General features: G+C 66.0%; 42 protein-coding genes, 1 tRNA gene, 1 CRISPR repeat array and 1 riboswitch. Of the genes, 12 read left to right on the plus strand and 31 right to left on the minus strand.

All coding sequences use genetic code 11. The annotated features are described in order from the left end of the window. The first annotated feature begins 130 nt into the window (after nucleotides 1-130). Nucleotides 131-6,021: a CRISPR direct-repeat array (repeat unit 28 nt; unit sequence GGCTCACCCCCGCATTCGCGGGGAAGAC). A gap of 628 nt (nucleotides 6,022-6,649) precedes the next feature. The 3 genes from BMX93_RS09965 to BMX93_RS09975 all read right to left on the minus strand — a co-directional run bounded on the left by BMX93_RS09965 (nucleotide 6,650) and on the right by BMX93_RS09975 (nucleotide 9,913). Continuing rightward, nucleotides 6,650-7,300 carry a heme utilization protein gene (locus BMX93_RS09965; protein WP_143052881.1) on the minus strand — a complete coding sequence of 217 codons (651 nt, stop codon included), beginning with the start codon at nucleotides 7,298-7,300 and terminating at the stop codon, nucleotides 6,650-6,652. A gap of 52 nt (nucleotides 7,301-7,352) precedes the next feature. Then, nucleotides 7,353-7,973 carry an HAD-IA family hydrolase gene (locus tag BMX93_RS09970; protein ID WP_177170175.1) on the minus strand — a complete coding sequence of 207 codons (621 nt, stop codon included), beginning with the start codon at nucleotides 7,971-7,973 and terminating at the stop codon, nucleotides 7,353-7,355. Nucleotides 7,974-8,146: 173 nt separating this feature from the next. Next, nucleotides 8,147-9,913, minus strand: coding sequence for an alpha/beta hydrolase (locus BMX93_RS09975; protein ID WP_091970639.1), 1,767 nt, complete (start codon nucleotides 9,911-9,913; stop codon nucleotides 8,147-8,149). A gap of 247 nt (nucleotides 9,914-10,160) precedes the next feature. On the opposite strand from BMX93_RS09975, the gene BMX93_RS09980 reads away from it, so the two are divergent. The 4 genes from BMX93_RS09980 to BMX93_RS09995 all read left to right on the plus strand — a co-directional run bounded on the left by BMX93_RS09980 (nucleotide 10,161) and on the right by BMX93_RS09995 (nucleotide 13,668). After that, complete coding sequence (locus tag BMX93_RS09980; protein WP_177170176.1) at nucleotides 10,161-10,922, plus strand: fructosamine kinase family protein; 762 nt, start codon at nucleotides 10,161-10,163, stop codon at nucleotides 10,920-10,922. Between the two features lie 204 nt (nucleotides 10,923-11,126). Beyond that, nucleotides 11,127-11,546, plus strand: a complete 420-nt coding sequence (locus tag BMX93_RS09985; RefSeq protein WP_177170177.1) for a PTS sugar transporter subunit IIA — start codon at nucleotides 11,127-11,129, stop codon at nucleotides 11,544-11,546. Further along, entirely contained in the window at nucleotides 11,533-12,318 is a 786-nt protein-coding gene (locus BMX93_RS09990; protein WP_177170178.1) for a 2,3-bisphosphoglycerate-dependent phosphoglycerate mutase, read from the plus strand. The genes BMX93_RS09985 and BMX93_RS09990 overlap by 14 nt, the downstream gene beginning before the upstream one ends. 45 nt (nucleotides 12,319-12,363) lie before the next feature. Then, nucleotides 12,364-13,668: a chloride channel protein gene (locus tag BMX93_RS09995; RefSeq protein WP_091970644.1), complete on the plus strand. Its 1,305-nt coding sequence runs from the start codon at nucleotides 12,364-12,366 to the stop codon at nucleotides 13,666-13,668. Between the two features lie 85 nt (nucleotides 13,669-13,753). Here BMX93_RS09995 and lpdA read toward each other — a convergent pair whose 3' ends face one another. Continuing rightward, on the minus strand, nucleotides 13,754-15,154 hold the full coding sequence (gene lpdA / locus BMX93_RS10000; RefSeq protein WP_091970710.1) for a dihydrolipoyl dehydrogenase: 1,401 nt from the start codon (nucleotides 15,152-15,154) through the stop codon (nucleotides 13,754-13,756). A 136-nt stretch (nucleotides 15,155-15,290) separates the two neighbouring features. On the opposite strand from lpdA, the gene BMX93_RS10005 reads away from it, so the two are divergent. Further along, the gene (locus BMX93_RS10005) at nucleotides 15,291-16,826 is read left to right on the plus strand and encodes a helix-turn-helix domain-containing protein (protein ID WP_091970645.1); all 1,536 of its coding nucleotides are present in this window, start codon (nucleotides 15,291-15,293) and stop codon (nucleotides 16,824-16,826) included. 3 nt (nucleotides 16,827-16,829) lie between these two features. On the opposite strand, the gene pdxY is transcribed toward BMX93_RS10005, so the two are convergent. Further along, nucleotides 16,830-17,684, minus strand: coding sequence for a pyridoxal kinase PdxY (pdxY, locus tag BMX93_RS10010; protein ID WP_091970647.1), 855 nt, complete (start codon nucleotides 17,682-17,684; stop codon nucleotides 16,830-16,832). Nucleotides 17,685-17,803: 119 nt separating this feature from the next. Between pdxY and BMX93_RS10015 the strand changes: the two genes are divergently transcribed. The 3 genes from BMX93_RS10015 (at nucleotide 17,804) to BMX93_RS10025 (ending at nucleotide 19,694) form a co-directional block, all read left to right on the plus strand. Beyond that, complete coding sequence (locus tag BMX93_RS10015) at nucleotides 17,804-18,409, plus strand: PGPGW domain-containing protein (RefSeq protein WP_091970649.1); 606 nt, start codon at nucleotides 17,804-17,806, stop codon at nucleotides 18,407-18,409. Nucleotides 18,410-18,446: 37 nt separating this feature from the next. Further along, nucleotides 18,447-19,247, plus strand: coding sequence for a glycerophosphodiester phosphodiesterase family protein (locus BMX93_RS10020; protein WP_091970652.1), 801 nt, complete (start codon nucleotides 18,447-18,449; stop codon nucleotides 19,245-19,247). A gap of 108 nt (nucleotides 19,248-19,355) precedes the next feature. Further along, nucleotides 19,356-19,694 (plus strand): RNA polymerase-binding protein RbpA, encoded by a 339-nt coding sequence (locus tag BMX93_RS10025; RefSeq protein ID WP_091970654.1) that lies wholly within the window; start codon nucleotides 19,356-19,358, stop codon nucleotides 19,692-19,694. Between the two features lie 40 nt (nucleotides 19,695-19,734). Here the strand turns inward: BMX93_RS10025 and BMX93_RS10030 are convergent, their stop codons facing one another. From BMX93_RS10030 to BMX93_RS10095, 15 genes are all read right to left on the minus strand, one after another. Then, a complete protein-coding gene (locus BMX93_RS10030) occupies nucleotides 19,735-20,535 on the minus strand; it encodes a polyprenol monophosphomannose synthase (protein WP_091970656.1) in 801 nt (266 codons plus the stop codon). Nucleotides 20,536-20,601: 66 nt separating this feature from the next. Then, nucleotides 20,602-22,245, minus strand: a complete 1,644-nt coding sequence (gene lnt / locus BMX93_RS10035) for an apolipoprotein N-acyltransferase (RefSeq protein WP_091970658.1) — start codon at nucleotides 22,243-22,245, stop codon at nucleotides 20,602-20,604. A 90-nt stretch (nucleotides 22,246-22,335) separates the two neighbouring features. Next, entirely contained in the window at nucleotides 22,336-22,800 is a 465-nt protein-coding gene (locus BMX93_RS10040; protein WP_091970660.1) for an Lrp/AsnC family transcriptional regulator, read from the minus strand. 103 nt (nucleotides 22,801-22,903) lie between these two features. Beyond that, on the minus strand, nucleotides 22,904-23,545 hold the full coding sequence (gene metW / locus BMX93_RS10045) for a methionine biosynthesis protein MetW (protein ID WP_245725822.1): 642 nt from the start codon (nucleotides 23,543-23,545) through the stop codon (nucleotides 22,904-22,906). Further along, a complete protein-coding gene (gene metX / locus BMX93_RS10050) occupies nucleotides 23,542-24,822 on the minus strand; it encodes a homoserine O-acetyltransferase MetX (protein ID WP_091970662.1) in 1,281 nt (426 codons plus the stop codon). Before metX ends, metW begins: the two co-directional genes overlap by 4 nt. Then, nucleotides 24,819-24,998, minus strand: coding sequence for a hypothetical protein (locus BMX93_RS12775; protein WP_143052882.1), 180 nt, complete (start codon nucleotides 24,996-24,998; stop codon nucleotides 24,819-24,821). Before BMX93_RS12775 ends, metX begins: the two co-directional genes overlap by 4 nt. A gap of 124 nt (nucleotides 24,999-25,122) precedes the next feature. Continuing rightward, nucleotides 25,123-26,175 (minus strand): ABC transporter substrate-binding protein, encoded by a 1,053-nt coding sequence (locus BMX93_RS10055; RefSeq protein ID WP_091970664.1) that lies wholly within the window; start codon nucleotides 26,173-26,175, stop codon nucleotides 25,123-25,125. Further along, nucleotides 26,172-27,029, minus strand: coding sequence for an ABC transporter permease (locus BMX93_RS13445; RefSeq protein ID WP_281245666.1), 858 nt, complete (start codon nucleotides 27,027-27,029; stop codon nucleotides 26,172-26,174). The genes BMX93_RS10055 and BMX93_RS13445 overlap by 4 nt, the downstream gene beginning before the upstream one ends. Before the next feature lie 156 nt (nucleotides 27,030-27,185). Further along, nucleotides 27,186-27,318: riboswitch (FMN riboswitch) on the minus strand. A gap of 40 nt (nucleotides 27,319-27,358) precedes the next feature. Then, nucleotides 27,359-28,906, minus strand: a complete 1,548-nt coding sequence (locus BMX93_RS10065) for an MFS transporter (protein ID WP_245725823.1) — start codon at nucleotides 28,904-28,906, stop codon at nucleotides 27,359-27,361. 198 nt (nucleotides 28,907-29,104) lie between these two features. Continuing rightward, nucleotides 29,105-30,211 carry a sugar kinase gene (locus tag BMX93_RS10070; RefSeq protein WP_091970668.1) on the minus strand — a complete coding sequence of 369 codons (1,107 nt, stop codon included), beginning with the start codon at nucleotides 30,209-30,211 and terminating at the stop codon, nucleotides 29,105-29,107. A 3-nt stretch (nucleotides 30,212-30,214) separates the two neighbouring features. Next, nucleotides 30,215-30,856 carry a bifunctional 4-hydroxy-2-oxoglutarate aldolase/2-dehydro-3-deoxy-phosphogluconate aldolase gene (locus tag BMX93_RS10075; protein ID WP_091970670.1) on the minus strand — a complete coding sequence of 214 codons (642 nt, stop codon included), beginning with the start codon at nucleotides 30,854-30,856 and terminating at the stop codon, nucleotides 30,215-30,217. A gap of 173 nt (nucleotides 30,857-31,029) precedes the next feature. Continuing rightward, a complete protein-coding gene (locus tag BMX93_RS10080; protein ID WP_091970672.1) occupies nucleotides 31,030-31,806 on the minus strand; it encodes an IclR family transcriptional regulator in 777 nt (258 codons plus the stop codon). After that, nucleotides 31,803-32,225, minus strand: a complete 423-nt coding sequence (locus BMX93_RS10085; RefSeq protein WP_091970674.1) for an organic hydroperoxide resistance protein — start codon at nucleotides 32,223-32,225, stop codon at nucleotides 31,803-31,805. Before BMX93_RS10085 ends, BMX93_RS10080 begins: the two co-directional genes overlap by 4 nt. Before the next feature lie 191 nt (nucleotides 32,226-32,416). Next, on the minus strand, nucleotides 32,417-32,632 hold the full coding sequence (locus tag BMX93_RS10090; protein WP_091970676.1) for a hypothetical protein: 216 nt from the start codon (nucleotides 32,630-32,632) through the stop codon (nucleotides 32,417-32,419). A gap of 125 nt (nucleotides 32,633-32,757) precedes the next feature. Then, nucleotides 32,758-33,210 (minus strand): S-ribosylhomocysteine lyase, encoded by a 453-nt coding sequence (locus BMX93_RS10095; RefSeq protein ID WP_177170181.1) that lies wholly within the window; start codon nucleotides 33,208-33,210, stop codon nucleotides 32,758-32,760. Nucleotides 33,211-33,319: 109 nt separating this feature from the next. Between BMX93_RS10095 and BMX93_RS10100 the strand changes: the two genes are divergently transcribed. The 3 genes from BMX93_RS10100 (at nucleotide 33,320) to BMX93_RS10110 (ending at nucleotide 36,016) form a co-directional block, all read left to right on the plus strand. Then, the gene (locus BMX93_RS10100) at nucleotides 33,320-34,489 is read left to right on the plus strand and encodes an aminotransferase class I/II-fold pyridoxal phosphate-dependent enzyme (protein WP_091970681.1); all 1,170 of its coding nucleotides are present in this window, start codon (nucleotides 33,320-33,322) and stop codon (nucleotides 34,487-34,489) included. A 78-nt stretch (nucleotides 34,490-34,567) separates the two neighbouring features. Next, the gene (locus BMX93_RS10105) at nucleotides 34,568-35,845 is read left to right on the plus strand and encodes a polysaccharide deacetylase family protein (RefSeq protein ID WP_143052883.1); all 1,278 of its coding nucleotides are present in this window, start codon (nucleotides 34,568-34,570) and stop codon (nucleotides 35,843-35,845) included. 94 nt (nucleotides 35,846-35,939) lie between these two features. Then, nucleotides 35,940-36,016, plus strand: a tRNA-Pro gene (locus tag BMX93_RS10110). Here BMX93_RS10110 and BMX93_RS10115 read toward each other — a convergent pair. From BMX93_RS10115 to BMX93_RS10160, 11 genes are all read right to left on the minus strand, one after another. Beyond that, complete coding sequence (locus tag BMX93_RS10115) at nucleotides 35,979-37,925, minus strand: recombinase family protein (RefSeq protein ID WP_245725824.1); 1,947 nt, start codon at nucleotides 37,923-37,925, stop codon at nucleotides 35,979-35,981. The genes BMX93_RS10110 and BMX93_RS10115 overlap by 38 nt on opposite strands. Then, nucleotides 37,912-38,139 (minus strand): hypothetical protein, encoded by a 228-nt coding sequence (locus BMX93_RS12950; RefSeq protein ID WP_177170180.1) that lies wholly within the window; start codon nucleotides 38,137-38,139, stop codon nucleotides 37,912-37,914. The genes BMX93_RS10115 and BMX93_RS12950 overlap by 14 nt, the downstream gene beginning before the upstream one ends. Further along, a complete protein-coding gene (locus tag BMX93_RS10120; protein ID WP_091970687.1) occupies nucleotides 38,123-38,980 on the minus strand; it encodes a hypothetical protein in 858 nt (285 codons plus the stop codon). The genes BMX93_RS12950 and BMX93_RS10120 overlap by 17 nt, the downstream gene beginning before the upstream one ends. Continuing rightward, the gene (locus BMX93_RS10125) at nucleotides 38,977-39,312 is read right to left on the minus strand and encodes a hypothetical protein (protein WP_143052884.1); all 336 of its coding nucleotides are present in this window, start codon (nucleotides 39,310-39,312) and stop codon (nucleotides 38,977-38,979) included. Before BMX93_RS10125 ends, BMX93_RS10120 begins: the two co-directional genes overlap by 4 nt. Beyond that, nucleotides 39,309-40,166 (minus strand): replication-relaxation family protein, encoded by an 858-nt coding sequence (locus BMX93_RS10130; protein WP_091970692.1) that lies wholly within the window; start codon nucleotides 40,164-40,166, stop codon nucleotides 39,309-39,311. Before BMX93_RS10130 ends, BMX93_RS10125 begins: the two co-directional genes overlap by 4 nt. A 235-nt stretch (nucleotides 40,167-40,401) precedes the next feature. Further along, complete coding sequence (locus BMX93_RS10135; protein ID WP_091970694.1) at nucleotides 40,402-42,579, minus strand: type IV secretory system conjugative DNA transfer family protein; 2,178 nt, start codon at nucleotides 42,577-42,579, stop codon at nucleotides 40,402-40,404. After that, nucleotides 42,572-42,796, minus strand: coding sequence for a hypothetical protein (locus tag BMX93_RS10140; protein ID WP_091970696.1), 225 nt, complete (start codon nucleotides 42,794-42,796; stop codon nucleotides 42,572-42,574). Before BMX93_RS10140 ends, BMX93_RS10135 begins: the two co-directional genes overlap by 8 nt. Nucleotides 42,797-42,974: 178 nt before the next feature. Continuing rightward, entirely contained in the window at nucleotides 42,975-43,199 is a 225-nt protein-coding gene (locus tag BMX93_RS10145; RefSeq protein WP_091970698.1) for a hypothetical protein, read from the minus strand. Continuing rightward, nucleotides 43,199-43,888: an MT-A70 family methyltransferase gene (locus BMX93_RS10150; protein WP_091970700.1), complete on the minus strand. Its 690-nt coding sequence runs from the start codon at nucleotides 43,886-43,888 to the stop codon at nucleotides 43,199-43,201. The genes BMX93_RS10145 and BMX93_RS10150 overlap by 1 nt, the downstream gene beginning before the upstream one ends. Nucleotides 43,889-44,148: 260 nt before the next feature. Then, on the minus strand, nucleotides 44,149-44,451 hold the full coding sequence (locus BMX93_RS10155) for a hypothetical protein (RefSeq protein WP_091970702.1): 303 nt from the start codon (nucleotides 44,449-44,451) through the stop codon (nucleotides 44,149-44,151). A gap of 1 nt (nucleotide 44,452) precedes the next feature. Then, entirely contained in the window at nucleotides 44,453-44,779 is a 327-nt protein-coding gene (locus tag BMX93_RS10160; protein WP_091970704.1) for a hypothetical protein, read from the minus strand. Nucleotides 44,780-45,106: 327 nt separating this feature from the next. Between BMX93_RS10160 and BMX93_RS10165 the strand changes: the two genes are divergently transcribed. After that, nucleotides 45,107-45,895, plus strand: a complete 789-nt coding sequence (locus BMX93_RS10165) for a hypothetical protein (protein WP_143052885.1) — start codon at nucleotides 45,107-45,109, stop codon at nucleotides 45,893-45,895. Nucleotides 45,896-46,354 lie beyond the last annotated feature (459 nt).

Raw genomic sequence — 46,354 nt, forward strand, 5'->3', positions numbered from 1 at the left:
CCCTGGGCTTCCGCAACCTCACCAACTACATCGCCAGAAGCCTGCTCGAGACAGGCGGATTCAGACCCCAACTACACCCTCGATTGGGATGAGCCACTCTCGGTGGCGGGCCTTCACGGTCACACTCGTCGGCTCACCCCCGCATTCGCGGGGAAGACCCCTGCCGCCAGCATTCGGCGGCTACGGCTTGGGGCTCACCCCCGCATTCGCGGGGAAGACGTCTTGTCCGATGATGGCGTTTTGTGCGATGAGGGCTCACCCCCGCATTCGCGGGGAAGACCAGCGTGTGCCTGATCTGATCCATGATTTTTCCGGCTCACCCCCGCATTCGCGGGGAAGACCGGGCAGTATTTTAGAGGGTGCCTTTCACATACGGCTCACCCCCGCATTCGCGGGGAAGACTCCGCGCCGTTCAACCTCACGTGGGCTGTCGCGGGCTCACCCCCGCATTCGCGGGGAAGACTCTCCAAGGTCTCTCATGGTTCTAAGCCGCCCGGGCTCACCCCCGCATTCGCGGGGAAGACCCTTCTTCTGCTGTCCCAGCGTGACGTTGACAGGGCTCACCCCCGCATTCGCGGGGAAGACCCGAATGTTCGGGGGTGAGCCGACAAGCACCAGGGCTCACCCCCGCATTCGCGGGGAAGACTTTTGTGCCCATCGACCTTCGCCGCCTTGAGGAGGCTCACCCCCGCATTCGCGGGGAAGACGACACCACCGCCACCATCACCCGCTGTGGTGTAGGCTCACCCCCGCATTCGCGGGGAAGACCGCGACGCTGGCGGCGCGAGCGTGACGCGTACCGGCTCACCCCCGCATTCGCGGGGAAGACTATCCGTGTGGAAGTTGATTTTTCAACATACCGGGCTCACCCCCGCATTCGCGGGGAAGACCGGTATCTGGCGGCTGCTATGCAGAGTTGTTTGGGCTCACCCCCGCATTCGCGGGGAAGACGCCGACCAGCCGTTGATGAGGAAGGGCAGGAGGGGCTCACCCCCGCATTCGCGGGGAAGACGTCTCCGACTGGCGCACCGGCCTATGGGGCGAGGGCTCACCCCTGCATTCGCGGGGAAGACTAGAGCTGAAAGAAAATTCGTGGCGGCCACCGCGGCTCACCCCCGCATTCGCGGGGAAGACATATCTTCCCAGATATTGTCACCCTGGTAAGTGGGCTCACCCCCGCATTCGCGGGGAAGACTGCTTGCGGATGACCGTGAGGGCGCGCTTGACGGGCTCACCCCCGCATTCGCGGGGAAGACCCCAGGCCCGCTGGGTCCTGCAGCAGACTGACCGGCTCACCCCCGCATTCGCGGGGAAGACGGCTCCGGACTGTGGGGGACGCCCTCACGTGAGGGCTCACCCCCGCATTCGCGGGGAAGACCACGTGGAGGGAGAACGGACAGCCGACCTTGCGGGCTCACCCCCGCATTCGCGGGGAAGACAACAGTCGCCAAGTCAGTATCAAGCGGGGACGGGGCTCACCCCCGCATTCGCGGGGAAGACTCGCATTCTTGGAGCTCAACGGGCTGGAAATCGGGCTCACCCCCGCATTCGCGGGGAAGACCCAGACGTAGGCGGCGCGGAGCCCGAAGCCTCGGGCTCACCCCCGCATTCGCGGGGAAGACTGGCCGTTAAGGCTTCTGACCAGATCACGATTGGGCTCACCCCCGCATTCGCGGGGAAGACGGTCTGGCGTGGGGCACTCTTTTGCGTGTTTGGGGCTCACCCCCGCATTCGCGGGGAAGACTGAAGGCTGCTATCGTGTGTTTCGCCCCGAATGGGCTCACCCCCGCATTCGCGGGGAAGACAATCCGGATCTCCTCAGTTGCCCGATCATGTTGGGCTCACCCCCGCATTCGCGGGGAAGACCCCGGTGTCGAGCACGAGCCGGGTGAAGGCCCCGGGCTCACCCCCGCATTCGCGGGGAAGACCTTGGGTGTGCACGTTGGACCCGAAGGTTGAAGGGCTCACCCCCGCATTCGCGGGGAAGACCAGCAGCGAGCCCGTCACGGCCGCCGCGATCCAGGCTCACCCCCGCATTCGCGGGGAAGACGATCGTCAGGCGCCGGTCGTGTGGCTGGGGGCGGGCTCACCCCCGCATTCGCGGGGAAGACAATCGGATGAATGGACTGCTTGGGGGATGATTGGGCTCACCCCCGCATTCGCGGGGAAGACTCGGGTGTACAGGGTGTCTTCGTCCACCCACAGGGCTCACCCCCGCATTCGCGGGGAAGACCAGGTAGTAGTCGAGATCCACGGGAGGGTGCAGGGCTCACCCCCGCATTCGCGGGGAAGACAGTGGGTCGCGGCGCCGGGCTTGGTGTATTGGGGGCTCACCCCCGCATTCGCGGGGAAGACTGCCAGAAACGCGACAGGGGACCGGCGCCGAAAGGCTCACCCCCGCATTCGCGGGGAAGACCAGTTCTGCACGCTCACTCCCGCCGCGCAGCACGGCTCACCCCCGCATTCGCGGGGAAGACGTCATGCGCCGGAGCGGTGGCCTGGCCGAGACCGGCTCACCCCCGCATTCGCGGGGAAGACGCGCTACACGAACTCGGGCCGTCCGGTCGTGAAGGCTCACCCCCGCATTCGCGGGGAAGACTCTCTCCCCGGCGACCGGTGGGGAGAGACAGACGGCTCACCCCCGCATTCGCGGGGAAGACATATCGTGATCCACAAGATTTTCTCGTATGCGAGGCTCACCCCCGCATTCGCGGGGAAGACTGGAGGCCCGCCAGCCATCAGATTCGTAGTAGAGGCTCACCCCCGCATTCGCGGGGAAGACTCCGCACCGTTCAACCTCACGTGGGCTGTCGCGGGCTCACCCCCGCATTCGCGGGGAAGACAATCTGCCCGCCGCGTGCATGAAGGTCCTCAATGGGCTCACCCCCGCATTCGCGGGGAAGACCTAGCACCGGGATCCTGAGTCGGCCAACTAGAAGGCTCACCCCCGCATTCGCGGGGAAGACCACCCCGGCGCGGTCGCCGGGGTGATCACCTAGGGCTCACCCCCGCATTCGCGGGGAAGACGGCGGTGCGACGTCGGTGGCGTCAGGGGCCACGGGCTCACCCCCGCATTCGCGGGGAAGACTCGTGATTGTGGCTGTGCACCGGACGCGGGCGAGGCTCACCCCCGCATTCGCGGGGAAGACTTGACGAGTCTCTCGGTGCGGCGCTTGACCGGCGGCTCACCCCCGCATTCGCGGGGAAGACCTTGAGCCAGTCAATCCGCTGGGAGGCCTCCTGGGCTCACCCCCGCATTCGCGGGGAAGACGTCGTGTCTGCCGTCGGGCCAGTAGATATCGCAGGCTCACCCCCGCATTCGCGGGGAAGACGCCAGCTACCAACTCCAGGCACCATTCCCATACGGCTCACCCCCGCATTCGCGGGGAAGACCGGCTCGTGATCGACCAGACCGGGCTGCACACGGGCTCACCCCCGCATTCGCGGGGAAGACTACCCCGGCGTGTCCGCCGGGGTAATCGCCTGGGGCTCACCCCCGCATTCGCGGGGAAGACTACCCCGGCGTGTCCGCCGGGGTAATCGCCTGGGGCTCACCCCCGCATTCGCGGGGAAGACGGTTTCAGGGGGTGGGTGTAGGAACTATGCCCGGGCTCACCCCCGCATTCGCGGGGAAGACCAAGCAGGGCATCCTTCGGCGGGACTCATGCAGGGCTCACCCCCGCATTCGCGGGGAAGACCTGCCGGGCTGGGTGCCGATAACGTTCGGCCCGGGCTCACCCCCGCATTCGCGGGGAAGACTTTTTGAACATCGTGCCGCCCGAGCTCGTCACAGGCTCACCCCCGCATTCGCGGGGAAGACAGACTGTCGCCAGCGTGGGGACTGCCGCAGTGGGGCTCACCCCCGCATTCGCGGGGAAGACGTCAGACGCAGCGCAGTGCAATCCAGCCTCGGGGGCTCACCCCCGCATTCGCGGGGAAGACTCGAATCGTTGCTGCGTGGCCAGCACCTCGGGCGGCTCACCCCCGCATTCGCGGGGAAGACGCGGTCTTGAAGCCGGCGCAGGTGTATGTGTTGGGCTCACCCCCGCATTCGCGGGGAAGACACTTGCCGAGGCCGGGCTTCCCGAGCACGAATGGGCTCACCCCCGCATTCGCGGGGAAGACGCGCCCTTCGCCTGCGACGGTCGCGAGAAACTGGGCTCACCCCCGCATTCGCGGGGAAGACGGCCCTGTGCGCGTCCGCCATGTCGGCGGAGAGGGCTCACCCCCGCATTCGCGGGGAAGACGGCGCGGAAGTCACGGCTGGCCTGTGGGCGGAGGGCTCACCCCCGCATTCGCGGGGAAGACATCCCGTGTCGCCGTAGATCACCTGCCATGACGGGCTCACCCCCGCATTCGCGGGGAAGACATCCCGTGTCGCCGTAGATCACCTGCCATGACGGGCTCACCCCCGCATTCGCGGGGAAGACGGTGCGTATTCGGTCCGTGCGATGCGGTCGACGGGCTCACCCCCGCATTCGCGGGGAAGACGTCCGCGTCATCAACCGCGAAGGCGAACCCTGGGGCTCACCCCCGCATTCGCGGGGAAGACCGGTCCAGGTAGTAGTCGAGATCCACGGGAGGGTGCAGGGCTCACCCCCGCATTCGCGGGGAAGACTGCTGCGCGGTGCCGAACACGCCGCCGCGCTGCGGCTCACCCCCGCATTCGCGGGGAAGACGCCTCAGGACTCCCTCATCCTGGCCCAGAACAAGGCTCACCCCCGCATTCGCGGGGAAGACTAGCCGTGCTGCCGGAGTGCCGCGAAGAGCCGGGGCTCACCCCCGCATTCGCGGGGAAGACTCATCGTGGTTCACCCCCGACGACGTGCAGACGGGCTCACCCCCGCATTCGCGGGGAAGACCGGTACCGCTCCGTGATGGCGGAATGGCTGGTGGGCTCACCCCCGCATTCGCGGGGAAGACCACGGTGCGGGCACTCGCCGACAAGGCGGGCTGGGCTCACCCCCGCATTCGCGGGGAAGACCGGCCGCCAGGGCAGATATCTTCGCCTCCGATCGGCTCACCCCCGCATTCGCGGGGAAGACACATCCTCCCAGATATTGTCACCCCGGTAGGCAGGCTCACCCCCGCATTCGCGGGGAAGACAACACCCCCCCACCACCCCTCAACATTGACCGGGGCTCACCCCCGCATTCGCGGGGAAGACGCAAACGCAAGCTCCGCGAAGCCCGCCGCGCCGGGCTCACCCCCGCATTCGCGGGGAAGACGGCGACGGCCGCCCCGGCGGCGAGCCATGCGCGGGCTCACCCCCGCATTCGCGGGGAAGACGGTCTTCGAATGGGAGGTGGAGTGCCCATGCGAGGCTCACCCCCGCATTCGCGGGGAAGACTCGCTCCCCGGGTACTGAAGCGCCATCTCTGCGGGCTCACCCCCGCATTCGCGGGGAAGACTAGTCTTGGCCACAATGGCCCCTTTCAAGAGAGGGCTCACCCCCGCATTCGCGGGGAAGACGGCGTATTCTGTTCCGGAACAGTTCAGAGCATAGGCTCACCCCCGCATTCGCGGGGAAGACCGGGTCAGGCGGGCTGCTGGCGCGGTCGGACGGGGCTCACCCCCGCATTCGCGGGGAAGACCCGAGGACTTGACCTTCCTCAGGAGAATCCACGGGCTCACCCCCGCATTCGCGGGGAAGACCGTGGGATGCTTCATCCTCTCCCGACGATCCGGGGCTCACCCCCGCATTCGCGGGGAAGACGGTCGGGCTCGTGGCACCACTCGTGTGGGACACGGCTCACCCCCGCATTCGCGGGGAAGACCCCTCCAGCTGCGCCGCATAGACCGCCTTCGAAGGCTCACCCCCGCATTCGCGGGGAAGACTCAGCCTCCTGATGCCGGTGATCAAGGCGATCCGGCTCACCCCCGCATTCGCGGGGAAGACTATACCGTATGAATCTGTCCGATTCGACGGGTAGGCTCACCCCCGCATTCGCGGGGAAGACGGCTTCGGCAACCACAGTAGCAACGATGATCGGGGCTCACCCCCGCATTCGCGGGGAAGACACCTAGTGACTAGGTGTGTCGTGCTTGCCGAGCCTAGATAGAAGCATACTCCGCCTCCCCCTGGCGCCTTGCAGCTGGGATGGAGCTCGCGGGGGCAGGATCGCTGGGTCCGCGGCTATCCCACATGACGTCGGGAGCTCTCCGGATCGGGCGACAACCGGAGAGCTCCATCACCAGCAACCGGATGCCCAATGAGGTGGGGGAGCGAGCCGTTGCTTTACAGGCGGCGAGCTTCAATCGCGCCCTGCGTTGAAGTGTTGCCACCCCTGGAACAACGGCCAGAGGGCCGGGATACCGCCAATGGTCATCCTTCAGTGGGCCGCTTGGGTAAGGACACTTATCGGCGACAACCAAGGGGCTGCACAGCAAAGAAGTCGCCGGGGGAAGTGCCTCACCGCCGGGGGAGTGGAGCCCACTATGCGAGTCCCGTCCATTACCGGGCTACGGACGCCCCAGTCGGCTTGGCGGTGGGTGTCTGGCCAGCGCAGCAGGCCTCGTGGCTCCAGCGGCTTCATCAAAGTGGTTCGGAAAACCAAACAGCACGAGCCAAAAGGTCCCAGCGAAGACAGATGAAGACTTGGCCAAATCTCGGAAAACAGGTGCGCAGATAGCTGGGGACCGGTCTACTTCACACGACGTGCGGCTCTGCCGATTCCTCGACAAATTCATTCGGCAGCGTCCACGAGCGGAGGTGGTGGCACTGCAGACTTGTCCACCAGTGCCCACGCCAGTCATCGGTTGTGGTCTCGTAGAGCATTACCACATTGCCCATGGACATGGGAGGATACTCGACGTGCAGTTCCTCGAGGAACTCGCCGATCTCGGCGGCCCGGGAATCGTCGACCATGAGGTCGTGGGAGACCAACGAGAGATGTCCCTTGAACTCATAATCCTTGAGAGGAGTCACCAGGAAATCGTCAATTGGCAGCGACACCGGCAACAGCGCAGCTTTCATGTCGGCAGCCAGTCGGGCAAAGGGCTCGTTGCGACCGCCCTGACCGTTCTCGTTCACATTGAACACGAAGGCTGACCGACTACGCTCGATCCCCTTGTTGAAAACCGGAAATGCGCAGACGCCTCTCAATGCGTCGCCCACGCGCTCAACGAGCTCGTCGGGGGTCGCTTCGGTTTTGAGATTGCCTACCAGGGTGGCATGGGGCGGAAAGGCAGCAGCAGAGACCACGCCGAATTGCTGATATAGCAACACATTCAGTTGCGCCTGAACCCAGCAAGTGCGCGGATCCGGACGAAGGTATATTCCGTAACGAATGTCTTTCATGCCCACTCCTTGGGATATGACATGCACCGGCACGAAAAACAGCGCTGGAGAGTCACAACAGCGCCAAGCTCGTCAGTACCGCGCGGGTGTCCGAATCGGAACGCCACAAAAAAGCGCGCCAGCCGAGTGCACGCGCCGCGTCCACATTGCCCTGGCGGTCATCGAAGTACACGAGCCGGCCGGGGTCCACCGAAAGCCGAGTGCTCACTTCCCGGTAGATCTCGGCATCGGGCTTGGCCATGGCCAGCTCCGCCGAGAAGAACCACCAATCGACGAACGCAGCCCACTCAGTTGTCCTGGCCACTCGGGACAGAGGAGTGGGCGCATTCGACAAGATGGCGACCTTCCGGCCGCAGTTGTGCAGGTCCTCGAGTATCTGCGAGGCCGCGGGACGAATGGTCGACCACACCGCCGAGTCCACGTCGGACAACTCGGTAATCAGGCTCTCGGGAACCGGCCCGATGTCGAGTCGGTCGAGCACCCCGCGCCAATAAGCCTGGGGCGACTCGCCGCGGTCATATGGATCCCGGCCCTGCCAGTAGGCGGTGGCGAAACGTTCGGTGTCGCGCTGCACGATACCCGCGAGGCGCTCAATGAGCCCCGAAGGAGTCGACAGCACTTCGCCAAGATCGAACACGACGATGGGTGATTCAGTGGAACTGCCGTCCGTCACGGTCCGACTGTAGCGATCAACACGCCACCCATCCAGTGGGACTGACAGATCGCGCTGGCCAGGCCGATGACCGTCGAGCAAGCGCAGTTGAGGACTCCAGGCCAGTCCATTCTGACATAATGTGCATTATCGGTCATCCGGACCGAGGCTCAACCGAGAGGGGCAAGAGAGCCTCATCGTGGCTTCTCATTGGCCGCAATGGCCGCCTGGATCCTCGTCACCTGCGCGGCGTCCACTGGGTAACCGAGCACCGCATTCCATACCGGCACCACCTCGGAACTGTATTGATGTCCGTGCCCGGGCGGCGCATCCAGGGCAGCTGGCACGTCGAAGCCGATCTGCCAGAACGACACCCACGGCATCCAGCGCACCCCGGCCGCCACATCCCGGCCGACAGCCTCGCGCATCCAGTCCGGTTCCTTCCAGATAAGTTCGGGTGACCACCACACCACGGGATCGGACGCGTGCTGCAGATACACGACCCGTGGGTACTGCCAGGGCTCGTAGGTCCCGCCGTAGAAGTCATGATCGAGTTCGTCGGGAGTCGTGATGAAACGCACATGACGCCCGTTGTCGATGACCGGCGCGATCTCAGGTGAGCCTTCTCGGCGCTCGGCGACGAACTGTCTCCACAAGGGGGTGAACCCTGGCGTGCCCACCCACACCGCCCCCGACACTTGGTCGAGGAGATCCTGCGGGCTCGAAAAGGCACCCTGCCCGCCATAGGACCCCAGCGATTCTCCCCCGGCCAGCAGTTTCGGACGCCGATCGGCCGGAAGCTCATTCCACCGTTGCTTCACTGCCTTCCACAGCGCCAAGCCGGCCTGCGCAGGTCCCGTCCGGTCAAGGATGTAAGCCGCCCCGCTGGGCAGATAGGAGTACTGCATCGAGGCCGAGGCGCAATTGCCTCCCGTGAGGTATTCAATCGACTCCAGGCTCCACTCGTCCACCCATCCGGCGCCGACCCCCGTTGCCACGAGCAGATAACGTCTCGCCCAGGCGTTGGTTCGATCCAGTTCACGGACGACCGCCTCGGCAGTGGCCGAAAGGTCCCGACCGTCCCGCAGCCCGGCGTAGACCCTGATCGGTTCCATGGCCGGCGCGCCGCTGACCCGGCTGATCTCGGCGGCCCGGGGTCCGTCGGACACGACTGCCTGGCCCTGGGCGCCAAGCGTGTCCCATGCCTCGTTGGAGCCCGGCCCTCCCGAGCGAGTCGTCTGTGTCGGTGCGACGCGATTTGACCACGGGCGCTTGTTCACCGCGGCCGCCGAGCTGTACACCGATTCCACGACAGGCCGGATGATGACGCCCTGGCCCACGGCCACGGCCAGCCCGACGATCAGTGCAGTGGCAAGGAACGGTGCCACCCACTCCGTGAAGATCCGCGACAGTCTCCTGGTCGTCCAGCGCCACGTAGCCGCAATGAGCGTGCCCGTTCCCAACAAGAAAGCGAAGATCGCCACGCCCAGGACGAGTCCCAGGAGCTGGACGACGAATGGGGCTGCCCGCACCGCGACGAGCTCCTGCAGATCAATCTGGCGGCGATAGTTGAGCACCCACGACAGCAGCGTTCCGCCAGCGAGCACCGCGAACCACGCCGTCCGAAGCCCCCGGCCCCATCGTGGATCGATCGTCACGACAAGGGTGAGCACTCGGCTGATCCGCACCCACATTCGCTGGGCCAGAGTCCCCACCAGGTAGCCAAAGGCCATTGACAGGCCAACCGAGCCAGCTGTCGCCCAGCCGCTGCGCGGCAGCAGGCTCGGCGACAGTGCCACCCACGACATGGCCAGGGCCAAAGTGAGTCCCGTCCCCGACAGTCCCATCACCGTAGGCCCGTGCCCACGCAAGCTCAGCTGGGCTGCGGCATCCTCACGACGCCCCCTGGCGGCGGCACTCAGGGCATCCGCAGCATCGGCGCCGCTCACCTGGCTGCCCAAAGACTCTCCTGTGGAACTGGAGCTCCCGTTTGGCTGCGGCGAAGCGAGCTCACCGGTGTCTGGCTCAACGTCAATGGCCTCCGCCACTCAAGCCCCCTCCCCCGCGCCTCCATTGTGCTGCGCATCTCAAGGAGTTCAGTCAAGAAGTCCAGGTCAGCTCGAAAACCAGCACAGATCATGATGACCAGCGTCGATGTCCGTGCGCACCCTCAGGACGCGAGTATCGGGGCGGCGCGAGTATGGGGGTATGGACAGTTTCGTGAAGAGACTCCCCCATCCGCACCCCGACAAGATCCGCTGGGAGGTGCTTGGCCTCGCGTGGCTGGCTCGGGCTCGCGCCGTGCCCATTGTCGAAGTCTTCGACCACGACGAGCGCGCACTGCGCGAGCGGCGACTCATCACCGTGCCTCCCACCCGCCAGGCCGCCGAGGAATTCGGGAGACTCCTGGCCCGGATGCACGCCGCCGGAGCCCGAGCATTCGGAACCGGCCCGGATGGCTGGCCACAGGAGCGCCCCGGCTGGATCGGAGAGGCCGACCTGCCGCTGGGGCAGTACTCACACTGGGGCCAGTTCTATGCCGAGGCGCGGGTCGCGCCCTATGTGCGCCGAGCACGGGAGGCCGGCCTGTTCGCGGCGGGTGACAGCAAGACTTTCGACCGGCTGTGTGAACGCCTCACCGCGGGCGACTTCGACGACGACCTGCCTCCCGCCCGGCTGCATGGAGACTTGTGGGCCGGTAATGCCCTGTACACGGCCGACGGGGTGACGCTCATCGATCCAGCGGCGCACGGTGGCCACCCGCTCACCGATCTGGCGATGCTCGAACTGTTCGGTTTTGCCCATCTGGAGGCCGTCTGGAGGGGCTACAGCGCCGAGCAACCAGCTGCGCGTCACTGGCATCAGCTCGTGGCCCTGCACCAAGTTCATCCGCTCCTGGTGCACACCGTGCTGTTCGGCGCCGGCTACGCCGACCAGGCGCTCGGGGCGGCCCGCATCTTCGCCGGCTGACCGGCGTGGATGCGGGAGGCTGGGGGGAGTCACCACCCATCTGGCACCGTACCCATCTGGCACCGCGCCGATACTGAAAGACCTTGCCAACAAGCTAATGGGGGCTGCAACCCGGCCTGCGCCGATCGCCGCCGCGCGAGGCGCGATGGCCGTGCAGCAGACGATAGAATGCCTCGGGCAGTCTTCCGAGAACGAGGGGGTTTCGTGGTACGTGTCATTGTCGCGGCACACGGGCAGCTGGCCAGTGCGTTGGTGAAGGCAACAGCCATGATCGTCGGATCCGACCCCGAACTCATCGCCGTCGACTTCGAGCTCGACGAGCAACCGCAGGAGCTCTACGAGAAGTGCCGGGCCGCGATGGGCGAAGCCAGCGACGTGGTCTTCCTCGTCGACATGCTCGGCGGAAGCCCCTACAACGCCGCAACCCACTGTTGCGTCGCGCTGAGCAGCTGCGATGTGGTGACTGGCGTCAATCTCCCCATGGTGATCGATGCGGCGAGCCGAGCCAAGCAGAACGCGAACGTCGCTCATATCGTTCGCACGGCGATTCAGGCCGGCCGGTCGAGCGTGCGAGCGCTCCTCACCCCGCTCGCTCCGCCCGATGCCCCCGATGAGCTCAGCTGACGGCATGCCCGATCGTCGGCCCGCCGCTCGGATCGTGCTCATCCGCCACGGTGAGAGCACGTTCAATGCCACCAAGGTCTTCACGGGCCTGCTCGACGCACCGCTGTCCGTCCGCGGTCGCCAGCAGATCGCGACGGCAGCGGGACTGATTGCCCAGGCACATCTCCACCCCTCCAGGATCATCAGCTCCCCGCTGCAGCGGGCCCACGACACCGCGGCCGGGCTGCAGCAGCTCCTTGCCCCGCGCGTGCCGATCGAGACCTCCTGGCGGCTGGCCGAGCGGGACTACGGCTGCATGACCGGCGTCTCGAAGCACGAATGCCGCCAGCGATGGGGCGATGCCGCCTTCTTCGCGTGGCGCCGCACCATGCACGGAGCTCCTCCGCCAGCCAGCGAGGAGCAGCGCAGCGGCTGGCCCCATATCCCCACTGTTGACCTCGGCCCGCTCGTGCCGGGCTCCAGTGAGTGCCTGGCCGATGTCGTCGAGCGGGTCCGCTGGCTTTGGGCCGATGTGTCGCACTCGATGTGGGCCCGACCAGACAGCCTCATCACCATCGTTGCGCACGGCAATTCGCTGCGTGCTCTGAGCCTGCTGATCGGCCGGTTGAGCGACGAGGAGGTCGAGGGCTTCAACATTCCCGCTGCTCAGCCCCTGGTCTATGAGTTCGACGAGCCCGGAGACCTGCAGCCCAGGAACCGCTTCGGGCGCTACCTGGACCCCGCGACCGCGACCATCGAGGCGGCACGAGTGGAGGCTGAAGGTGGCACCTGAAGCATCCGGCCACCCCAGCCGATCGGCCAGGAACCGCGGGCCGCAGTGAACTCCCAGCCCGCCTGGCGTCACCCCCGCGTCATGCTCGTGGCCACTATGGTCGCCGCGGGCATCGCGTCGGGGATGTTGGGTGTCGCTGTCAGCCAGATCAGCAGAGGCATCGAGGCGGCAGCATTCGGATTCGAGTTCAGCCATTCGGCCAGCGGCGTGGCGGCCGCGCCGTGGTGGCGGCGGCTGGCAGCGGCGCTGGTGGCCGGGGGCATCTGCGGCATCCTGTGGACGCGGCTGCGGCCTCGTCCCAGAGGCTTCCTGCCCACGGTTCGCCAGGTGGCGGCACGTGGTGTCCAGGGCCGACGATGGCTTCCGGTCGGCGGAACCATCGCTGACGGCCTGGGTCAACTGCTCATCGTCGGCTCCGGAATGTCCTTGGGCCGTGAGGCGGCACCCCGCCGGTTCGCGGCGCTGCTGGGCCAGGGCCTGGCCGACAGGTGCGGACTGGATGTCGAGACGCGCCGCGTGATGATCGCCTCCGCCGGCGGGGCAGGTCTTGCCGCGGTGTACAACGTGCCGCTGGCCGGTTTGGTGTACGCCCTGGAATTCGTGATCCGCCCAGATCTGCGAACCCGAGCCGGCTGGTCCAAGGTCGTCGTCTCAACCGTCGTGGCACTGCTGTCGACCGTGACCGCATGGCTGTTCAACCGCAACACGCCGATGTACCGCCTTCCGCCTGACGAGCTGGACGTGAGGGGCTATGGCTGGGCCGTCGCCATGGGGATCGTGGCACTGGCGGCCGCGGTGCCGTTGCGCCGGGCATTGCGGTGGGCCCGCAGCCACACCGCGTTGACAGCGCACCTGTGGTGGTCGATGCCGCTCGGCACGCTCACCGTGGCTGGCCTGGCGCTGTGGGAACCACGCATCGCCGGCAACGGCCAAGTGCTGGTACAGGCCACCCTGGTGGGGGGTCTGCCTGCGGCCACCCTTGCCATGCTGTGCCTGGCCAAGGTGTTCGCCACCCTCCTCAGCTTTCGCTGCGGTGCCACAGGAGGCCTCCTGACACCCTCGCTGGCCGTAGGAGCGACCCTCGGGGCGGCGCTTGCAAAGTTCACCGGCGCCACCGGCTCCCAGGTCTGCACGGCCGCTCTCGTGGGGGCGGCCTGCGTTCTGTCCGTGACGGAAGCGCACCCGGTCTTCGCGGCCACCTTCGTCATGGGTCTTGTGCAGGCCCCACCCCAGCTGTGCCTGGCAATCGGGCTCGGCGTCGCGATCACCTGGTGTGCTCGGCTCCTCAGCCCCGCCGGACGCTCCAGGACGGGATCGTCCAGAGACAGCCCGGACTCGAGCTCTGGCTAGGACGCGGCACCAGCGAGCTGGCCGGGACGCGAGCATCGAGCATGCCCGCCGTGCCTGGGTCCGCCGTGCCTGGGCTCACCGGGGATCAGAGATTGGTCATATGCCCTTCGATGCCCTCCGCTGCCTCCTTGAGGGCTTCTGACAAGGTGGGATGGGCGTGCACGCTCTCCGCGATCTCGGCCGTCGTGAGATCCCACTTCTGGGCCAGCACCAGCTCGGGCAGCAGCTCCGTGACGCCCTCGCCGATCATGTGCGCGCCGAGGATCTCGTTGTAGCGCGAGTCCGCCACGATCTTCACGAACCCGCTCGACGCGGCCATCCCGACTGCCTTGCCGTTGGCCGAGAAGGGGAACTTCGAAGTCTTCACCTGGTAGCCAGCGTCCCTGGCCTGCTGCTCGGTGAGCCCGAAGCTGGCGATCTGGGGCTCGCTGTAGGTGGCGCGCGGGATCATCGTGTAGTCGACGGGCTCGGGGTCGTTCCCGGCGATCTTCTCGGCCGCCACCACCCCCATGGCCTCGGCGGTGTGCGCGAGCATCATCTTGGCTGTGCAGTCCCCGATTGCGTACAGCCCCGGCACATTGGTGCGGCACTGCCCATCGATCTCGATCGCACCGCGCTCGGTGAGCGCTACTCCGGTGTTCTCCAGCCCGTAGCCCTGGGTCCGTGGTGCGAAGCCCAGGGCCTGCAGCATCTTGTCGGCGTGCAGCACCTGCTCCTCGCCGCCCCCGGCGGGGGCAACGGTGACGTCGACACCGTTCCCGGTGTCGACCACCGAGGTGACAGCCGTCGAGGTGAGTACCTTCACCCCGAGCTTCTTGTAGGCGGCGGCCAGTTCCTTGCTGACCTCGGGATCCTCGTTGGGGACCATCCTGTCGAGGAATTCCACGATCGTTACGTCAACGCCGTAGTTGGCGAGGACGAACGCGAACTCAGTGCCGATCGCTCCCGAACCGCCGATGATGATCGAAGAGGGCAGCTGCTCGGACAGGATGAGCTCTTCGTAGCTGAGCACATTGGCGGACTTGGCGGTACCTGGAAGCAGTTTCACGGTGGCACCAGCGGCGATGATGGCGTTCTCGAAGGTGATGTTCTGCGTGTTGCCATCGTCGGCGGCGACGGTCAGGGTTCTGGCATCGGTGAAGGTGCCCCAGCCATTGATCTCGGTGATCTTGTTCTTCTTCATGAGGTAGTGGACGCCCTTGACCATCTTGTCGCTCACCTGGCGGCTGCGCTGGTATGCCTTGGCGTAGTCCAGCCGGAATTCACCCTCGATTCCGAAGGTGTCGGCCTGCTTGGTGAGAATGTGGGCGATTTCCGCGTTGCGGATGAGTGACTTGGTGGGGATGCATCCGACATTGAGGCACACTCCCCCCCACCACTTCTTCTCCACCACGGCGGTCTTGAGACCACGTTGGGCGGCCCTGATTGCGGCAACGTAGCCACCGGGCCCGGCTCCGAGAACAACGACGTCAAAGTGAGCGCTCATGACGGTCACTGTAGAGGATCGCGCTGACGCCCAGGGCGGCCCGCGCACCGCGTTATGCTCTGAGCGCGAGCCTCACCACAGGCATGATCCGGGCGTGTCGCCCTTGGATATCTCACATGTGAGTTAGAGTATCTGCGTGACGCAACAGACCACTCCGGCCAGCATCGGCCGTCTCATCCGCGATGCGCGCAAGCAGCGCGGGCTGACCCAGAACCAGCTCGCCGAGGAACTCAGCACCAGTCAAAGTGCAATCCATCGCATCGAATCCGGAGGGCAGAATCTCTCCCTGGAGACGATCAACAAGATCGCCGCCGCGTTGGAATCCCCGCTCATCGTCGCAGGGAAATCCGGAACCTTGAACCTGAGGATCGAGGGTGGGACCCGACTCGCGGGGTCGATCGAGACCCGTTCCAGCAAGAATGCCGCGGTCGCCCTGCTGTGCGCGAGCCTGCTCAACCGCGGTCGCACGGTGCTCAAGGGAATCGCCCACATCGAGGAGGTCAACCGGCTCCTCGAGGTGCTCACGAGCATCGGCGTCGAGACGCAGTGGTCGGCCGACGGCAAGGATCTCACGCTACACCGCCCTGAGAGCCTGAGTCTGGACACCCTCGACGTCGAGGCAGCCCGCCGCACCCGCTCCATCATCATGTTCATGGGCCCGCTGAGCCGTTTCTTCACGGACTTCAAGCTGCCCTACGCCGGAGGCTGCAATCTGGGGGTCCGTACGGTGGAGCCTCACATGCACTCGCTGAGCCACTTCGGGCTGAGCGTCCATGCCGGCGATGGGCACTACCACGTGAAGGTCAGCTCGGTCAGCACCCAGCGGCGTCACATCGTGCTCACCGAGCGCGGCGACACCGTCACCGAGAACACCCTCATGGCCGCGGCCATCGCGCCGGGCGTCACGGTGATACGCAATGCCAGTCCCAACTACATGGTGCAGGACCTGTGCGCCTTCCTCATGCTCCTGGGGGTGCAGATCGACGGGGTCGGCACCACCACCTTGACGGTGCGCGGCTTGGACGAGGCCCCCGACATCGATGTCTCCTACGAGGTCAGCGAGGATCCCATCGAGGCCATGAGCCTCATCACGGCCGCTGTCGTGACGACATCCGAGCTGACGATCACCCGGGCCCCCATCGAGTTCCTCGAGATCGAGTTGGCCATCCTCGGCGAGGAGATGGGACTCCACTACGACCTGAGCGAGGAATACCGTTCCGGGAACGGGCTCACCCGCCTGGTCGACATCACTGTGCATCCCAGTGAGCTGCGGGCTCCCAAGGACAAGATCCATCCCATGCCCTTCCCCGGGCTGAACATCGACAATCTGCCCTTCTTCGCAGTGCTGGCCGCCACGGCCGACGGCCAGACGATGATTCACGACTGGGTCTACGACAATCGGGCCATCCACCTGCTGTTGCTCAACCAGCTGGGCGCGCGAGTGCAGTTACTTGACCCGCACCGGCTCATCATCTCCGGGCCGACGGGATGGCGCAGCCGCGACATGGTCTCCCCTCCGGCGCTCCGTCCGGCCGTCTGCGTCCTGCTGGCCATGCTGGCGGGCAAGGGAACGAGCGTGCTGCGCGATGTCTACGTGATCAATCGCGGCTACGAGGACCTGCCCACCCGACTCAACGCGCTGGGAGCTCATGTGGAGCCCTTCTACGAGTGAGCCTCACGCAATTCGTGTTGCGCGGAAGGTCTGCGGGGGACGCACGAGCTCGTCCTGGTGAGCCACCAGGGCCAGCTCGCCACCACCTCTACCCGCGGTTCCCGACAGCACTGCATGCACGGCACCGGCGGTGAAGGCCAAGGCCTCGGCCACGGTGTCTCGCTCCAGCAGCCGGGCAAGGAAGACAGCGGCCGTGAGGTCCCCGCAGCCGCTGAAACTGCCTGGCTGACGCGGCGTCTGGACATACCAGGCGCCCGCCGGCGTCACAGCGATCATGGCGACGCCAGTCGAGGTCACCTCCGCTGCCTCGACAGATGTCACCAGCACCACCTCGGGACCGCGGTCCAGCAGCTGGCGTGCGGCGGCCACCACCTCATCGAGGTGGCTGGTGGAGCATCCGGTGAGGGTCTCCAATTCGAACAGGTTCGGAGTCGCCAACCAGCAGCTGGGCACCAAGTGCCCGGCGAAGAATGCCGGCAGGTTTGCCTGGCAGTACAGACCCCCGGAACGCTCCCCCATGACCGGATCGCAGCAGATTCGCGCCGCCGGGTTGCGGCGCCGCACCAGCTGGGCGATGCGCAGCACGGCCCTCCCCATCGCCTCGTCAGGCAGGTATCCGGTGAGCAGCGCATCCACCGAGCCGAGCACTCCCCGCTCGTCCAGGCCAGCGACGATGTCCTCGACCTGGCGGGGGGACAGCTGGATGCCGTGCACGGTGGGGTAGCCGTTGTGATTCGACAAGGCCACCGTGGGCACGGGCCAGCAGTCGATGCCCATTCGGCGCAGCGCGAAGGTTGCGGCGGAGTTCCCTACGAAGCCATAGCTCACCGCGGACTGGATCGACACGATCTGGGCCATTGCGGCATTGTGCCACCGTCTGCCCGGATCCGACCCTGCGTGCACCTGGCCCCTGGCCTGCCCCCCAGCCTCCCGGTTCACCGCGAGCTCGCGACACTTCGGCCTGGCAGCATGGATCCATGTCTGCCGCCGAGATGAGTGCCGTGCGCCCCGCATCATGCCCCGCGTCGACGAGCAGTGCGCCCAGAGGAACCGCGTCAGCGGGGACCGCGCCAACGGGCACCGCACCGACGTCCGGCGGGCCGGCATCGCCCGGAGCGAGAGTTCGCCCGCCCGGTCGGCTCACTCCCCACGGCATCCGGCCCGCCCTGCCCCGGCAGGACATTCCCCGCAGGGAGCGTTTCGCCTGGCGGGCCCGCATCCGCGCCAATCCGGCCACCCTGCTCGTGTACCGCACCGGGGTGGGTGCGTTCGGTACCAGCCTCGTCATTGCTTCCCTGCTGCTCGGTTGGCTGCCGGGCCCCGGTGGCACTCCCCTCATGCTCGCCGGCCTGGCAGTGCTGGCCAGCGAGTTCCGGTGGGCGCACATTCTCACCGTGCAGGCGATGAGATTCCTTCGGCAACTGCGCCGATTGCCGACCCCGGTACAGGCCCTGTTCTTCACCGCCGTCGGCGTCATGGTGGCACTGGCTGCCTGGCTCGGCCTCGTGATCGTCGGGGTGCCCGACTGGCTGCCCGGGTGGCTCGGCGCGGCCTTGGGTCACCTGCCCGGGGTGCCCGGCTGAACTGGCGCCCGCCGGGCCGGGCGAGCACACTTGGCACGTGTCTTCACCGCGCGCCAATGCCACCAGATTCGAGTATTTCGACACTCCCTTCGCGGCATTGGCACACCGTGGCGGCTGGGACGAGCACTGCCCGGCCCCGCTGGAGAACAGCCTGAGGGCCTTCGAACATGCCGTTGGGGACCTGGGATACCGCTATGTGGAGACAGACGTGCACGCGACAAGCGATGGCGTGCTCATCGCCCTCCACGACGAGCACCTCGACCGGGTGACCGATCGTCGCGGAGCAGTCAGCGAGTTGCCGTTCAGCCAGGTGCGCCGGGCACTGATCGGCGGTACCGAGCCCATTCCCACCATGGACGAGGTCTTCGAGGCCCTGCCGCAGACCAGGATCAACATCGACATCAAGCAGGAGAACGCAATTGTTCCGCTGGTGGACGCCATTCGGCGTCACCGGGCCCAGGCAAGGGTGTGCGTGGCGAGTTTCAGCCCAACGCGCCTGCTACGCTTTCGTAGACTGATGGGCCCCACGGTGGCGACCGCGGCGTCCATGGATGCGGTGGCTTGGTCCGCCTATGTACCCTGGCTTCCCAGGCTGATCAACGCCGGAGTCCAGGCCTTCCAGATTCCCCGGACTCAGTGGATCGGGCCCCTCCGGGTACCGGTTCTCACCGCCTGGCTGCGCTCGGTGGCACGCGAACGCGACATGCGCGTCCACCTGTGGACTGTTGACGGCCAGCAGGAAATGACCGAGCTCATCGACGCCGGTGTGGACGGTATCGTCTCGAATCGGATCGACGTGCTCAGGCGCGTCGTGGCCGGGCGTGGCCAGTGGAGTTGAAGGAACAGAATGACCGGCGTGGCGCGTTGTGCCTATGCGCTCTCCCGGCCGCACGGGCATGGGGCGATCGCACATGCATGACGAGCACGTCCTGGACAAGGAGTTGACATGGCAGATCGAGCATTACGCGGCATGGGTCTCGGGGCCAAGAGCTTCGAGGACGAGGAAGGTGTCGAGTTCGCGGCACGAAAGGTGCTGGGTTTTGACTGCCCCAAGGGGCACCACTTCGAGATGACCTTCTCGACCGAGGCGGAGTTACCGGTCGAGTGGGAGTGCCCACGGTGCGGAGCAACGGCTGTCCGCAGCGACGGCACCAAACCGGAGGACAAGGAGACCAAGCCGCCGCGCACCCACTGGGACATGCTCCTGGAGCGCCGCTCCATCCCGGAGCTGGAGGAACTGCTCGCCGAACGCCTCGAAGTGATCCGCAAGATCCCCCACTACTGAGCTTCTCCTCGCCGCCCTCCGGGAGCCGCGAGGCGGTGGCTCAGCGCCGGTCGTGTCCGGCGAGCTTCCTCCTCACCGGCCCCGAGAGCTTCTCGGCCAGCGCGCACAGCTGGGCACCGCGGCGCTCGGCTCCCCACACCGTGGTGCGCACGAGGGCCTCGCCGATGATGGTTCCGGTCATCTTCGATTCGCCGAGCCTGCGATCGGGGAAGCTGATCGGCACCTCCGCCACCGTGCCGCCAGCCTCCAGAACCCGACGTGTGAGGTCGACCTGGAAGGTGTATCCCTTGGAGGCCACCGAGTCGATGTCGATGGCGCGGAGGGCCTCGGCGCGGAAGGCATTGAATCCGCCCGTCGCATCGCGCACCGGGATGTTCATTGCGGCCTGCACATAGATGTTGGCCAAGCGCGACAGCCATTCACGTCGGGCGCCGTAGTCGACCACTTCACCTCCCGCCATCCAGCGCGAACCCTTGACCATGTCGGCGCTGGCGAGCCGGTCGAGGATGGCGGGCAGGAACTCCGGCTGATGCGATCCGTCCGCGTCCATCTCGACGAGTGCCCCGTAGCCGTGCTCGAGTCCCCAGTGGAAACCGGCCACATATGCGGCTGCCAGGCCTGCCTTGCCCTCGCGGTGGAGCACATGGACGTGGCTGTCGGCGCTGGCCAGCCGGTCGGCGATCTGGCCCGTGCCGTCCGGGGAGTTGTCGTCGGCGACGAGGACATCGGCGTCAGGAACCGCCGCACGCAGCCGCGCGGTGATCGCCTCGATGTTCTGGGCCTCGTTGTAGGTGGGAATGATCACCAGAACTGCCCCGAGGGGAGGAGGAGTGACGGTCATGATGCTCCGTTCGCGCAGTTACTCATCGCTGGCCCGCCGCGGCTTCGGTGCGGGGACCCGGACAGTCTAGCCCTGAGGGCTGGTGACTCCCCGCCGGGCGCCTACGGCGCCGATGACTCCGGCCAGAGCCGTGAGGATCGAGATGACAAGCTCGATTGCCGGACCGACCCACATGGCGGGAGTTGTGCCCGAGCGCAGTGGCACGGTGAACGTCTGGGAATACGCACTGGCCTCGGCGCTGCGCGCGAGCACCCTGCCTCTGCCGTCGATGAGGCCGGAGAAGGAGTTGGTGGTCGCCACGACAATCTCGCGGCGCATCTCCATCGCGCGGACGCGGGTGATGGCGAACTGCTGGAGCGGCTGCATGGTGCCGGTGTAGGTGGAATTGTTGGACTGCACGGTGATGACCTGGGCACCATGTCGCTCGGTGTCGTAGACGGTGGAATCGAAGGCCAGCTCATAGCAGATGATGTCGCCGACGCGCACCGTGCGCCCGCCGTTGAGCTGCCCGTCGATCACTCCGGGGCTGGTCCCCTCGACCGTCTGCCGCCCCACCTCTCGAGCCATCGGCACGAGGGCGAAGACAAGCTTCTTCATCGGAGTGAATTCCCCGAATGGCACGGCGTTGCGTTTGGCGTAGCGGGCGGTCTCACCCTGCTCGGTCCACCACAGGCCGGTGGTCTGGCGTCCGTCCTCGCCCGGCCCGTCCGTCACGGCGCCGACGAACATCGGGCGCCCGGCAATGAGCTGGGCATCGTCGAGGATCTGCGCCGTCTGGGGGTCGTCGTTGGGATCCATGTCGGTTGAGTTCTCCGGCCACAGCACGAAGTCGGGCATCGGGTCAACACCAGTACGTGCCCTCGCCATCGCCATGATCGTCTCGGACAGGTGGTTGTCGGTCACGGAGCGGGCATAGCCCATGGTGTGCGGCCCCGCCGAGCCATCCACATCGCCCTGCACCGTGGCCACGGAGATGGAGCCCTGGGCACTGATCGGCCCCGGCGCCCGGGCCAGCAGCGCGCCAGAGCCGAAGAGCAGCGCTGTTGCCGTCAGCGCCGCCAGTCCCCGGCCCAGGGGCCGACGTGAGAGTGCCGACCCCGTGCCGGGGAGATCGGCGTGGCGCCATGCGGCGAAGCCGTCGAACGCAGCAAGGAGCAGGGTTCCCACGAGCGCCACGAGCCAGCCGACGCCGGTGACGCCGATGACCCACAACCAACCGCCGAGCGGTTGATCGGGAGTCGTGAATCCCAGGCGGCTCCAGGCAAATCCGCCGAAGGGAATGCGCTGGCCCAGCGCCTCGGCGAGCGTCCACGCCCCGGCAGCCCACAGCGGCCAGCCCCGCACCCGCTGGACGAGATGCTGGACCACGCCGGTGAGCAGCGTCCACAGCGACAGGAAGGGCACCAGGAGAAGGGGCATCCACCAGCCCACGACGTACTCCCAGCTCACCGTGAGGGCCAGCATGACCAGACCGGCCACGAAGCCACTCCACGCAGCGCGCCGAGCACGGCGCTGGCGGGTCAGCCAGCACAGCAGGGCCACGCCGAAGGGTGCCGTGAACCACAGCCCGTAAGGCTGGAACGCCAGACCCACCAGGGCACCGGCCAGAGCGGAGAGCAGCGTGGAGATCCACCAGGGCAGCGTGACGGGCCGACGCCGCGCACTGACGAGGAGAACGCCCCATGGGCTGGTCCGGGCCGCTGAGATCACGCTGCCACGCTACCAGCGGCCGATGACGCACAAGGCCTCGTGCGGAGGGTCGGTCAGACCGGCGAACCGGTGGCTCGCGAGGGCGCCCGGTCAGGAGCCGGAGCGCTGGGTGACCGGCACGTCCAGAGGCGGGCGATCGTGGAACAGGGTGCGCAGCACCACGGTCGTGGCGGTGTTCACCTTCGCGCGTTCGCGGATCTCGGTGAGCAGGTCGTCCAGTTCGTGGGGGCTGCCCACCTCGGCCAGGCAGACATAGCTCGCTGCTCCGGCGACGGAGAAGCAACTCCCCAGCTGGGGCATCGATTCCAGCACCGACTCCACATCCTGGGAGCTTTCGCCGTGCGGGCGGATCTGGATGATCGCCATGAGCGAGCGTCCCAGCGCCGACTCGTCGATCTCGGCACGGTAGCCGCGGATCACACCGCGTTGCTCGAGTCTGCGGACACGCTGTTGGGCTGCGGAGGTCGACAATCCCGTCTGGCGCCCGATGTCGGTGAAGGACATCCGCCCGTCACGCGCCAGGAGCGCAAGGATGTGCTGATCAGTCGACTCCATAGCCCACATGCTGGCAGAAGCTGGCCGCCCGCCCCGGGCACGACCACATCGTGCAACGCGATGCGCTGTGCTCCCCCACTGTGCTCTGGGCGCCGCATGCCCCTCAGGTCCGGCGCTCCAGCACGTAGATCGCCGAGCCGGCCAGCAGATTCGCCGAGCGCTGCGTCCAGCCGATCGGCAGTCTCGGCGGGCGCCCGTCGCCGTTGAGGGGGATCCTGCGCCGCACCGCGAGGCCAACGTCGTCGAAGAGCTCCTCGAGGGTGAGCAGCGTCGTGTGATGCAGATTGGGCGTGTCGTACCAGCTGTAGGGCAGGTCCTTGCTCTGCGGCATCTTGCCGCCGAGCAGCCGAAGCCGATGGCGCCAGTATCCGAAGTTGGGCATGGTGACGATCATCCGCTGGGCGATCCGCCGCATCTGCTGCAGCACCTCCTTCGGCCGCACCACCGCCTGCAGGGTGCGCGAGAGCACGACGACATCGAACGAGTCGTCGCCGAACTCGCCCAGTTGGACGTCGAGGTCGAGTTCGACCACCGGGACGGCTCGCGAGATCGCCTGGAGGACGGCTTGCGGGTCGCGTTCGACGCCGGTGCCACGACAACCGCGCGTACTCATGAGGTACTCGAGGAGTTCTCCGTCGCCGCAGCCCAGATCCAGCACATTGCTGCCGGCCTCGATGAGCGAGGCCACCCACTGCAGGTCCTGGCGCAACAGCACACCCTGAGCCCGGTCATAGCTGTCGGTCACTGTGCCTCCTGGGCCAGCCGGTGCCGCAGCGGGCTTGGCACAGCTGACTGGCTCGCCATCTCGTCCACCCGGGGTCGCGCCAGCTGCGACGGCCGGGGGTGCCTCGAGTGCGGGCGAGACTGCCCATGCGTGGCCGATCGGTGTACCTGGCGACGTTCCAGGAAGGCGCGGACGGTGTCGAGATAGGGGTCGATCTTGAGCAGGAAGGAGTCATGGCCCCAGGGTGCATGGATCTCCCGGAACGAGACCGGCAGACCACCGGCCAGCAGATGGCGCACGATGCGGCGGGAATGCTGGGTTCCGAAGCGCCAGTCCGAGTCGAAGCTCATGACCAGGAAGTTCACCGGCGAAGCCTGCACCCGGCTCAGCGCCAGGGGATCGGCGAAGGGGTCGAAATAGTCCATGACGCGGGTGAGGTAGAGATAGCTCAGGGCGTCAAAGCGGGTGATGAATACGCTGCCCTGGTGGTCCAGATAGCTCTCCACCGCGAAATCCACACCGAAGCCCCGGGTGGCCGCATCGAACTGCGGGCGTCGTCCGAACTTCTCCTCGAAACCCTCCTCGCTCGTGTAGGTGATGTGGGCCATCATCCGGGCCACCGCCAGACCCACATCGGGATTGAGATGATGCTCGGCGAAGTGGCCGCCGTCGAAGTTCTCGTCGCGCATGATCGCCTCCCGGCCCACTGCGCTGAACGCGATGTTCTGGGCGGTCAGCCGACTCGAGCTGGCAACGACAACGGCATCATCCATGTCCTCCGGGTGGCTCAGTGCCCAGTCGAGCACCTGCATGCCTCCCAGCGAGCCACCGACGGCGGCGTGCAGATGACGTACCCCCAGATGCGCCAGGAGGGCACGGTGCACGGTGACGAAATCATGCATGTCGAGCAGCGGGAAGTCCATCCCGTAGGGCTTGCCGGTCTGCGGATTGATGCTGGAAGGGCCGGTGGTTCCCTGGCATCCACCGAGCAGATTGGACGCCACGACGAACCAGCGACGGGTGTCGACGGCACGGCCGGGCCCGATGAGGTTGTGCCACCAGCCAGGGCGGGTGTCACCGTCGTGCCAGCCACTGGCATGGGCATCCCCGGTCAGCGCATGACAGATGTAGATGGCATTGTCACCGGCATCGTTGAGGGTCCCGTAGGTCTCGTAGGCCACCGTGATGCCGGGCAGGGTTCCGCCCTGGACGAGGCACAGCGGGTGATCGGCGTCGAACAGCTCGACGGATTGTGTTTCGACCAGCTCAGCCGGATCGAAGGAATAGGACGATGTCATGCCCGCTCTCCCCCGACGTTGGCGCACACCAGGGCGCCAACGCGGGGAAGGGCGCGGGCGGGCGTGGACCGGGGACAGTGACCTGCGGAGTCGGGCATCTCCATGTCCATGCTCATCGGCCCGGCAACCGGGGATGAACCCGGACGCTGCGGACGCGTCTGAACCTGGATCGTCATGGAAATCTCCTGTTCCGCGGGCGCCCTGCGGTCATGACGTCCGACGCCAACAAGGCTAGTCGACGCGCAGCCATCCGCCACACTTCGAGATGGCGCGGGCCGGGTGCCTCCGTGCCCGGCGCGATCAGGGGGCCAGGCTGGTGAAGGCATCGCCCGGCTGCACGGCCCGGGTCATGATGCCGGAGGCGAGCAGGAAGGCGGACATATCGCTCCAGCGCTGGGGGTCCTGCTGGCCGATGTTGTCTCCGTAGAGCGAATTGGTGGCCTCCAGAACGGCTTTCGCGGCGTCCTTCTGTGCCTGCGTACTCAGCGTCGGAACGTACTTCGCGGCGATCGCCACAGTGTCGTCGGGATTGGTTCGGCAATAGGCGATCGACCTGGCGAGTCCACGGATGAGGGCCTGGAGGTCAGCTCTGCGATCCTTGACGGTGGCCGCCGAGGCCCCCAGCCCGGCACCGACCAGAGCGGCGTCGGGGGCAAGTCGGATCTCGCGAATGGCGAATCCGGCCTGCCGGAATTTCACCGCGTCATTGTTGGAGAAGCCAAGCACGGAGTCCACCTTGTGGCTGGTCAGGGCAGCCTGCTGGGTGAAGCCGATGGATTGGATGTTCACATCCGAGCGGCTCAGTCCTGCCTGCTTGAGGAGTGCGAGCAGCGCATACCAGTTCTGCCCGTATTCGCCGGGCAGCCCCACACTGTGGCCCTTGAGGTCCTCGGGACGGGTGATCGGCGAGTCGGCTGGAACGATGAGTTCGGCGGGATAGGTCTGGTACAGGGTGGCGAAGCTGACCACGTCGACGCCCTGGGAGCGTGAGACCATCATCTCGTCCCCACCGGCATAGACCACGTTCTCCTCCCCGGCCTGCAGGGCGCCGGTGAGCGATTCGGAGGCGCCGTGGTGGCGCAGCGTCACGTGGAGGCCTTCATCGGCGAAGAATCCCTTCTCGACGCCAACATAGAAGGGGGCGAACTGGATGTCTGGGGTGTAGGTGAGCCCTATGGTCAGCGCCTTCGCGGCGCTCCCGGAGGACTGCGGCGCCGATCCGGAACCTGCCGAACACCCTGCCAGCAGCGCCGTCAGGACCAGGAGAACGACTGCCAGCCGCCTGCTGTTTCGCCGCCTGTTCGGTGCCGGGGCGGCGATGGATTCCACAGACCTGCTGCGTGAGGCTTTCATGCGACCAGTTCCTCGGGTTGCGTGGCGTTCCCCCTGGACGCCGCCGGGATGGAAAGGGGGAGTGTGTCCACCTGCTGCGGCAGGGCCCCAGTGCGGGACCGGGATCTGGGCAGGCGATAGGGATCTGTGAGGTGCTCCACGAGGACGAGGCCCTGGTGGACGGCAACGGCCAGCGTGCACAGCACGATGAGCGTGGCGAACAGCCCGGTGGTGTCGGCCGATGCGCTCTCGACCGAGACGAGCAGGCCGAGCCCCTTGCCGCCCATGACGAACTCCCCCACGACGGCGCCGGTGACCGACAGCGTGAAGCCATTGCGGATGCCGGTGAGCAGGACGGGTCTGGCCAGTGGCGCCTCGATGGACCACAGCATGGCCCAGCCGGACGCGCCGTCGAGTTCGGCGGCCTCCACGACATCTGGGTCGATACCGCGCACGCCCAGCACGGTGGCGAGCACGAGGGGGAAGAAGACGATGAGCGCGCACAGCAGGGCGATCGGCACGATGCCGTAGCCCACCCAGATCACCAGCAGCGGCGCCAGTGCGACAGCGGGAACGGCCTGGGATGCGGCGAGATAGGGGAAGAAGGCTGCCTGGGCGAGATGGGAGCCGGCGATGAGATAGCCCAGCGGCAGGGCGATGACAGTGGCGATGAGACAGCCCATGGCGGCCTCCCCCAGTGTGACGGCAGTGCTGGCCAACAGGGAGCCGTGCACCAGGTCGTGCGTGAGCCGCTTCCACACATCCGAGGGGCTGGGCAGGAATGTGCTCGCGATCGTCTGGGATGCCGCCAGCAGGTGCCAGCCCGTCAGCACCAGAAGGCCCAGCACCAAGGGTGCGACGATGCGCGCACTCATCGGAGCCTGTCGGCCACGGCTGCGGATGCGGCTCATATTCGGTGTCCACCCTTTCCCGGTCAACGACGACCGGGGGTGCGACACGAGGCACGCCGACATGACATCCGGACACCCGAGGGCGCCCTCACAGGGCCATGACAACGCAGCACGCGTGTCCCACGTGCTCTCCCATCCGGACTTTGACCGTCGGTACCGGAATTCCACCGGATCGGCCCTGCCCCAGTGAACTGGGTGAGGGTTCGCGGACTATCACCGCCGGTTCGGATTCTCACCGACCCCGGGCACGTTGAAACGCTGAAGCCACTATAGCCCCACGCCGCTGTGCTCAATCAGGGGGTGGACACCTGCTCGCGGCGGCGGTCCTGCTCGGAAGGGAAGAAGACGATGACGGCAACGGTGGCCGCCGCGACGGCCACAGCGCTGGCGCCCAATCCGATCCGCATGCCCGAGACGAAGCTCTGCTTGACCAGGGGCAGCAAGTCGGCGTAGCGGGGGTCCAAGGTCAGATCGACGGCCTGGGCCACCGAGGCGAGCACCCCATCGCGGGTCTGGGGATCAAGCGCGGCGACAAGCGGCTCGGTCTGCATTGCGCCCCGGTAGCGCGCGGCGAGCAGGCTGCCGATGATCGCGACCCCCATGGCGCTGCCCACCTGCATGAGGGCGCTGTTGGTGGCCGATCCGGCCCCCTCCGATTCGGAGGGCAGCGAGTCCATGACGGCCTGTGTTGCGGCGGGCATGAGCACTCCGGCGCCGAGCCCGAAGAACAATGCCCCGGGCAGCAGCTGGGCGAAGGACTCCTCGTTGGGGGTGGCGGCCAGCCAGGCAAATCCGAGCGTGACGAGCAGCAGTCCTCCGAGCACGGCACGCTTGATCCCCAGGGCGCGCAGCGCCTTCGGGGCGATGACCGCGCCGATGAGCATCGTCAGGGCCACCGGCATGATCGCCAGTCCGGACTGCCAGGGAGTGAAGCCGAGAACGTACTGCAGGAGCTGGGTGAGGACGAACAGGGCTCCGGCGCCGCCTCCTGTGACAAGGCCCGACACCGCCACTGAGACGGCGAAGGTGCGATGCCCGAACAGGCTCAGGCGCAGGATCGGCTCTCGTACCCGGCCCTGCCACCATACGAAGGCAGCCATCAGGCCGAGCCCTGCGAGGAAGGTGACGATGATCGGGGGCGAGGCGATTCCCAGGCCCGGAGCCGAGATGACTGCCCAGCACAGGACGCACAGTCCACCGATTGACAGTGCCGCTCCGAGCCAGTCGGTGCTCTCGTCGGCTCTTTCCGGCGCCACCTGCGGGATGAAGAGGAAGACACCGATCAGGCACAGCGCCGCGACCGGGACGTTGATGAGGAAGATCGCGCCCCAGCGGAAATGAGCGAGCAAGGCGCCCGAGAGCAGCGGCCCGACGGCTGCACCGGCACCATTGGCAGCCGACCAGATGGCGAAGGCCGTGGTCCGTTCGGTGGGCTTGCGGAACAGCACCGAGATGAGGGCGAGGGTGGAGGGGGTCAGGAGCGCGGCGCCGACACCGGTGACGGCGCGGGCCAGGATGAGCAGGCTCGTGTTGCCGGACAGCCCAGCGCCCAGCGAGCAGATGCCGAACGCGATGACCCCCGCGGTGAACGTGCGGGTGCGTCCCCAGCGATCGACGAGGCTGCCGGCGACGAGGAGGAAACCCGCGTAGGTCACTTGATAGGCGTCGACCGTCCATTGCAATTGGTCGTTGGTGGCCCTGAGATCGCGGGCCAGGCTGGGCAGGGCGACATTGAGGATGGTGTTGTCCATCGATGCCATGAACAAAGCCAGTGAGAGGACGAGCAAGCCGAGCCAACGCCGCTTGTCAGCAGGATCTGCGGCCTCGTCGATTCTGCTCACCGGGCGCCCGCCTTCCACACCGGCGCGCCCCCAGCGGCCGCACCTGAAGAGAACCTAATGCATCGGCTGGGCAGTTTCATGGCACGAAGGCGGTGCAAGGAAGCTGTGAACGCGATTTCAACCCAGGGTCGTAGGCGCAGCTCCGACGCCCGGTGGAACTGCCGGGGGCGATGGCAATTCCACCGGGAGCGGTTCGGCTCAGCGGTCCACGCGGGCGTTACCGCCGCCGGCCAGCTTGTACACCTCGGCCTTGCTGGCCATTGAGGTGTCACCGGGGGTGGTCATGGCCAGGGCGCCATGGGCGGCGGCCAGCTCGACACAGGTCTGCAGCGGTTCACCGGCCAACAGCCCGTACACCAGGCCGGAGGCGAAGGAATCGCCACCGCCCACACGGTCGAAGATCTCCATCGACTCGCGACGGGTTGCCTGGACGAGACCGTCCTCAGGGCTCCAGGCCAGCGCACTCCAGTCGTTGGACGACGCGGAATGCACGCCGCGCAGGGTGGTGGCGATGACCTTGAAGTTCGGATAACTGGCCGCGACCCGCTTGATCATCGCGCCGAACTTGTCGGTGGGAAGCTCAGTGAGATTCGCGTCGACGCCTTCGACCTCGAAGCCAAGCGCCGCGGTGAAGTCCTCCTCGTTGCCGATCATGACGTCGACATAGGGGGCGATCTCCCGGTTGACCTCCTGGGCTCGGGCCTGGCCGCCGATCGACTTCCACAGGCTCGGACGGTAGTTGAGGTCGTAGGAGACGATCGTGCCATTCTCGTGGGCGGTCTTCACGACATCGATACAGGTCTGGGCGCTCTGCTCGGACAGCGCTGCGTAGATCCCGCCGGTGTGCAGCCACCGCACACCCTGGTCGGCGAACAACCGGTTGAGCTCGAAGTCATCCGGTTTGGCCTGGGAGATTGCCGTATTGCCCCGATCGGAGGCGCCCACGCTGCCCCGTACCCCGAAACCGCGCTCGGTGAAGTTGAGGCCATTGCGGGCGGTGCGTCCTACGCCGTCGCTCGGCACCCAGCAGATGTGCTCGGTGCTCACTCCCCCCGTTTCGATGAAGTCCTCAACGAGGTGACCCACCTCGTTGTCCACCAGCGCGGTGAGCACAGCGGACTTCAGCCCGAAGACCTTGTGCAGGCCACGGACCACGTTGTATTCGCCCCCACCTTCCCAGGCCCGGAACGCGCGGGCGGTGCGGATGCGACCCTCTCCCGGATCCAGCCGAAGCATCACCTCGCCCAGGGCGACGGCATCGTAGGTGGACGACCCGGAGGGTCGCAGGGTGATTGAGGCAGTCATATGTCAGTCCTTTCCGACAGCAGGTCCCTCGACGGCGCGGACAGCAGCCGCGGTGAGCTCCTGAACATTGTCGAACCTACGCGCGTCGACGAGGTCGGCGGGTACCATCCAGGAGCCCCCCACCGCGGGAACGCATGACAGGGACAGATAGTCGTTGACGTTGTCGAGGTTGACTCCGCCGGTGGGGATGAAGGTGACCTGCGGGAAAGGTGCAGACAGGGCCTTGACGGTCTTGGCGCCCCCGAAGGCACCGGCTGGGAAGAACTTCAGCGTCGTCATGCCATCGGACAGCGCTGAGAGGATCTCGGTGCTGGTCACCACGCCGGGCAGCACGGGCACGCCCAGCGCGCGCGACTCGTCGATCACCTCCTGGCTGTAGCCGGGGCTCACGATGAAGCTCGCGCCGGCGTCGACGGCCTGGTCGACCTGGCGTGCTGTGATGACCGTACCGGCACCGACGAGGATGTCGCCGCGCTCGGCCATGATCTCGATGGAATGCTGGGCGGCAGGGGTGCGGAAAGTGACCTCCGCCACAGGCAGCCCCCCGGCCACCAGTGCCTGGGCGAGGCCGTCGGCGTTCGCCGCGTCATTGAGTACGACGACCGGCACGATGCGGTGGGCGGTGATGCTAGCGATGTCAGTCATTGGGGCGAGATCCTCCTGGATTGCCGAGATGGCTGGGGCGCGAGCTGGCCACCAGCCACTTCTGTTTATTTCTCTAGGTAAAACGATCAGTTTGGTGAATGAAACACTGGTCAGTCTAGGACACGTCCTCGGTGAAGAGCCCTGTCGCAGACCTGTCGAGGGCCCCACATCGGTCAGCCTCCCAGCGCTGCTGGCAGGCTCAGCCCCGCAGTGAGCAAGGGTGGCACCACCTCCTTCATGAGGGCCGCCAGCTCAGCGCGCCGAGAGGCCGTGAGGGCGCCGGCGAAGGTCGTCACGCTCAGGGCCCCTACAGCAGTTCCGGCACGCAACAGCGGCACGCCGAAGCAGGCAATGCCGGGCTCGTTCTGGCCGATCTCATAGGCATAGCCGTGCAGGCGGGCATGGTCGAGCGCTGCCCACAGCTTCTCCTCGGTGATGACTGCGCCGACCTGGGGGTCGTGAAGATAGGCGGACAGCTGATGACGCTCCACCCCGCTGTAGGCGAGGATCGCCAGGCCCAGCGAGGTGCGTGCCGCCGCCACGCTGCGGCCGACTTCCGACCACACCCTGATGACGTGCTGAGGCTCGACCTTGTCCACGTACACGATCTGATCGCCATTGAGCACTCCCAGATGCACCAGCTCGTCGGCCCGCCGGCACAGCGCCACCAGGGCCGGGTGCAGGCTCGCGGCGAGCGAGTCGCCCGAGGAATAGCGGCGGGCCAGCATGAGGGCCGCCGGGCCGAGCGCGTAATTGCCGTTCACCCGGTCCTGGCGGACATAGCCGCGGGCGCGCAGCGTGGCCAGCGCCCGGTAGGCCGTCGACTTGTTCATGGCGGTACCGGCGCACAGGCTCGCCAGGGAGGTGCCCTCCGCCCCTGCGTGGGACAGCGCGTCCAGCAGCGCCAGAGCACGGTCGATCGACTCAATGCGCGGCAGGGCGTCCGTCACTCGTCGACGATGTCGAGGGTGATGTCCACATTCCCGCGAAGGGCGTTGGAGTACGGACACAGCTGATCGGCGTCGTTGATGAGCCGCACCGCGGCCTCGTGATCAAGGCCGGGCACGTTGATCTCGAGGACCACCTGCAACTGGTAGCCACCCGCATCGTTCGCCCCGATCGATACACGCGAGCCGACCGAGACATCTCGCAGGGCGGTACCTTCCTTGCGCGCCACCGCATGCAGCGCGCTGTTGAAACAGGCCGCGTAGCCGGCGGCGAACAGCAGCTCCGGGTTCAGTCCCGCGCCGGAGCCTCCCATTTCCTTGGGCGCAGCCATGTCGGTGTCAAGACGCCCATCGACGGTGCGGACATGCCCGTCGCGTCCCCCTCCGGTGGACAGGGCCTCGGCTGTGTAGAGAGCTTCCATGCCTGATTCCTTTCGATCACTCGATGACAGAACACGGAATCGAAACCCCTTGGCGGGTTCGATGGGCTCCGCCGCCGGCAGGTTCGATTCACACTGTGCGGTATCAAGACTGGCCCAGTACCCAAGGCAGCCAGCGGAACGGCCCTCAGGGTGCCGACAGCGAGGCCGGCAGCCCTCATCGGGCAGGGCCCTCAGCGGGCAGGTCGTTGCGCCAAGAAGGTCGTGGGCACCTCCCGGACGAATTCCTTACCGCATTGCGCGCAGCGCATGGCCACTGGACGTGACGAAGGATTGCCTGCCGGGGTGGCGGCCTCATCGCCATCGGGCAGGCGATCCACCTCGCTGATCACCGAGACATTGGTGGACTGGCACCACGGATTATTGCATCTGACGACGTTGTCACTCATGGATCAACGGTAGGCCACGAGTGCGCTGCGGCACAGCGTGGCGGGCCGAAGATGCTCTCGGTGAATCTGGATGTCCCCTCCGCCTCATCGGGGCAGCTCGGCCTGCGCCGAGGATCGCCTGTCGGTCAAGCCATCACGTGTTCCCACTCGGCACGTCGACCCAGCATGACGCGGACCGCGTCCTTGGCGGCCGCAAGGCTGTGGTGGGCACCCCACCCGCACTGCACCTCGTTGGCCGCAGGCACGGCGTCCAGGTCGAGGATCTCGCGGAAGGTCTGCTCGACCAGGGCGCAGACGCCCGGCACGTTGGGATGCGCAGCAAGGATCAGGTAGAAACCGGTCTGGCAGCCCATCGGGCCGAAGTCGATGACCGCATCGCTATGGTTGCGCACGCATTCGGCGAAGGAGTGCTCGATCGAATGCACTGCCTTCATGTCGAGATGATCCTCATTGGGCTGGCAGAAGCGGATGTCGTACTTGGTGAGGGTGTCCCCGTGCGGCAGGTGCTTCACGTCCGCGACGCGAACGAACGGGGCTGCCACCTTCGTATGGTCGAGGTTGAAGCTCTCCACGTTCATGTGCTCGGGCACAACGACCTCCTTGAGGGATTGAGGGCACGACCATTGTGCCGCCACTGGGGCCCAGCGCTGGTGTAGCGTCCCAGCAAAACTCAGGAACGGAGCGAGCATGCAGATCTCCCGGCGGGCGCAGCAGGCCGCACCCTTCCACGTGATGGAGGTCGCCGAGCGGGCCAGCGAACTCGCGGCTCAAGGCGCCGATGTGATCTGCCTGAACGTGGGCGAGCCCGATTTCGGTGCAGCCCCGGCAGTCCTCGGCGCCTTGGCGCAGCTCAAGGACCAGTCACTGGGCTATACCGGAGCTGCGGGGCTGCCGCCGCTGCGCGCCGCGATCGCCGACTTCTACCGCGCTCGGCATGGCGTCGAGATTGATCCGAGCCGCGTCATCGTGACCTCCGGGGCCACCGGGGCGCTGCTGCTCGCCCTGGCGGCGCTTGTCGATCCCGGCGACGAGGTGCTCATGGCGGATCCGACCTATCCGTGCAATGTGCAGATCGCCGAAGCATTCGGTGCCCGGGTGCGCCTGCTGCCCACGGTTCCCGCCCAGCGCTATCAGCTCGACGCGGCGCTCGTCGAGAGCTCGTGGAGCGAACGCACCCGCGGGGTCATGGTGGCCAGCCCTGCGAACCCGACCGGCAGCTGCATGTCGACAGCCGAGCTGGGCCAGCTCAGCGGACTCATCCGCGAAAGATCAGGGTGGCTGCTATGCGACGAGATCTACCTCGACCTCACCGACGGCGATGCCCCCGGGGGCTCTCGGCGCAGCGTCCTGAACATCGACCCGGATGCGGTGGTGGTCAACAGCTTCTCGAAGTTCTTCGGGATGACCGGCTGGCGGCTCGGCTGGGCTATCGTGCCGCCCGAGCTCGTGGAGCCGCTCGAGAGGCTCAGCCAGAACTATGTCATCTGCCCCTCGGTCCTGGCCCAGCGCGCCGCTCTCGAGTGCTTCACGCCACCCACGCTGGCCTTGTTGGACGCGCGGCGTGCGGAGTTCCGGGCTCGCCGCGATCTGGTCCTCGAGGGCCTGGATCGGCTCGGCATTCCCGTGCCGGTCGCTCCCGATGGGGCGTTCTATGTCTACATGGATGTCTCGGGAACGGGTCTGGATTCGGCGCAGTTCTGCACGAGAGTGCTCCGCGAGGCACATGTGGCCCTCACCCCGGGCGTGGATTTCGGGCCGAGCACGGCGGCAACGCATGTGCGGCTGTCGTACTCGGCGAGCCGGGAGAAACTGTCCGAAGCGCTGCGCAGGCTGGACGCATTTCTCGGTGGGCTGTGAGCGGACCGGGCGGGGATCGGTGAGTCGAGCCTTGCTTCTCACTATCCTGAGCGCGTGCTGAGTGACCAGAAATCTCCCTTGTCATCCATCATCGTCTGCCTCGCATTGACCATGTCCGTTCTCGTTGCGGGGTGCGCGCAGTCGGCACCAGGTGCGGCAGGGCGGGCGGCAACGGGGGCAAGTCCCGTCACCCCCACCCCCTCTCCCACTCCTGACCCGGCGCTGGGCATCGCGCGACTCAAGCTGGCGCAGTACGACTACGAAGGGGCCAGGCAAGCCCTCAAGGACTCGAACTCGCCCGAAGCGACCTCGCTGCGGGCCACCATCGATGCCCAGGACGCCGCGGCAGTGGAGTGGCCCGACAATTCCACGATCTCACATCTGTTCTACCATTCGCTGATCGTCGATCCGGCGCGCGCATTCGCCCCCACTCAACAGCAGCGCAAGGGGTTCGCGGAATACATGGTGACGATCAACGAATTCACCAAGCAATTGCAGCAGATCTACGATCGGGGCTTCGTGCTCGTCCAGCCCACGCGCTATGTGATGCCGGACGCGTCCGGCGCGCTCACGTATCGTCCCATCCGGATACCGGCCGGCAAGAAGCCCCTCGTGCTGTCGATCGACGACGAGAACTACTACGAATACATGATCGGGGCCGGATTCGCCTCGAACTTCACGGTGGACGATCGCGGCCAGGTGGAGAATACCTACACCGATGCGTCCGGGAAGACCGTTCTGGGTGACTACGACGTGCCGACCGTCGTCGACAGTTTCGTGAGGGCCCATCCGGATTTCGCCTACCACGGGGACAAGGGCATCCTGGGCATCACCGGTTACAACGGGGTGCTCGGGTACCGCTCTTCGGTGAAGAGCTATGGCGAGAGCGCCCATACGCGTGAGGAGCAGCAGAAGGCCACGTCGGTGGCCGCCGCGCTCAAGACAGATGGTTGGACCTTCGCCTCGCACACCTGGGGACACATCAACGCCACCAAATCGAGCCTCGCCCAGATCACGGCCGACACCAAGCTGTGGGATGCCGAGGTGCGACCCATTCTCGGCGACACCCCTCAGCTGATCTTCCCATTCGGTGCCGACATCAGCGGGCTCGCGCAGTACGCCCCCGGCAATGCCAAGTACGACTTCTTCCGCAAGGATGGCTTCCGGTACTACTACCCCATCGACGCGAGCCGGCCGTACTGGGCCCAGCTGACCAGGGACTCCTACCGGCAGGCGAGGATCAACGTGGACGGCATCACCATGCAGCGCGAGCTCGACGGGAAGACGACCGTGCTCGACGGGTTCTTCGACACCCGCTCGGTCATCGACCCGGCCCGGCCGATCCCGACGCCCTGAGCCAGCAGCCCGGCCGCACGCGGAACCGGTCGCCCACCAGATTGGCGCACAACGGCCCGGTCGGGTAAAGTCCTGCAACGGGCCGGTGGCCCGGCGGGCTGTAGCGCAGCTTGGTAGCGCACTTGACTGGGGGTCAAGGGGTCGCAGGTTCAAATCCTGTCAGCCCGACCAATACCGTCTTATTCAAACCTTTGGACTGAGTAAGACGATTTTGGGAGTCAGGACGGCTCCCCGCAGATTCGCGGGGAGCCGTCCTTTTTGTTGCGGCGTGAGCGCGTGCGGCGAAGCGGTGGTGCGTCTGCCATTCGTGGAAGGTCTCGTTGATCTCTGTTCGTTCGCTGGTGAGGTGGAGGCCGTCTTCAGCGACGAGGACGTTGAGGCGTTTGAAGAACGCGCCGAGGAGGTTGCGTCGGGCGCTGTCGGGCAGGCTCTCGTACAGCTCACGGGGCTTCTCGAGCAGGTCAACGGATGCGTAGACGCGGTCGACGCCGCGCTGGATGCGGGCGCCGGTGCGGGCGAGCTTCTCTGCCACGGCACCCTTCTGCAGGGTGACGGCCTCGAGGCGTTCGCGGAGCTTGCTGCTGGGGAGCTTGCCATCGGCGGCGAGGTCGATCAGCCGATCCTCCTGCGCTTCGAGCTTGTCGAGCTGTTTGCGGAGCGCGTCTTTCTCTTCTTGTTCGTGGGACTGCATCTCTTCAAGGGCGTGACGTACCTGGTCGCGGATCTCCACCAGTTCCTCAGTGCGAAACTCTTCAGCAGCGACTGCCCTGGCGACAGCATCCTCGACGGCGTCGAGCCGAACGCTGGGCATGGTGCAGAGGCCGCGCTGTTTAGCGGTGCAGAGGTAGTACTCGTAGGTGCCGCCGCGGCCGGTGTTCTGGCTGTAGACGAGGCGACTGTCGCGTCCGGCTTCCTTGCACTCGGCACAGTAGAGCAGGCCGCGAAGGAAGTGGAAGTGGGTGCGGTCACGGTCGCCTCGGCGGTTACGGCCGTCAAGGATCTTCTGCACGGCGAGGAACAGTTCCTTGGAGATGATCGGTTCGTGGCGTCCGGGGTAGAGGCGCCCTTTGTAGCGGATGACGCCGGTGTAGTACGGGTCTCGGAGGATCATCGCGAGCTGGCTCGTGGATAGCGGCCTCGCCGCACGTTTCGATGAGGGGCGTGTGGTGAGTCCTTGGTCTTCGAGCATCATCTGCAGTTGCATGATCGAGTGCTGCCCGGTGGAGTACTGCTCGAACGCCCACCGGATCAGCGGAGCACGGACGGGGTCGACGTCGATGGTGTTGACGAGTCGGCCATCGAAGTCTTTGCGGGCGTTGAGGTAGCCGAGCTTGGCTCGTCCGACCGTGCCGCCGCGTTCGACCTTGTGGGCCATCTTGATCTTGATGTCTTCCCCGCTCATGCGAACTTGGAGTTCGTTGACGACGTCGGTGATCGCTTCCATCGCGTCGCCCATGTAGCCGTCGCCGAAGTTCTCCTTGGCGGAGATCAGCTCGACGCCCTTCTCGCGGAGGCTGCGCTTGACGATGGCGGCGTCGAGGTGGTTGCGGAATACGCGGGAGCGCATGTAGATGACGACGTACTTCACGTCGGGGTAGCTGTCGATGAAGCGCAGCAGCTTCTTGAACTCCGGCCGCTTCTCGATCGTCTGCGCGGACTGGCCAGGTTCAACGAACTCGCGCAGCACCGGGACACGCAGCTCCTTGGCCTTCTTCAGTGTCCACTCGCGCTGCGTGGCGATGCTGTTGCCGTCCTCATCGAGGTCGGCAGCGGTGTTCATCTGCCGGGTCGTCGAGACACGCAGATAGACAACAGCCGCTCCCGTGCGCGTGGCGCGCTCGGATTCGCCATTGTCCTTAAGTAGGTGCTCCAGGCCGGTGATCGACGTGAGCGTCGGTTCTCGGGTGATGGTTGTTTCCTGGGTTGCCGGGTTCATGGGTGTTCCTCCTGTTACGTCCTCCGGATTAACGCTCTCTTTGCCCTCGAAGTCCAGTCCTTTTTGCCTGGTCAGGGCGGGTTCCTGGGAATCCGACAGGGGTCGATGAGTGATGTAGTTTTCTCCACGGCTATCCGGTGTCATCACGGTGCATCGCCTCCTGTTCTTCGTGCTTTCTTGCTTTGGCTCGTGCTTGATCGCGGGCGTAGATGCCGTGCAGGACGAGGGCGAGTTTCCAGACGTCCAGCCGGTCGCGTTGCTCGAAGCTGACCCGCACCCGCTTGGGTACGCGCGGTCGCCCGCCCTGGCGACGGGCGATGGTCTCATCGAGCGGATCTTGGCTACTTGTGGAAGACATAGATCCGGTCCTCCTCTTCAACGAGGTCGAACGCGTCAGCGACTTGTTCGCGAAGTGCTTCGTAGTCGGGGTTCATCTGCTCGATGACGAGCTGACGGTCTTCGGCGTAGGTGAAGACGTCACGTTCGCGTTCGTCGACTTCCGCGAGTTCGTGGATTGCTTCCTCGAAGGTTGCGAAGACGCCGAGGTAGCAGTCATGGAAGTCCTGCATGATGTCGCCGCTCATGGCGTTGGTGTCGGGCAGGCTGAGGTAAGCGCGCAGAGCTGCGTCCCGTTTGACGGAGAGTTCCCCGAGCGTCTCGGTCAGATCTTGAATGTCTTTCGTGCCGTAGATTCCGGGGACGTTGATGCGGAGGTACCAGTCGCCCACCTCGATGCCGGTCGGAACGAGGATGTTGTCCAGACGCGGCGGGTAGGCCTCGACGTAGGTCGCTGACCGAGCGTCGGGGTGTTGTTGGCGGATGAGGTGGGTGCCGAGCCAGTCGATGAGTTCCTGCGTCGACGCCGTGACACCTTCGTCGTTATGCAGGCAGAGGTACTCCTCACGCAGGGTCTCGTAGTCGCCCTCGCCGGTGCGGGCGAAGTCCGCCAACGCACTCTCGCGGCCGAGACAGCGTCCGAGTACGTGCGCGATGCAGCGCGCTGTGCCACTGCGGATATCCTGCCTCTGCCCCGTCGCTTCGGCAATGCCAGCGGCGATGAGTTCACCGAAGCGGCGTGCGGCGACGTCGAAGCGCCGCCAGTCGGGTGTTTCACGCTCAGCGGCGGGGCGCAGCAGCTGCTCTGGGACCGGCTTGTAATGCTCCGCGTCGTGGCGGTTCGGCGTGATCCGTTCGCTCATTGTCGGCCTCCGCTGATGAACAGCACGTAGCGTGCGAGCGCGTCGACCCAGGCTTCTTCCTCGAAGGGAACCTCGACCCGGTCAAGTTCGTCGAGCAGTGCCTCGGTATCGACCTCGCCGGTAGCGGCGAACTGTTGCATGGCGGTGTGGTCGGCGTCGGCGATCGCGCCAGCGATCACTTGTGCCAGGGTCTTCTGCAATTCGGGACGCCCGAGTCCTACTACGAGGTTGATCGCTCGCCGGGTCTCGTCCTTGGTCGGCATCTGCGTGAGTGCCGATGTCATCTCCTGGCGCTCGGCGTTCCTGCCGTTAGTGATTGATGGTGAAGTCATAGTGAACCTCCTTTCGGATTAGGTGATGTGTAGGGGGCGACCACGGCGAGTGATTGCTCGGCGGTGGCCGTGTGGAAGAGCGCGGCGTTGAGGCGGCGGTCTTCCTGGATGGCGCGCCGGATCTTGTCGGCGCGCTCTACGGTGGGGGTTGTCCAGACGACGAGCGGGAACAGTCCGTCGCTTTTCGCTTGCTCGGTGCCGGATTCCCAGTACCGCTGGTAGAGCCCGGATTTACGCAGCACGGCGGGTAGGTGCTCGGTGTCGCGGTCGATCTCCACGAAGCTGTGGGTCTCGCTCTCAGCATCCGCCGTCACGACCGCCAGATCCGGTTTGAGGGTGAGCGCCCCGCCCTGCGCGGCCTGGAATTGTCGCCAGGAGGCGGGTTCGGTGTGTAGTTCGAGGATGTCGAAGCCGCCTGCTCGTGCCTGCTCGGTCAGGGTTGCGGCGTAGCGGGCGACGTCGAGGGTGTGGGCGAGGAACCCGGCTCCGGGGTCGACGTAGCGCCTGCGCCCGGTTTCGCCGCGTCGGGCGCGGAGGAGGCGTTCTCCGGCGGCGGCGAGCTGCCATACGGTCTGGCCCGAACCACGCCCGTGTCCGCCCACACGGCGGCCGACACGGGCGACCAGGCCGTGTTCCTCCAGGCGGTGTAGTACTCGTAGCGTGAGTCGGGTCGCTGTGGCCTGGGTGGCGAATCCCGGCTGCCCGTCCGGCTGCGAGCCGACGGGGAACTCGAGGCGCTGGATGAGCCGGGTATCGAGCAGGCGGAACTGTTCGAGGTCTTCGAGAATCCGTAGGTCGCGGTCGGTCAGGTGCAGCAGGAGTTCCCCGATCTTGTAGGGGGTGCGCGGTGTCATGCGACACCTCCCTGCAGCCTCCAGGAGCCTGGGAGCGGTTGGCCCGCGTGGCGGCCCCGTACCCCGCTCGAATGAGCGGGAGTCCCATCCCTGTTCGGCATGGAAACGCCGCAACAGTGGCGAACAGGGGGACGCTTCAGCAGAACGAACGGAGCATCGAACGGATCACGGAATGGATCAGGAACGACACTGTTCGAACGCCCACTCACGTCTCTCGTGAACGTCCTCATCGTCGTCATGGCCGTCTCCTCCGCTGATGCGAACGCACCGCAGGCACCTCACCCGCGCTCGGTGATGCATCGCCTGGTGGAGGCGTCGCATTCTTCGGCGCTGACCGGCGTTCGGCATGGACAGTCGGTGCGGCGTCGCCAGCGAACCGTTCACGGTAGGCGGCACGGATCTTGTCGGCGTGGCCGGAGTCGGGCGCGGGTGGTTCGGTCTTTGCGGAGAACCATCCCGCCGGTGCTCCGTCCGTGACTAGGTTGCCGTAGACGTGTCTGAGCGCGAGGGCTTGGAAGTCGTCGGTGGTGAGCTTTGTGGTCGTCTTCGCTAGCTCCCGGGCGTCCTTCGGGCTGGCCGCGAAGGTGACCAAGTTTCTGGCGTTCAGCTCGACAGCATCGACGAGCTTCGCAGGCACGAGGCCTCGTCCCTGGAGCGCTACGTGCCAGTCAATTCCGTAAGAACGACTGGTCGCGAGGGCATCGTCGATGGAGGTTGGTAGGTGCAGGTAGCGCTGTACCTCGTCGATGAAGACGAAGCCGGGGCGTGAGCGTGGGTTGTCTTCGGTGGCGCGTTCCTGGGTTGCAAGCCACGCTTCCGCGACGATCAGGCCGCCGAGCAGCTGCGACGCTCCTGGCCCGATCAGTGCATCGTTGAGTGGGACAAGAATGGCGCGGTCGTGCTTCCACGCGTCCCGGACGCGGATCTTCGGCCGTGCCTGTCCGAGTACGGCGGCGATGTTCTTGCGCAGTACGTACTTGCGCAGCTTGTTCAACGGGGCGGCGACCATGTTGGCGCGGCCTGCGGGTGAGAGTTCGTTGAACGTGGCCCAGAAGCCCGCGAGGATCGGGTCGTCCGCGACCGCCCCGATGACGCTCCTGCGATAGCCGTCGTCGGAGAGCAGCATGGGCAGATCCAGCAGCGTGTGCGGGATGCCCCGGCGTTGCCCATCCGCCACCAGGGTGAGGAGCCCGGTGAGTATCAGTTCCTCGGTTCGTGGGCCCCATCCGTCGGTGAAGACGGTCTTGAGAACTTCGAGGATGCCGTCGACGACTGGGCCGGGATCACGATCCCCGATGTCTAGCGGGTTGAAGCCGACCGGGTTCGGCTCCGCGGCATCGATGACGACGATCCGCCCAGCCGCTGACTTTGGGGCACGGGCGACGATGGCGTCGACCAGCTGCCGTTTCGGCTCGATCAGCACCAGCGGCCTACCGGCCGTAATGTCCGACAGTGCGAGGTGGGCGAAGATCTCGCTCTTGCCCGACCCGGTGCCGCCCGTGATCGCTGTATGGAGCAGACGCCCCTCTGGCGTCATCCCGATACGCTTCTCGGCCCCTGGTGCGGTGCTGGTGGCGAAGATCGACACCTTCTCCGTGATGCCGCTTGGCGGTGGGATGAGCTTCGGGTGCCGGGGTGGCAGGCCGGGAAGCTCCAGTTCGTCGACCGGCCAGCAGATAAGCCCGGTGAGTTGCGATGCGGTGAGCGGCAGCGGCCTCCACCCGAGCGCACACTGTTCCCAACGCGACGGTGACTCGTTCACCAGTGACAGCCGTGCGCCGGGCGCCTCGAGCTGTTCGAGTGCGGAGAGGAACTGGCCACGGAGCTGCTGACGACGTTCCGGCACGGCAGCGGTCACGCCGATGCGCACGGTCACCTCGATCCGAGCCTGACCGGCATGCTGCGCAACCCGGCGTCGCGTCTCGGATGGCGCAGACCCCGCGCCGCGCAACACGAGTTCCGGCACTGTCCTGCTCGGGTCGAGGATCTTCGCAGGCACCGCCACGGGTCTGTGACCTCGGCCGAGCACCACCTGGAGCGCGATCGTCTCACCCTTGCGGCGCCCGGCGAAGACGCTGTAGATGCCGTGCAGCACATCCGAGGTGGCGTCGTCGCGGAGCGGCATCGCTTTCGGCGTCAGCCTGAGACGAGCCACCCGCTTCGGTGTCGCTGGCCGAGAGATCCGGAGCGTGCGTGACTCCGGTAGATGGGTGCGAAGCAGCGTGCGGACGGTCGGCTTCCCCGATTCCGCACGCCCGACCAGGTGGGTGATGCCCTCGTCGTCCGCCCAGGTCTCGAAAACCAGGGGACGGGGCGACTCCGGCGTGCTCAGCCGCTCGATCAGGCGCTGCACCTGGGCGGAGGTCAGCTCCATACCGGGCAGCAGCCTCGTGTAGTGGATCGGCTCAGGCATCGGGCACCTCCTTCTCGGGTGTTCCCGCCGAGTCCTGGCGGGTGTGCTGCCGTTCGTGCTCGTGGGCGGCTTCCGCTTCAAGTCGGGCCTGCTCGAGCCCTGCGGCGGTGAGGACGTTGGCGATCTGCTCAGGACGCAGATCATGATTCAGTTCGCTGAAGACCCAGACCCTGCGATCAGGGCGTTTACGGTAGCGGTGTTGAGATTTCCGACTCATACAACACACACCTCCTTCCGGCGAGTCACCGAATTACGTTTGCTACATGCAGTCGCTGAAGGTCGTGCGGATTCCGCTTGACGCGGGTTTCGGACGATTACGAAGTATTCATTTGTCTTTGTCAAGAGGGATTGTGTATTCCACAACGTTTTTCTTGAGGTGAATGTGGACATGCTTTTCACCAACGATCCCGCCAGCGGCGGTAAATGAGCAGCCCGATCCACACCGCCGCGACGATCCCGGCGACCAGCAGCAACCAGCCCCAGATCGCGGACAGCAGCTCCACCGCCAGATACAGGAGGATCACGCTCACGAACACCGCGAAGCAGAACCCGAGAATGCGGGAGGCCATCGTGACGGGCTCCTTGTCGTTCTTGCCGGGCTGTTTCGAGGTGGAGAACATCAGGCATCACCGACCCCTCCGCCTGCCGCGTTCTTGCGGTGAAACGTCTTGTCGGCAGGTACGGGGTAGCCCCACGGAGCGAAGTTCACGTCGCAGGTCTCCAGTTCGTTGCCCCAGAATCCGTAGCGGGGATCGGGGCGACGGGTACGGGCGAACAGCTCGAGGATGCGGGCGTCAGGCCCGGCGATTCGTTCTGCGATGGCGTACTGCTCAAGTGGTTTCTCGGCGTGACGGCCGGATGGGGAGACAAACCAGTCAGGCTGGGCACGATAGTCGGAGACGACGTCCCCTCTCGTGCCGACGAGGAGGATCTCGGATGCGTGCAGGATGCCGATGTGCTTCTTGCCGAAGCCGTAACGGTTGAGCTTGCCCCAGGTGATCCAGTCGCCCACCTCGTATGACCACGCCTTCATGACGTCCTTGGCTTCCTCGATGAGTGACTTGGTCGTCCAGAGGAACAGCCAAGAGTCGGGCTTCGTGTGAGCGCGGATAGCGTCACCCATCCCTGCGATGCGACTGAGCGGCATGGTCGGGTAGTGTTTCTCCCCGCCCTGCCCCTGCCACGGCGGGTCGGCCAGCACCGCGTCATACGGCTCAGCTGCTGTGTTCATGTTGGCCAGCGGTGCTGACGCTTCTGTCGAGCCGCTGGGGAGGATGCTGCTTGCGTCCTCGATTGCGTTGATATTCATGAGGTGAATCTCCTTTCTCCGCCCGAATTTGATGAAGCGCTGGTGGCTTCACGGGCGGCGGATGGACGTTTATGGAGGGTCGGGATGAATTCGTCAATGGTCCGTTCGGGACGTTGTGGATTTCACGGCGTCCCGAACGGGTCGCCGAATGGATCACTGGCTACAGAGGCCGAATAGCGGCGTGAGTGGCAGCGTTTTTCGGTGTTGTGGAATTGGCAACGGGAGGACGAGAAAGCGTCGCGCCCTCCCGTTGCCGTGGCTCAAGTTGTCGGTGGGGTCTTCCCGGAGGCGAGGATCGCCTGGCGTGCCATCTCCCGGGAGGCCTCGTCGCGTTCGGCGGCGAGTTGCTGGGCGAGGCTCAGGATCGTGCGGCGCAGCTGCTCCTGTTTCCGGTCAAGCTCGGCTTCGATCGCCGCGATGCGTGCCTGACGTCGATGCACGAACCAGGCTGTGGCGGCCTCGATAAGCAGCTGGGCGAACAGGATGATCCCGAGTGCGAGGAGCGTGAGCCCGGCCAGGGCGAGGCCCATGCTGAGGCCGTGCCACAGGGTGTCGACGTTCATGTCAGAGCCTCGCGATCCGCTGCCCGGCAGAGATGGCGTAGCTGGCGATGAGCTGCTCGTAGAACTGCCCGCCCGCCGGGGCGACCTTCATGTGGGCTTCGGCCTGGGTGACGAGGGTGGCGACGTTCGTCAGGGCGTGGGCGACCAGGAAGGCGCGGGCGCTTTCGGCGGTGGCTTCGACCTCGACCCGGGAGGTGATCTGTTCGATCTCCTGGCGGGTCTGCCGGGCCAGTGCGTTGCTCTGGTGGCGCTCAGCAGCCGTGCCGGGAGAGATGCTGAACAGGCCACCGCTCGGCGTGTGGTTCTGGGAGGGGATGAGAGCGGACATGATGATTCCTTCTTTCTGGATGGGTGTCAGCGGATGAAAGAGGTTGAGGAAGACCGCGGCGTTGACGCCGCCGCATGGCCGAGGGACGGATCAGCCGCGAGTGCGACCGAGCGCAGCAGAAGTGCTGCATGCTGCACTGAAGGATGGATGAGCGTGTCCAAAGTTCGGGACTCCTGACGGTGAACGAGAGCTGCTGCTGGGGTGCCACAGCTGGGGTGTTTCCCCTTGTCGTTCTGAGTCTCGAAGCCGCTGGTGGGCGGAAGATATGACAGTTCCTGGGCGCTTTCTGGCTACGCTGGAAGCGGCAGACGAAGAGAGGTGGGTGCGGTGAGAACGCAGCTGACCCCGCCTGATGTGAAGGTGATCGCGCGGTCGTTACGGCCGATCGTTACAGCGGGTCTGCCGGTAAGTCCGGACTTCAGTGACGAGACACTGCTCGGGCTCCGGGGCGTGGTGGCGCGCAGCATCCAACCCGATCACCGGCTCAGCCGCGTCAAAGCCTTAGATGACCTGTTGGCGCGGCTTCTCGTCAACTACCCTGATGACGCGCTGGGCGAAGCCGCCCGGGTGCTGTTCGGTATCGCGCCCGGTTCGCGCGGGCTTACCATTACGAGACGTCGGGAACGGGCAGCTGAGCTGATCGACCGGGAGGCTGAGCACTTCCGCAAACGTATTGAACCCGGTGTCGTCGCCGAGGTTGCCTGGCAGTTGCACCGCGACTCGCAGAACTACATCCCGCGCGGACGAGCAGTACCGCCACCCCTGGAGTCATCCGGCGATACTCCGATGATCCGGCAGGGCGATGTTGCTAACGCCGAGGCAGCGGAACATGAGGAACTCCTCTCTCGGGTCTGGGCACACGTGTATGCGCTCAGAGCCGAGATCCTCAGAGTCGAGCGACTCAAGACCTGGCCCTACGATCCCACTGAACCAGAGACCAGCCGGCGGGTGCTCGCACAGGCGTACGAAGCAAGAGACTACGAAGTCGATGCCGTCAGACGACTGATCCAGGCGTACGTCGATCGTTATGGGCAACGCATCACACATGGGGACGCCGAGTTCAATGCCGAAGCACTACTGCGTTTGGCTGGATGGAACGACGAGACGATGCGGTAGTACCCCCGAGTTCACGCCGAAACTGATCCCTTGAGTTTCGCTATTCACAGACAACGCGAGCCCCTGATACGGTGCCAGAAATCCGAGAAACCTGTGATCAACACCGCCAGCAAGTCAACGGCGGAAGCGAAATCCCTGATGGACACGTATGACTAGGGCTAATACGAAGACCTCCCGCACCTCGACGACGAGGCGAGGTGCGGGCGCTTCCTACTGAGGGAATCGGCTACAGTGCTGGCCCTGTCGAGGTCGAAGCGTGTGGTGTGCCGTTCCAGATCCAGCCGGGGGAATCACCGTCGGCATAAGGATAGAGTATGGATCCCTTGGTTATCATCGCGTCGGCGACTAAGAGACTTATTCCTATCTCGGCGTTTCGCTTAGGGCATTGGCCCTTTCCTTGGGATAATTACTGTACCACCACTAGTTATCCTGACGGGAAAGAACCAATGCTGATACAGT

It is taken from the genome of Propionibacterium cyclohexanicum, assembly GCF_900111365.1.
In the GTDB taxonomy this organism is placed as follows: domain Bacteria; phylum Actinomycetota; class Actinomycetes; order Propionibacteriales; family Propionibacteriaceae; genus Propionibacterium; species Propionibacterium cyclohexanicum.

Coding starts and splice junctions, on each gene's coding strand:
- BMX93_RS09965 (WP_143052881.1), bottom strand. CDS start 7,300: ATGAAAGACATTCGTTACGGAATATACCTTCGTCCGGATCCGCGCACT.
- BMX93_RS09980 (WP_177170176.1), top strand. CDS start 10,161: ATGGACAGTTTCGTGAAGAGACTCCCCCATCCGCACCCCGACAAGATC.
- BMX93_RS09990 (WP_177170178.1), top strand. CDS start 11,533: ATGAGCTCAGCTGACGGCATGCCCGATCGTCGGCCCGCCGCTCGGATC.
- lpdA (WP_091970710.1), bottom strand. CDS start 15,154: ATGAGCGCTCACTTTGACGTCGTTGTTCTCGGAGCCGGGCCCGGTGGC.
- pdxY (WP_091970647.1), bottom strand. CDS start 17,684: ATGGCCCAGATCGTGTCGATCCAGTCCGCGGTGAGCTATGGCTTCGTA.
- BMX93_RS10015 (WP_091970649.1), top strand. CDS start 17,804: ATGTCTGCCGCCGAGATGAGTGCCGTGCGCCCCGCATCATGCCCCGCG.
- BMX93_RS10025 (WP_091970654.1), top strand. CDS start 19,356: ATGGCAGATCGAGCATTACGCGGCATGGGTCTCGGGGCCAAGAGCTTC.
- BMX93_RS10030 (WP_091970656.1), bottom strand. CDS start 20,535: ATGACCGTCACTCCTCCTCCCCTCGGGGCAGTTCTGGTGATCATTCCC.
- BMX93_RS10040 (WP_091970660.1), bottom strand. CDS start 22,800: ATGGAGTCGACTGATCAGCACATCCTTGCGCTCCTGGCGCGTGACGGG.
- metX (WP_091970662.1), bottom strand. CDS start 24,822: ATGACATCGTCCTATTCCTTCGATCCGGCTGAGCTGGTCGAAACACAA.
- BMX93_RS12775 (WP_143052882.1), bottom strand. CDS start 24,998: ATGACGATCCAGGTTCAGACGCGTCCGCAGCGTCCGGGTTCATCCCCG.
- BMX93_RS10055 (WP_091970664.1), bottom strand. CDS start 26,175: ATGAAAGCCTCACGCAGCAGGTCTGTGGAATCCATCGCCGCCCCGGCA.
- BMX93_RS13445 (WP_281245666.1), bottom strand. CDS start 27,029: ATGAGTGCGCGCATCGTCGCACCCTTGGTGCTGGGCCTTCTGGTGCTG.
- BMX93_RS10070 (WP_091970668.1), bottom strand. CDS start 30,211: ATGACTGCCTCAATCACCCTGCGACCCTCCGGGTCGTCCACCTACGAT.
- BMX93_RS10075 (WP_091970670.1), bottom strand. CDS start 30,856: ATGACTGACATCGCTAGCATCACCGCCCACCGCATCGTGCCGGTCGTC.
- BMX93_RS10085 (WP_091970674.1), bottom strand. CDS start 32,225: ATGGAAGCTCTCTACACAGCCGAGGCCCTGTCCACCGGAGGGGGACGC.
- BMX93_RS10090 (WP_091970676.1), bottom strand. CDS start 32,632: ATGAGTGACAACGTCGTCAGATGCAATAATCCGTGGTGCCAGTCCACC.
- BMX93_RS10095 (WP_177170181.1), bottom strand. CDS start 33,210: ATGAACGTGGAGAGCTTCAACCTCGACCATACGAAGGTGGCAGCCCCG.
- BMX93_RS10100 (WP_091970681.1), top strand. CDS start 33,320: ATGCAGATCTCCCGGCGGGCGCAGCAGGCCGCACCCTTCCACGTGATG.
- BMX93_RS10115 (WP_245725824.1), bottom strand. CDS start 37,925: ATGACACCGGATAGCCGTGGAGAAAACTACATCACTCATCGACCCCTG.
- BMX93_RS12950 (WP_177170180.1), bottom strand. CDS start 38,139: ATGTCTTCCACAAGTAGCCAAGATCCGCTCGATGAGACCATCGCCCGT.
- BMX93_RS10120 (WP_091970687.1), bottom strand. CDS start 38,980: ATGAGCGAACGGATCACGCCGAACCGCCACGACGCGGAGCATTACAAG.
- BMX93_RS10125 (WP_143052884.1), bottom strand. CDS start 39,312: ATGACTTCACCATCAATCACTAACGGCAGGAACGCCGAGCGCCAGGAG.
- BMX93_RS10130 (WP_091970692.1), bottom strand. CDS start 40,166: ATGACACCGCGCACCCCCTACAAGATCGGGGAACTCCTGCTGCACCTG.
- BMX93_RS10135 (WP_091970694.1), bottom strand. CDS start 42,579: ATGCCTGAGCCGATCCACTACACGAGGCTGCTGCCCGGTATGGAGCTG.
- BMX93_RS10140 (WP_091970696.1), bottom strand. CDS start 42,796: ATGAGTCGGAAATCTCAACACCGCTACCGTAAACGCCCTGATCGCAGG.
- BMX93_RS10145 (WP_091970698.1), bottom strand. CDS start 43,199: ATGTTCTCCACCTCGAAACAGCCCGGCAAGAACGACAAGGAGCCCGTC.
- BMX93_RS10150 (WP_091970700.1), bottom strand. CDS start 43,888: ATGAATATCAACGCAATCGAGGACGCAAGCAGCATCCTCCCCAGCGGC.
- BMX93_RS10155 (WP_091970702.1), bottom strand. CDS start 44,451: ATGAACGTCGACACCCTGTGGCACGGCCTCAGCATGGGCCTCGCCCTG.
- BMX93_RS10160 (WP_091970704.1), bottom strand. CDS start 44,779: ATGTCCGCTCTCATCCCCTCCCAGAACCACACGCCGAGCGGTGGCCTG.